We start from the raw sequence: 56075 nt of genomic DNA on the forward strand, positions 1-56075 counted from the left end.
TCGAACTCGCGTTTGTCGGCGAGCGAGACCTTGACCTGATCCGCCCCCTCGATGACGTGATTGTTGGTGACCACGAGCCCCGACGTGTCGACGATCACGCCCGAGCCGAGCGAGCGCTGCATCTGCTCCGGCGACTGGTTTCCCGGAATACCGAAGAAGCGGCGGAAGATCGGGTCGTCCAGCAGCGGGTTGCGGTTCTGCACCATCTTCGCCGCATAGACGTTCACGACTGCGGGTGTCGTCCGCTGCACGATCGGCGCAAAGGAAAGCTTCAGTTCGCTCGGAGAGGTCGGAACGCGCCGATCCTGCGCGAGCGCTGGAAAGAAGCTCGAAACAAGTACGATCGTCGCGATCAACAGACGCGATGCGAGAGGCATAGAGGGAATCTCCGGAGCAGGCCTTATCGCCCCAGATATAGCCGCCGAAAGCCCCTATTTGAAGGCAAAAGGAACGATTTCGTCCGCTATTCCAGCGGCTTGAGCGTTCGCAGGAACGCCACAATGGCATCCAGGTCCTGCGGCGAAATCCTTGCATACGCCGCAAAGGCCATGGGCGGCTTCAGCTTCCGGCCATCGCGGGAGACCCCTTGCGTGATCGCCCGCTTGATCTCGTCGTCGGTCCAGTTGCCGAGCCCTGCGTCGGAATGAGCGGTGATGTTGGACGAACGCGATTCGCCCCAGGGGCCCGCGAAGATGCGCCCACCCTTCCCGGCAGCCGTCCCATAGTCGTGCCCGTCCTTCCCCATCAGCGTGTGGCACTCCAGGCAATGGCCGAGGGTCACCAGATACATGCCGCGTTTTGCAGGCACTTGCAGATCGGCCTCACGGAAGGCCTTATTCGCGAACGGGGCTTCTTGATGCGCGAACGGCTGCCGATAGTCCGCTGACGGCAGTTCGTTGCGCACCGGCTGAACCGAACGGAGATAGCCAACCACGGCGTTGAGATCGCCGAGCGTCAAAGCCTTGTAGAATGCAACTGGCATGATCGGCGCCACAGGTACCTTGCTCGGGCGGATGCCGGTGGTCAGGAACGATCTCAGCTCCGCCTCGCTCCATGCACCGATCCCCGTCTCCCGATCCGGCGTGATGTTCGATGCATAAACCTTAAATGCCGGCGTATCGAACAAGCGCCCGCCCGCCAGGGCTTTGGAGAGGACCGGACCATTCGCATCGACAGGCGTATGGCAGTTGGCGCAAGCCATCACACCGTTGACGAGATAGGCTCCGCGCTCCAGCGGTGTCTGCGCAGCGCCGTCGTCGGCAGTTGCCGCGCCAAGCGCCCCCATCAGCACCGCAGCCGCAAGCTCCCCCGAGTGTCATAAGCCCGGAAAGTGAAACAGAGAACGCAGCCTCCTCCAAGGCAAAAGCCGGCTCGGATGGACCAGCGCGGCATCTCAATGCGCGCAGCTTTTACGGCGTGAAGCGCGATTGTCTCTGAACCATCACGCGATGGTTCGTACGACCCCGCCATCGACGCGAAGCGCTGCTCCGTTCGTCGCCGAGGCCTGCTTCGAGCATACATAGACAACCATGTTCGCCACCTCATCAACCGTCGCGAAGCGTTGTAAAAGCGACGTCGGGCGATTTTCCTTGACGAACGCAGCTGCTGCCTGCTCCGCGGTTTGTCCCGTCTGCTTGGCAATGGATGCAACGAATTCTTCGGCACCTTCCGACAGCGTCGGCCCCGGCAGCACCGCATTGACCGTCACGCCGGTACCGGCGGTGAGTTCGGCCAGCCCGCGCGATACGCCAAGCTGCGCCGTCTTCGTGACGCCGTAGTGGATCATGTCGGGGGGAATGTTCAGCGCGGACTCCGACGAGATGAAGACGATCCGCCCCCAATTCCGCTGCAGCATGCCCTTCAGATAAGCGCGCGACAGGCGCACGCCTGACATCAGGTTGGCGGCGAAGAAGGCCTCCCAATCGTCGTCGGTCGTATCGAAGAAATCCTTCAGGGAAAATATGCCGGCATTGTTGACCAGGATATCGACGTCGGGAATTGCTGCAGGCAGCCGTGCGCATCCGTCTGCCGTGGAGAGATCCGCCGCGATACCGCGCAGCCTGGCAGCGGGTATCGCTTGCGAAATCGACGCCATCGCCTTGTCGACGTTGGCCTGGACACGACCGGTCACAACAACCTCCGCCCCTGTCCGCGCAAGCCCTGTCGCGATCGCGCGGCCGATCCCGGTGGTGGAGCCCGTCACCAACGCCGTCAGTCCCGAAAGATCGATGTTCATACGCGGCTCCTCTCTTTCGGCCCGCTCGATCTGGGGCAGCTTGGCTGACTCAGACAGTCGCATATGCGAAAGGCGTGATCGGTCCATTGATGCGGACAAGGTCCGGATCATCGCCTGATATCGGCAGTCGCGCTTCGTTCCGCAACCGTGGACCGCTGAATGCGAGACGCCCAAGAAAAAAGGCGACGCCGGAAGCGCCGCCTTTTTAAATCCACTCATTGAAGCAACGTTACGCCGCTTCCGAAGCCTTTTCCTGCACCGGGCCCGAATCCTGCCCCTTCGCGCTCTCGTCGCGATCGACAAACTCGATCACGGCCATCGGCGCGTTGTCGCCGTAACGGAAGCCAGCCTTGATGATGCGGGTGTAGCCGCCCTGGCGATCCTTGTACCGGGTCGCGAGCACGTCGAAGAGCTTCTTGACCATCGCCTGATCGCGCAGCTCGCCGATCGCCTGACGGCGCAGAGCGAGGCCGCCGCGCTTGCCGAGCGTCACCAGCTTCTCGACGATCGGACGCAGTTCCTTCGCCTTCGGCAGCGTCGTGACGATCTGCTCGTGCTTGATGAGGGCCGCCGCCATGTTAGCGAACATCGCCCGGCGATGCTCTGCCGTGCGGTTGAGCTTACGATGGACCTTGCCGTGACGCATAGTTCTGTTCCTTCAAGTTCTCAGCGTCGCGACGGCCTGTCGGACATGCTGCTCAGGTGGGCTGCCTGCGTTCGCCCGGATGAATGGCCGGAGACGATCCGGCCATAGCGAAGTGTGATCAATAATGATCTTCGAAGCGCTTGGCCAGCTCGTCGATGTTCTCCGGCGGCCATCCGGGCACTTCCATGCCGAGGTGCAGGCCCATCTGGGCGAGCACTTCCTTGATTTCGTTCAGCGACTTGCGGCCGAAGTTCGGGGTACGGAGCATTTCCGCTTCCGACTTCTGCACCAGGTCGCCGATATAGACGATGTTGTCGTTCTTCAAGCAGTTTGCCGAACGCACCGACAGCTCGAGCTCGTCCACCTTCTTGAGGAAGGCCGGGTTGAAGGCGAGGTCCGGAATGACCTCCTGTGCGACTTCCTTGCGCGGCTCTTCGAAGTTGACGAACACGTTGAGCTGGTCCTGCAGAATACGCGCGGCATAAGCCAGCGCATCCTCAGGCGTCACAGCGCCGTTGGTTTCAACCGTCAGCGTCAGCTTGTCGTAGTCGAGGATCTGGCCTTCACGGGTGTTCTCGACCTTGTAGGACACCTTCTTGACCGGGGAGAACAGGCTGTCGACCGGGATCAGGCCGATCGGCGCATCCTCGGGCCGATTGCGCTCGGCGGCGACATAGCCCTTGCCGGTGTTGACCGTGAACTCCATGCGAATCTCAGCGCCCTCGTCGAGGGTGCAGAGCTGCAGCTCGGGGTTCAGCACGGTGACGTCGCCGACGGTCTGGATGTCGCCTGCGGTGACGACGCCCGGCCCCTGCTTCTTCACGACCATGCGCTTCGGGCCTTCGCCCTGCATCTTGATCGAGATGTCCTTGATGTTCAGCACGATGTCGGTCACGTCCTCACGAACGCCCGCGATCGACGAGAATTCGTGCAGCACGCCGTCAATGTGCACCGACTGCACCGCCGCGCCCTGCAGCGACGAAAGCAGGATGCGACGCAGCGCGTTGCCGAGCGTCTGGCCGAAGCCACGCTCGAGCGGCTCTGCAACCATGGTTGCAACACGCGTCGGGTCGGAGCCCGGCGTGACGTGCAGCTTGTTCGGACGGATCAGCTCTTGCCAGTTCTTCTGGATCGTCACTCTAATCACCCATCACGTTGGAGACTGCGGACCAGCCCGCTCAACACACGTGGAAACGCGGGCCAATCGGCCCGCGCAGAAACATCAAACGCGACGACGCTTACGCGGACGGCAGCCGTTGTGCGGGATCGGCGTCACGTCGCGGATCGAAGTCACCGTGAAGCCGGCAGCCTGCAGCGCGCGCAGCGCCGACTCGCGGCCCGAACCAGGACCTGCAACCTCGACCTCGAGCGTGCGCATGCCGTGCTCCTGCGCCTTCTTCGACACGTCCTCTGCGGCCACCTGCGCCGCATACGGTGTCGACTTACGCGAGCCCTTGAAACCCATCGTCCCCGCCGACGACCAGGCAATCGTGTTGCCCTGCGCGTCGGTGATGGTGATGGTCGTGTTGTTGAACGACGAATTCACATGCGCCACGCCGGATGCAATGTTCTTGCGCTCACGGCGACGAACGCGCGCAACAGCCTCTTTAGCCATGTTCAGGTCCCTGTACGGCGACGCGCCGACAACCGGCGCGCGCTGAAATCAAAATGAGTCCGATTACTTCTTCTTGCCAGCAATCGCCTTCGCCGGCCCCTTGCGCGTGCGCGCATTGGTGTGCGTGCGTTGACCGCGCACCGGCAGGCCGCGACGATGGCGCAGGCCGCGGTAGCAGCCGAGGTCCATCAGGCGCTTGATGTTGATGCCGACGTCGCGACGCAGGTCACCTTCGACCAGATAATCGCGGTCGATCACTTCGCGAATCTGCAACACTTCCTGGTCGGTCAGTTGCGAGACGCGACGGTCGGCGGGGATGTTCACCTTCTCGATGATCTCGGCGGCGTTCTTCTGGCCGATACCATGAATGTACTGCAGCGCGATCAGCACGCGCTTGTTGGTCGGGATGTTCACACCGGCAATACGAGCCACTGCCTATTCTCCTGTTGCCGGAATTGCTTATGCCCGGCTGTTCGTCTGAGGTTTCAGTGCAGCTCGTGTCCACAAACGCGAACACGACGCCCTTCCCCTCGGTTCCTTCGGGGCCCGGCATCGTCTGAAACAATCCGACTGGATGCCCGGGTTATTAATGGATTCAACGTCGTTTAGTCAACTGATTCCGGCCTTTAGCTCGCCGCTTCGTGACCTTTTTAGCGACTTTTTGGGCGGCCCGCTTAGATGCCGCAGCCTTGCGGCCCACCACCCGCTTCCCGGCCTTGGAGGGTGCTTTCCGCCCCTTCTTGGCCGTCTTCTTTGCCCTTCTTGCCAGGGAACTAGCCTTAACGGCTGATTTCTTGGCCACTTTGGCCTTTTTCGCCTTAGTCTTAACCGCCTTCTTGGCCTTGGCCCGCTTACTAGTCTCGCTGGCCCTAACCCGCTTACCTGCCTTGGCGACTATCCCGACCTTCTTCGGAGCCGCCTTGGCCTTGGCCCGGGACGTCGGTTTCGCCTTCGGCCCCGGAACCTCGAGAATACGCGAAATCTGCGCCGTCACCTCGTCGATCGAGGCCATCCCGTCCACGGTCGCCAGCGCCCGCTTGTCTCCGTAATAGTGGACCAGCGGCTCGGTCTGGGCCCGATAAGCATCAAGACGCTTGGCCAGCGCCTCCGCGTTGTCGTCGGCGCGCACTGCCTCGCCTCGAGCCTGCATTTCGGAGATCCGGTTCTCCACACGCTGCAGGAGCACCGCCTCGTTCACCTTCAGCTCGATCACCGAATCGAGCTTCAGGCCCTTCTCCTTCAGCAGCCGGTCGAGCGCCTCCGCCTGCGGCACCGTTCGCGGGAAGCCATCGAGGATGAACCCCTTCCTGGCGTCGTCCTGCTCGATGCGATCGGCGATGATGCCGATGACGATGTCATCGCTGACGAGCCCGCCGCTCGCCATGATGTCCTTGGCCTTCAATCCGATCGGCGTACCCGCAGCCACCGCCGCGCGAAGCATGTCGCCGGTCGAAAGCTGAACGATGCCGTACTTCTGGACGAGACGCTGTGCCTGGGTTCCCTTGCCTGCCCCCGGTGGCCCGAGAAGGATCAGCCTCATCTGCGACGGCCTTTCAGTTTCGAACGCTTGATCAGACCTTCATACTGGTGCGCGAGCAGATAGCCCTGCACCTGCGCCACCGTATCCATCGTCACGCTGACGACGATCAGCAGCGACGTGCCGCCAAAGTAGAACGGCACCGACGCATACGAAATCAGAATCTCCGGAATCAGACAGACGATCGACAGATAGGCCGCGCCGAGCACCGTGATGCGCGACAGCACGTAATCGATGTATTCCGCCGTCCGCTCGCCGGGGCGAATGCCCGGAATGAAGCCGCCATGCTTCTTCAGGTTGTCGGCGGTCTCGGTCGGGTTGAACACAATCGCCGTATAGAAGAACGCGAAGAAGATGATCAGCGAGATATAGAGCACCAGGAACAGCGGCCGGCCATGGCCGAGCTGAGTCACCAGCCATTGGAACCACTCCGGTCCCTTGCCCGCATTAAAGCTCGCGATCGTTGTCGGCAGCAGCAGCAGCGACGAGGCAAAGATCGGCGGAATCACGCCCGACGTGTTGAGCTTGAGCGGCAGATGCGAGGACTGGCCTTCGAACATCTTATTGCCGACCTGGCGCTTGGGATACTGGATCAGCAGGCGGCGTTGCGCGCGCTCCATGAAGACGATGAAGGCGATGACCGCAACCGCCATCAGGATGACCAGCAGGATCAGACCGGTCGACAGCGCACCTTGGCGGCCGAGTTCGAGAGTTCCGGCGATCGCCGACGGCAGCTCGGCGACGATGCCGGCCATGATGATCAGCGAAATGCCGTTACCAATACCGCGCGCGGTGATCTGCTCGCCGAGCCACATCAGGAACATGGTGCCGCCGGTCAGCGTAATCACCGTGGAGATGCGGAAGAACAAGCCCGGATCGGCAACGACGTTACCGGCTCCCTCCAATCCTATGGCGATGCCGTAAGCCTGGAAAACGGCGAGAACGACCGTGAGATAGCGGGTGTACTGGTTCAGCGTCTTGCGCCCAGCCTCGCCTTCCTTCTTCAGCGCTTCGAGCTGCGGCGAGACCGTGGTCAGGAGCTGGATGATAATCGATGCCGAGATATACGGCATGATGTTCAAGGCAAAGATCGCCATGCGGTTGATGCCACCGCCGGCGAACATGTTGAACATGCCGAGAATGCCGCCCGCCTGTGAGCGGAACACCTGATCCCAGACGTTGGGATCGATCCCCGGCAACGGAATATAAGTGCCGAGGCGATAAACCAGCAACGCGCCGAGCGTAAACCAGATTCGCTTCTTGAGCTCTTCCGCCTTGGCGAACGAAGAGAAGTTGATATTTGCCGCTAGTTGTTCCGCTGCCGAAACCATCGTCGGACTTCTCCCGCGCCCCCTAAAAACCGCCCCATGGGTGGCGGCCCGCCACCGACACGATCACAATATGATACGCGTCCGCCGGAAAATCCACGTCCGGCAACTCAGCCGGACGAGCCACCCAGGCGCGATGACAGCAAAGTGACCTAAGCCGCCTCGCCATCCTTCTTCTTCGGAGCTGCGAGAATCTTCACAGAACCGCCAGCCTTCTCGACCGCTTCGATCGCCGACTTCGATGCGCCGTGCACCTCCAACGCGACCTTCGCCTTGATCTCGCCACGGCCGAGCAGCCGGACGCCGTCACGCGAGCGGCGAAGGACGCCGGACTGCACCAGCGCCTCGGCGTTGATCACGCCCTTGGCGTCGAGCTTGCCGGCGTCGATCGCGCCCTGCACGCGGTCCAGATTGATCTCCACCAGATCCAGCGCGAAGATATTGTTGAAGCCGCGCTTGGGCAGACGACGATGCAACGGCATCTGGCCGCCCTCGAAGCCCTTGATGCGCACACCTGAACGCGCGGTCTGACCCTTGCCGCCACGGCCGGAGGTCTTGCCCTTGCCGGAGCCGATGCCCCGTCCGACGCGCATGCGCTTCTTGCGCGAGCCGGGATTGTCGGCGAGATCGGTGAGTTTCATAGCCTTATCCTCAAAGCTTCATTCTGCGTCCGGTGGCCTCCCCTCCGAAGCAGGATCGGGAGACGCCCGGCTTCGCTGCCGGTGAGAAAACCTTACTTCCCGTCCACAACGCGGACGAGGTGCTTGACCTTATCGATCATGCCGCGAACCTCAGGCGTATCCTGCAGTTCGGAAACACGGCCGATCTTATTGAGCTTCAGACCGATCAGCGTCTCGCGCTGCGAGTGATGGCGGCGGATCGCGCTGCTGGTCTGCTCGACCTTGATGGTTTTGCTGGCCTTGGCCATTGCTCTACTCCCGACAGCGCCGCTCAGTCGGCGGACGCTTCAGCATCGCCACCAACACGGCGCGACTGCAACGTGGATACCTTGATGTTACGGCGCGCGGCGACCGAGCGCGGCGAGTCCTGATGCTTCAGCGCATCGAACGTCGCACGGACCATGTTGTACGGGTTCGACGAGCCGAGCGACTTCGCCACCACGTCCTGCATGCCAAGGGTCTCGAACACGGCGCGCATCGGACCGCCGGCGATGATGCCGGTGCCTGGAGGCGCCGCGCGCAGGAACACCTTGCCCGCGCCATGACGGCCAGCGACGTCGTGATGCAGCGTGCGCCCTTCGCGCAGCGGCACGCGCGTCAGATTGCGCTTGGCCGAATCCGTCGCCTTGCGGATCGCTTCCGGAACCTCACGCGCCTTGCCGTGACCGAAGCCGACGCGGCCCTTCTGGTCACCGACAACGACGAGCGCTGCGAAGCCGAAACGACGTCCGCCCTTCACGACCTTGGCGACACGGTTGATGTGGACGAGCTTGTCGACGAACTCGCTGTCGCGCTCCTCCCGCTCCCTATTCCGTTCGCGTCCGCCGCGTTCGCGTTCACCTGCCATGGTGTCAATCCGTTCTGTTCGGAGAGCTCTGCTCTCAATCTATCCTTAGAAGCTCAATCCGCCTTCGCGCGCCGCATCCGCGAGCGCCTTCACGCGCCCATGATACAGATACTGGCCACGGTCGAAGACGACTTCCTTGACGCCACCCTTGATCGCGCGCTCGGCCAGGAGCTTGCCGACGGCGGTCGCCGCCGCGGTATCCGCTCCGGTCTTGCCACCATCGCGCAGCGACTTCTCCATCGACGATGCGGAAGCCAGCGTCACGCCCTTCACGTCGTCGATCACCTGCGCATAGATATGCTTGGACGAGCGGAACACCGACAAACGCGGCCGGCCGTTCGCCGAACGCTTCACCTGAAGCCGCACGCGAGTCTTGCGTCGGGCATTCGTCACTTTCATCTTGGACATGACCCGCTCCGTTACTTCTTCTTGCCTTCCTTGCGGAAGATGAACTCGTTCGCGTATTTGACGCCCTTGCCCTTATAGGGCTCTGGCGGACGGTAACGGCGGATCTCCGCTGCAACCTGTCCCACGCGCTGGATGTCGTTCCCCACGACCAGAATCTCGGTCGGCTTCGGCGTGGTGATCGCGATTCCTTCCGGGATCGGATAATTCACGTCATGGCTGTAGCCGAGCGAGAGCTGCAGGACCTTGCCCTGAACCGCCGCACGATAGCCAACGCCGGTGATCTCGAGCTTCTTCTCGAAGCCCTTGGTCACGCCTTCGACCAGGTTTGCGATCCGGGCGCGCGACGTACCATAAAGCGCACGCGCGCGCTTGGTCTCGAAACGCGGACCGACGGTGATGCTGCCCTTGTCGAGCTTCACTTCGACGTCGTCGTGAACCAGAAACTCAAGCTGGCCCTTCGGCCCCTTCATCTTGACGGTCTGGCCCTCGACATTCGCAGTAACGCCGGAGGGGATGGTGACTGGTTTCTTGCCTACACGGGACATGGCGTTCGCTTTCCTCAGAACACCGTGAAGAGAACTTCACCGCCGACATTCGCCTCGCGGGCGTCGTGATCGGCCATGATTCCCTTCGGGGTCGACAACACCGAAATGCCTAGACCGTTGTTCACGCGCGGCAGGTTCTTCGCCGAAACGTAGACGCGACGGCCGGGCTTCGAAACGCGGTCGATCTCGCGGATCACCGGCTCGCCATCGGCATACTTCAACTCGATCTCGATCTCGCTGCGGCCGCCGGCATGCTCCACCGTGGCGTAGCCGCGGATGTAGCCTTCCGACTTCAGCACCTCGAGGACGTTGGCGCGCATACGCGAGCCAGGCGTCGAGACCTTCGACTTGTTACGCATCTGCGCATTGCGGATGCGGGTGATCAGATCGCTGATTGGATCGTGCGTGCTCATGATCGCCCTCCCCTTACCAGCTGGACTTCACGAGGCCCGGAATCAGGCCCTTCGAACCGAGTTCGCGCAGCGCGATACGGCTGAGCTTGTGCTTGCGATAGACCGAACGCGGACGACCGGTCAGCTCGCAGCGATTGCGGATACGGGTCGGCGACGAATTGCGCGGCATCTCCGCGAGCTTCAACGTCGCGGCAAACCGCTCTTCCATCGGCTTGGTCTTGTCGGCGATGATCGCCTTGAGCCGCGTGCGCTTGGCATGCGCCTGCTTGGCCATCTTCTGCCGCCGGTTGTTCTTTTCGATCGAACTCTTCTTCGCCATAGGTCTCTCCAGAGGTTCCGCGTTTGAGGGCTAGCCAGCCCTCACTGCCGGAACGGGAAATTGAATGCGGTCAGCAGCGCGCGCGCTTGCTCGTCATTGGGCGCCGTGGTGCAAACCGTAATATCCATGCCCCAGGTCTCACCCGACTTGTCGAAGTCGATCTCCGGGAACACGATGTGCTCCTTCAGGCCGAGCGAATAATTGCCGCGGCCGTCGAAGCTCTTCGGGTTGAGGCCGCGGAAGTCGCGAACACGCGGCAGCGCGATGTTCACCAGACGATCGATGAACTCGTACATGCGCGCCTTGCGCAGCGTGACCTTGCAGCCAATCGCCTGGCCTTCGCGCAGCTTGAACGTAGCGATCGCCTTGCGGGAATGCGTGACGACCGGCTTCTGACCGGCGATCAGCGCCAGGTCAGCGGCGGCCAGCTCGACCTTCTTGCGGTCATTGACGGCCTCGCCAATGCCCATGTTCAGCACGACCTTCTCGAGCGTCGGCACCTGCATCGGGTTGGCATAGCCGAACTGCTCGGTCAGCTTGGTGCGGATTTCCTTGTCGAACTGCAGGCGCAGCCGCGGAACATATGCGGTCTCAGCCATCGATCTCGGCTCCCGTACGCTTGGCGATCCGCACCTTGGTGCCATCCGCCTGAATCTTGAAACCGACGCGGGTCGGCTTGCCGTCCTTGCCAACATAAGCGAGGTTCGACAGATGGATCGGCGCCTCCTTCGAGATGATGCCGCCCTCCTGCTGCGCCGTCTGCTTCTGGTGACGCTTGACCATGTTGAGGCCGCGCACGAGCGCGCGGTTCTCGTCCGGGCGCACCTCGAACACCTCGCCGGTGCGACCCTTCTCACGGCCGCTCAGCACGATGACCTTGTCGCCCTTGCGGATCTTCGCAGCCATCACAGCACCTCCGGCGCGAGCGAGATGATCTTCATGTGGTTCTTGGCGCGCAGCTCGCGCGGAACCGGTCCGAAGATACGGGTGCCGACCGGCTCCGACTGATTGTTGATCAGAACGGCCGCGTTGCGGTCGAAACGGATGACCGAACCGTCGGCGCGGCGAATGTCCTTCGCCACACGCACGATGACGGCCTTCATCACGTCGCCCTTCTTCACACGGCCACGCGGAATAGCTTCCTTGACCGACACGACAAACACATCACCGACGCTGGCGTATTTACGCTTCGAGCCGCCCAGCACCTTGATGCACATGACACGGCGCGCGCCGGAATTATCGGCCACGTCGAGGTTGGTCTGCATCTGAATCATTGATGCACCTCGTCCTCTTTCTCTGAGCCTGGAACGCTAATGCGTCCTCAGGCGGTTTTCTTCTTTTCGCCCTGGGTGACAACCCAGCGCTTCAGTTTCGAAATCGGCTTGCTCTCTTGGATCCAAACCACATCGCCCGGCGCGTACTCGTTGTTCTCGTCGTGCGCGTGGTAGTTCTTCGAACGGCGGATCGTCTTCTTGTAGATCGGATGCGTGAAGCGGCGATCAACACGCACCACGACCGTCTTGTTCTGCTTGTCGCTAACGACGACGCCTTGAAGAGTTCGCTTCGGCATCTGAACCCCTTAGCTCTTCTTGCTGTCCGCCTGGCGCTTCTGCCGGGCGATTGTCTTGATACGGGCGATGTCACGGCGAGCCTCGCGCAGGCGCGAGGTGTTCTCGAGCTGCCCGGTAGCGCGCTGGAAGCGGAGGTTGAAACGCTCCTTCTTCAGCTTCAGAATCTCATCGTCCATCTGGTCGGCGGTCATCCGCCGGATGTCTTCGACCTTCAACTCGGCCATTGTCATTACTCCGCGATACGCGCAACGAAGCGCGTCTTGATCGGAAGCTTGGCAGCAGCCAGGTCGAGCGCTTCGCGCGCGGTCTGGTTGGTGACGCCATCGATCTCGAACAGGATGCGGCCCGGCTTGACGCGAGCGACCCACAGCTCCGGCGAGCCCTTGCCGGAGCCCATGCGCACTTCGGCGGGCTTCTTCGACACGGGAACGTCCGGGAACACGCGGATCCAGACGCGGCCGGCACGCTTCATGTGACGGGTCAGCGCGCGGCGGGCGGCTTCGATCTGGCGCGCGGTGACGCGCTCCGGCTCCATCGCCTTCAGGCCGAACTGGCCGAAAGCGAGCGTCGCGCCCGAGGAGGCGACGCCATGAATCCGGCCCTTATGGGCTTTGCGGAATTTGGTGCGCTTTGGTTGCAGCATGGTTCTACGCTTTCAATCCTAATCTCGATCAGGCCGCGTCACGGCGCGAACGGCCACCGCCACCCTCGCCTTCCGCCATGCGCTTGTCCTGCGCCATCGGATCATGCTCGAGGATCTCGCCCTTGAAGATCCAGACCTTGACGCCGCAGGTGCCGAACGTCGTGAACGCAGTGGCGACACCGTAGTCGACGTCGGCGCGCAGCGTGTGCAGCGGCACGCGACCTTCGCGATACCACTCCATACGCGCGATTTCCGCGCCGCCCAGGCGACCCGAGCAGTTGATACGAATGCCTTCGGCGCCGAGACGCATCGCCGACTGCACCGCCCGCTTCATCGCGCGGCGGAACGCAACGCGGCGCTCCAGCTGCTGCGCGATCGACTCGGCCACCAGCGTCGCGTCGAGCTCCGGCTTGCGGATCTCGACGATGTTGATGACGACGTCCGACGAGGTGATGTCGGCGACGCGCTTGCGCAGCTTGTCGATATCCGCGCCCTTCTTGCCGATCACAACGCCCGGACGCGCCGAGTGGATCGTCACACGGCACTTCTTGTGCGGACGCTCGATCACGATGCGGGCGACAGCCGCCTGCTTCAGCTCCTTCATCAAGATCTTGCGGATCTCGACATCCTCATGCAGCAGCTTGCCGTACTCGCTCTTGCCCGCGAACCAACGCGAATCCCACGTCCGGTTAATGCCAAGGCGCAAGCCGATCGGATTGATCTTCTGACCCATCGTTCTCTCCCGCGCTCTGTTAAGCGCTCGCCTCGACCTGACGAACGACGATCGTCAGGTTCGAGAAAGGCTTCAAAATTCCACCAGCGCGACCACGGCCGCGGGCATGGAAACGCTTCATCACGATCGCCTTGCCGACATACGCCTCGGCGACAACCAGATCGTCCACGTCGAGATCATGGTTGTTCTCGGCGTTGGCAATTGCCGACTCGAGGCACTTCTTTACGTCAACTGCGATCCGCTTGCGCGAAAATTGCAGGTCGGCGAGCGCAGACGCCACCTTCTTGCCGCGGATCAAACCCGCGACGAGATTCAGCTTCTGCGGGCTGATGCGCAGCATTCTCGCAATGGCCTTGGCCTCGTTATCGGCCAGCGCGCGCGCTCGTTTCTCTTTGCTCATGCCTTCAATCCTCAAGCCTGCCCTGTCGTCTCAGGCTTACAAAATTCAAGCCTTCTTGGCTTTCTTGTCGCCGGAGTGGCCGTGGAAGGTCCGCGTCGGCGAGAACTCGCCGAACTTGTGACCGACCATTTCCTCGCTCACGGCGACCGGAACATGCTTCTGGCCGTTGTAGACACCGAAAGTCAGACCGACGAACTGCGGCAGGATCGTCGAGCGGCGGCTCCAGATCTTGATCACATCGTGGCGGCCCGACGCACGCGCGGCGTCAGCCTTCTTCAAAATCGAGGCCTCGACAAAGGGGCCCTTCCACACCGAACGAACCATGGGGTGCGATCCTTACTTCTTCTTCCGAGCGTGGCGATTGGCGATGATGAACCGGGTCGTCGACTTGTTCTTACGAGTCTTCTTACCCTTGGTCGGGAAGCCCCACGGCGTAACCGGATGACGGCCACCGGAGGTGCGACCTTCACCACCACCATGCGGGTGATCGATCGGGTTCATCGCGACACCGCGGTTATGCGGCTTCTTGCCGAGCCAGCGATTACGACCGGCCTTGCCGATCGAGATGTTCATGTGATCCGGGTTCGACACTGCACCGATCGTACCCGTGCAGCGGCCGTGAACCAGGCGCTGCTCGCCGGAGTTCAAGCGAACGATGACGTACTCCTGGTCGCGGCCGACGATCTGCGCGTAGGTCCCGGCCGAACGAGCCAGCTGACCACCCTTGCCGATCTTCAGCTCGACATTGTGAACGATCGTACCGACCGGCATGTTGCCGAGCGGCATCGCGTTGCCGGGCTTCACGTCGACGTAGTTGCCGGCGATCACGGTGTCGCCCACGGCCAGGCGCTGCGGAGCCAGAATGTAGGCCTGCTCGCCGTCCTTGTACTTGATCAGCGCAATGAACGACGTGCGGTTCGGATCATATTCGATCCGCTCGACGGTCGCCGGCACATCCAGCTTCGTCCGCTTGAAGTCGATCATGCGATACGACTGCTTGTGGCCGCCGCCGCGGAAGCGCACGGTGATACGACCGGTCGCGTTGCGGCCACCCGACTGGGTCTTGCCCTGGGTCAGCGCCTTAACCGGCTTGCCCTTGTAGAGGCTCGACCGATCGACCAGCACCAACTGGCGGGTGCCCGGCGTCTTCGGATTGTAGGTTCTCAATGCCATCTGACTTACCCGCCCTTACAGCCCGGTCGTCACGTCGATCCGATGACCCTCTTCCAGGGTCACGATCGCGCGCTTCGAATCTTGCTGCATGCCGAAGCGGCCACGGAAGACTTTCATCTTGCCCGGACGGTTCAGCGTGTTCACGCTCTTCACCTTGACGTCGAAGAGCTTCTCGACCGCTTCCTTGATCTGCGGCTTGGTCGCCGTGCGCGCCACCTTGAACACAACTTTGTTGTGCTCGGAAGCGACGGTCGCCTTCTCGGTGATCACCGGCGCGACGATGATATCGTAGTAACGCGGATCAATGCTCATTTGAAACGCGCCTCCAACGCTTCGACGGCAGCCTTGGTCAGCACCAGCTTCTGACGGCGGACAATGTCGTACACATTGATGCCCTGCACCGGCAGCACATCGACGTTCGGGATGTTGCGCGCGGCGTTGGCGAAGCCGGTGTCGACCTGCGCACCATCGATGATCAGCGCGCTGGTCAGGCCAAGACCCGAGAACTGCGCGGCGAGAGCCTTGGTCTTCGCGTCCTTAATCTGGGCGCTGTCGAGCACGATCAGGCCGCCGTCCTTGGCACGCGCCGATAGCGCATGCTTCAGCGCCAACGCACGGACCTTCTTCGGCAGGTCGAACGCATGGCTGCGCACGACCGGGCCGAAGGCGCGACCACCGCCACGGAACTGCGGCACACGGGCCGAACCGTGACGAGCACCGCCGGTGCCCTTCTGCTTGTACATCTTCTTGCCGGTGCGCCAGATCTCCGCACGACCCTTGGCCTTGTGCGTGCCGCGCTGACGCTTGGCGAGCTGCCAGGCGACGCAGCGCTGAATGATGTCGACCCGCGGCTCCAGGCCGAAAATCGCATCCGGCAGCTGCACCGAACCGGACTCTTTACCTTCGAGGGTTGTGACCTTCAGTTCCATGTCACGCACCTTCCTTCTCGGCCGGCGCCTCGGCAGCCGCAGCTTCGCCACCGGCGACGCGGAACTTGCCCGGCTTCGGCGCATCCTTCGGAAGCGGCTTCTTCACCGCATCGCGCACCATGATCCAGCCGCCCTTGGAGCCCGGAACTGCGCCCTCGACGAGCAGCAGACCGCGCTCCACATCCGTCTGCACGACGCGCAGGTTCAGCGTGGTGATGCGATCGACGCCCATGTGACCGGGCATCTTCTTGTTCTTGAACGTCTTGCCGGGGTCCTGACGACCACCGGTCGAACCGATCGAACGGTGCGAGACCGAGACGCCGTGCGTCGCACGCAGACCGCCGAAGTTCCAGCGCTTCATGCCGCCAGCAAAGCCCTTACCGATCGAGGTGCCAGTCACATCGACGAACTGCCCCGCCACAAAGTGGTCGGCGGTGATCTCGGCACCGACCGGGATCAGCGCATCCTCGGTCACGCGGAATTCAGCGACCTTGCGCTTGGGCTCGACCTTGGCGATGGCGAACTGACCGCGCTCCGCCTTCGGCATATAGACCGTGCGACGCGAGCCCGAACCGAGCTGCAGCGCGACATAGCCATTCTTGTCCTTGGTGCGGTGGCCCAAGACCTGGCAATTGCTCAACTTCAACACAGTCACGGGGATATGCTCGCCGGCATCCGTAAACACCCGCGTCATCCCGACCTTCTGTGCGATCACACCGGAACGCATCTTCGTGCTTCCTTGTTCCCGTCCTTACGGACTTTAATCCTTAAAGCTTGATCTCGACGTCGACACCTGCCGCGAGATCGAGCTTCATCAAAGCATCGACGGTCTGCGGCGTCGGATCGACGATGTCGAGAAGACGCTTGTGCGTGCGCATCTCGAACTGTTCGCGGCTCTTCTTGTCGACGTGCGGCGAACGGTTGACGGTGAACTTCTCGATGCGGGTCGGCAGCGGGATAGGTCCACGCACCTGCGCACCGGTCCGCTTCGCCGTGTTCACGATCTCGCGCGTCGACGTATCGAGAATCCGATGGTCGAACGCTTTGAGACGGATGCGAATATTTTGGCCGTTCATCTTGTTTCTCTCTCACCGTCACCACCCGCGGGGCGGATGATCCAGCAATCCATATCTCTTAAGTTAAACCCAAGCCTTGTGGACCAAGCCCTGCGGCGTACTGGACGCCCCGCTCGCGCGGGGCGTGACAGCAACGATGGTGAAAGTTACTCGATGATGCTGGCGACGACGCCGGCGCCGACGGTGCGGCCGCCTTCGCGGATGGCGAAACGCAGCTTCTCTTCCATCGCGATCGGCACGATCAGGTGCACTTCCATCGCAATGTTGTCGCCCGGCATCACCATCTCGGTACCCTGCGGCAGGTGCACGACACCGGTCACGTCCGTCGTACGGAAGTAGAACTGCGGACGGTAGTTGGTGAAGAATGGCGTGTGGCGGCCACCCTCTTCCTTGGTGAGGATGTAGGCCTCGGCCTTGAACTTCGTGTGCGGCTTGACCGAACCCGGCTTGCACAGCACCTGGCCGCGCTCGACGTCCTCGCGCTTGGTGCCGCGCAGCAGCGCGCCGATGTTGTCGCCAGCCTGACCCTGATCGAGCAGCTTGCGGAACATTTCAACGCCGGTGACCGTGGTCTTCTGGGTCGCCTTCAGACCGACGATCTCGATTTCCTCGCCAACCTTGATGATACCGCGCTCGACACGGCCGGTCACAACGGTACCGCGACCCGAGATCGAGAACACGTCTTCAACCGGCATCAGGAACGGCTGATCGACCGGACGCTCCGGCTGCGGAATGTAGGAGTCCACATTCTTCATCAGCTCGAGGATAGCGTCGTGACCGAGCTTCGGATCCTTGTTCTCAAGAGCGGCGAGCGCCGAACCCTTGATGATCGGAATGTCGTCGCCCGGGAAGTTGTACTTCGACAGCAGCTCACGAACTTCCATCTCGACGAGCTCGAGCAGCTCCGGATCGTCGACCATGTCGCACTTGTTCAGGAACACGACGATCGCCGGCACGCCGACCTGGCGGGCGAGCAGGATGTGCTCGCGGGTCTGCGGCATCGGGCCGTCAGCAGCCGACACGACGAGAATCGCGCCGTCCATCTGCGCGGCGCCGGTGATCATGTTCTTCACATAGTCGGCGTGGCCTGGGCAGTCGACGTGAGCGTAGTGGCGGTTCTGGGTCTCATACTCGACGTGAGCGGTCGAGATGGTGATGCCGCGCGCCTTCTCTTCCGGCGCCTTGTCGATCTGGTCGTACGCCGTGAACGTCGCGCCGCCGGTCTCTGCAAGAACCTTGGTGATCGCCGCGGTCAGCGACGTCTTACCATGGTCGACGTGACCGATGGTGCCGATGTTGCAGTGGGGTTTCGTACGTTCAAACTTCTCTTTGGCCATGACACTCTCCGTTCAGGCTTCGACTTACCGTCAAAGACAATTAGGCAAACTTCTTCTGGACTTCTGCCGACACGTTGGCCGGCGCTTCAGCGTAGTGGTCGAACTGCATCGTGAAGGTCGCGCGCCCCTGGCTCATCGAGCGCAGGTTGTTCACGTAACCGAACATGTTCATGAGCGGCACCATCGCGTTGATGACGTTGGCATTACCGCGCATGTCCTGGCCCTGGATCTGACCACGACGCGAGTTCAGATCGCCGATGACCGAGCCGGTATAGTCCTCCGGGGTCACCACCTCGACCTTCATGATCGGCTCGAGCAGCACCGACTTACCCATCTGCAGCGCTTCGCGGAAGCATGCGCGCGTTGCAATTTCGAAGGCCAGCGCCGACGAGTCGACGTCATGGAACTTGCCGTCGATGAGCTGGACCTTGACGTCCACCACCGGGAAGCCGGCGACCACGCCCGCACCCAGCACGCTCTCCAGGCCCTTCTCGACGCCCGGGATGTATTCCTTCGGAACCGCACCGCCGACGATCTTCGATTCGAACTCGTAGCCCTTGCCGGGCTCGCTCGGCTCGACGATCAGCGTCACCGCTGCGAACTGACCGGTACCGCCGGTCTGCTTCTTGTGGGTGTAGCTGTGCTCGACGCGCTTGGTGACACGCTCGCGGAACGCCACCTGCGGCGCACCGATGTTCGCGTCAACCTTGTAGGTGCGCTTGAGAATATCGACCTTGATGTCGAGATGGAGTTCGCCCATTCCCTTCAGGATGGTCTGGCCGGACTCCTGATCGGTCGACACGCGGAACGACGGATCCTCGGCAGCGAGCTTCGCCAGCGCAACGCCCAGCTTCTCTTGGTCGGCCTTGGACTTCGGCTCGATCGCGATCTCGATGACCGGATCCGGGAATTCCATCTTTTCGAGGATCACCGGATGATCCGGATCGCAGAGCGTATCGCCGGTGCGGGCTTCCTTGAGGCCAGCCAGCGCAACGATGTCGCCGGCATAGGCCTCCTTGATGTCCTCGCGGTTGTTCGCATGCATCAACAGCATGCGGCCGATACGCTCTTTCTTCTCGCGGGTGGAGTTCACCACGCCGGTCCCGCTCTGCAGGATACCCGAATAGATGCGGCAGAACGTGATCGTGCCGACGAACGGGTCGTCCATGATCTTGAACGCGAGCAGCGACAGCGGCTCTTTGTCGTCAGCCTTGCGGACGACCTCGTTACCCTTCGGATCGACGCCCTTGATGGCTGGAACGTCGAGCGGCGACGGCAGATAGTCCACGACCGCGTCGAGCAGCGGCTGCACGCCCTTGTTCTTGAAGGCCGAGCCGCACAGCACCGGGTAGAACGCCCCCGAGAGCACGGCCTTACGGATCAGGCCCTTCAGCGTCGCCTCATCCGGCTCCTTGCCTTCGAGGTACGCGGTCATGGCGTCGTCGTCGAGTTCGACGGCGGCCTCGACCATCTTCTCGCGGTATTCCTTCGCCTTGTCGGCGAGATCGGCCGGAATATCCGCATCGTTGTACTTCGCACCGAGCGACTCGTCTTCCCAGATGACCGCCTTCATGCGGACCAGGTCGATGATGCCCTTGAAGTTGCTCTCGGCACCGATTGGAAGCTGGATCGCAACCGGCTTTGCGCCGAGGCGATCGACGATGTCGTCGAGACACTTGAAGAAGTCGGCACCCGTCTTGTCCATCTTGTTGGCGAAGACGATGCGCGGAACCTTGTACTTGTCACCCTGGCGCCAGACGGTTTCCGTCTGCGGCTCGACACCCTGGTTGGAGTCGAGCACGCACACCGCACCGTCAAGCACACGCAGAGAACGCTCCACCTCGATGGTGAAGTCCACGTGGCCTGGAGTGTCGATGATGTTCAGACGCTTGCCATTCCAGAACGCAGTCGTCGCAGCGGACGTGATCGTGATGCCACGCTCCTGCTCCTGCTCCATCCAGTCCATCGTCGCGGCACCTTCGTGCACTTCGCCGATCTTGTGGCTCTTGCCGGTGTAAAACAGGATGCGCTCGGTCGTCGTCGTCTTGCCGGCGTCGATATGCGCCATGATACCGAAGTTACGGTAGTTCTCGATGGCATGTTGGCGAGGCATGGGGGTTGTCCTTCGTGTCCGTTCCGTTCGCCGTTACCAGCGATAATGCGAGAAGGCGCGGTTGGCTTCCGCCATCTTGTGCACGTCTTCACGCTTCTTGACGGCGTTCCCCCGGTTGTTCGACGCATCGAGCAACTCCGCCGACAGGCGCTCGGTCATGGTCTTCTCGTTACGATCGCGCGCGGCCGCAATGATCCAGCGGATGCCCAGCGCCTGACGGCGGCTCGAACGCACCTCGACCGGAACCTGGTAGGTCGCACCACCGACGCGGCGGGAGCGTACTTCGATCGACGGCATGACATTGTCGAGCGCCTGCTCGAACACGCCGAGCGGGCTCTGCTTGGTCTTGCCCTCGATGATGCTGAACGCACCGTAGACGATGCTCTCGGCGACCGACTTCTTGCCGTGATGCATCACGGAGTTCATGAACTTGGTAACGACGATGTTCCCGAACTTCGGATCGGGAAGGACTTCGCGCTTCTCGGCAGCATGACGACGCGACATAGCTCTCTAACTCCCCGATTACTTCGGACGCTTCGCGCCGTACTTCGAACGGCGCTGCTTGCGGTTCTTGACACCCTGGGTATCAAGCACGCCGCGGAGGATGTGATAGCGAACACCCGGAAGGTCCTTCACGCGGCCGCCGCGGATCATCACCACCGAGTGCTCCTGAAGGTTATGCCCCTCACCCGGGATGTAACCGATCACCTCGAAGCCGGTGGTCAGACGCACCTTCGCGACCTTACGAAGCGCCGAGTTCGGCTTCTTCGGTGTGGTCGTGTAGACGCGGGTGCAGACACCGCGCTTTTGCGGCGACTGCTTCAGCGCCGGCACCTTCTTGCGCGACTTCTGAACGACGCGCGGATTTGCGATCAGCTGGTTGATCGTCGGCATTGCTCGCCTTCATCCCTCATTCGCGCGAAGCTCACCCGCGAGCCTCGCAAAAAACTCAACAGGACCGGAAACCCGACCTGCAACGTGGCGCGCAAAACGAAACAACGCCAACCACTCGTCACCGAGCGGGAAGCGTTTGATCGCCACAGAGGACCTCAGAAGGCGAGAAGCCGACCGAGATCTTGCATTCGAAATCGACCCCGTGAGGAGGCCGACAATCGTCTTGGCATTGCCTGGCTTTGATCGACAGCGTTTGAGCGACTTTGGTCGAGGTTGGTGCCCGCTTCGCCGCCGAGACATCTCTCAAGCGAAAAAGGGGTGGTCCGTTCCGACGCCGCGTAGCTCACCGCCTGTCGTAAAGTGCGCGGGTTGTATCCAGCGCTTCAACGCAAGTCAAGGCATAAAACCAGCGTCAAACAAGCACTTCTATCGCCTCCCGAATCCACCGCGGCAGGTCCGGGGAAAATCGATTCTTCGGCTCATGCGGCCGCGCTGACGACAGCGCCGCCGGCCAGCAGCCATCGCGCGTGATCACGAATGTCGACCGGCCAAGCCTCGGTAAGGCCGAAGAATCGCTCGCGATTGCCGGCAAACAACGCCCGCGTCGCCTCCTCGAAATCGCTCAGATTGCCCGCCATCGCATGGATGAAGCGATATGTCGCCTCTTGCAGCCCCCTTTGCAAATCTTTGGATTCGCTCAATTTTCTTTCTTTGTCGATCAGCTTTCGGATTGCCACGGATGCTCCGCCCGGCTGGGTGCCGAGCCATTCCCAATGCCGCGGCAGAAGGGTGACCTCACGTCCGATCACGCCCAGTTTGGGACGGCCTGCCCGTCGGGCGCCTCCCTCGCCGTCCCCCGTATCGGCGATCGGAGTCGCTGGCGGAACCGAGAATCGCTCGCCCAACCGTGACAAAACCTCGTCCGCGGTTCCGCGGAAATCGATCTCCACTGGCTGCGAGGTCGCGTTATCGAAGATGAGAATCGTCGTCGAATCGTCCTGGTCGACGAATCGCTTGGTGGCTAACGCCACGTCGCGGATGGAACCTGTGGCCAGGCGGGCCTGCCCCGCGAAAGCCGTGCATGATTGCGGTTCGATGGGTAGCATTGGAAATCTCCTCAAGATGAGAAGATTATACCCGGATGAAATGTAACGTCAATATTATCCGGGTAAATTTATTTATGAGGACTCAGTTCGACTCCTAACTCTTCCTACTTCTCTCTTAGTCGTCGTCATCATCTTCGTCGTCATCATCCGCCTCGGGCTGCGCATGCGGTCGATGGATTTGATCCTCCCAAAGCTTGGCGTACGCGCCCCCTTTGGCCAGCAGTTCGCGGTGTGAGCCGCGCTCGGCCACCCGTCCGCCGCTGATGACGATGATCTCGTCCATATCGACCACCGACGTCAGGCGGTGGGTCGAGAAGATCATGGTGCGCCCTTTCGCCAGCGCGAGCAGTGTCCGATTGATCGCAGCCTCGGTGGTCTGGTCCAGCGCCGACGTTGCCTCGTCCAGCAGCAGAATCGAGGGATCGCGGACGATCGCGCGCGCGATCGCAATGCGCTGCCGCTGCCCGCCCGACAACGTGTCGCCACGCTCGCCGACAACGGTGTCATACCCATCCGGCAGGCTCATGATGAATCGGTGAATCTCCGCCTTGCGCGCAGCCTCCTCGACCTCGTCGTCGGTGGCCCCTTCCTTACCGAGGCGGATGTTCTCGCGCAGCGACATGTTGAACAGCATGTTTTCCTGGAATACGACCGCCATGCTGCTGCGAAGGGAATCGCGCGTCACGCGGCGGATATCGACGCCGTCGATGGTCACCCGCCCCTCGGTCGGCGTGTAAAGACGCAGGATCAGATTGAGCAGGGTACTCTTTCCGGAGCCGCTCGGCCCGACCACCGCAACGCTGTGGCCAACGGGAATCTTCAGCGACAGATTGTCGATCACCGGATGGTCCGCCCCTTCGTAAGCAAAGGAGACGCGGTCGAAAGTGATGTCATGGGTAATGCGCGGCATATCGGGCGCGCCGGGACGGTCGGCTCCGCGCGCGGGCTCGTCCAACAACTCCTGCATGTGCTGGGTGGCGGCTGCCGCCTGGATCGCCACGGGAATGAAATGCATCAGATGGGCGATATTGTAGGAAATCTCCCAGAAGGCGCTTTCGAAGGTAACGAACGTCCCGATCGTGATCTGCCCGGTAGTCGCAAGATACGCGCCGATCGCCAAGACCACGAGATGCAGCAACAGCACCGAGATCGTGACGGTCCGCTCCACCATCGTCGAAAGGAACGTCGCGCGAACCATGCTGAAACGTGCCGCATGATTGCGCAGGGAGAACCAGCCAAGCGCCCGGCGCTGCAGGCCGAAGGCCTTCACGACCGCTTGCGCGCCGACATTCTCCTGCACCACGCCGAGGATCGCCGCCTCATTGACCTTCTGCTCATAATTGGCCTGCACGGCCTTCGGGGTCAGGATGCGCGGTCCGATCAGCGTGATCGGGAAGATCAAGAGCGCCACAGCCGCGAGCTGCCAGTTCAGGTAGATCATCAGGCCGATGCCGGCGATGAGCTCCATGAACGGCAGCAGCGCACCATTGGCGAGATGCTTGATCGAGCCTTCATACGCCGCGATATCGACCGAGAAGCGCGAAAGAACTTCACCCCTTTTGGTCTTGGCGAAGAAGGCCGACGGTAGGTTCTGGACATGCTCGAACAGCCGTGTGCGGACATCGGCAATGAGCCCGGATGATGTTCGCGCGTCCCACAGTTCGTACCAGACGGCGATGATCGAGGTGAAAACCCCGGCAACCGCGAGCACGATCAGGATCGTGTAGAGGACCTGAAGATCCTCCTCATTCAACGCGTCGTCGATGAGGAATTTGAGGCTCAACGGCATGATGACGTTGAACAGCGTTTCGACCAGGAGGCCGAAACCAACGATCGCCAGTCCCTTCTTGTAGTTCTTCAGGAACGGCAACGTGAAACGGTAGAGGGTCGCGAAAGCACCGGCCGCTTCGCGGGCGGTGAAGACGATCAGATCCTCATCGTCCTCATCGTCGTCAATATCCGCCGTCGCCTCGGACACCGGGCCGGTCTCGGCGAGCTTGTCCGGATCGGCATCGCCCGCCGCCGCTACAGGCTTCTCGGGCTGCGCCGGGTCGGCTCCGGCCATAGCTTCGCTATCGGGCGCCGGGCGCTCGTCTGATGGAGATTTCGGCGGCAACGCCATGCAACAGGACTACCGATGGAGGTTGATGGCAGGATGACACGGACTGCCGCGGCGGCTCAATAGCCGCGCCCTGCCCGCATCGATCTGCGGTTAATCATCCTCGGAAGTCTTGTCAAAGAAGGAGTACCGCAGCGAATCCGCGTCGGCATACCAGTGGCCAGGCCCCTTGTTGGCGGCCAGGGTGGCCTCCCACAAAGCATCGGTAATATCGCGGCGATGCATCGACAGGTCGAAGCCATTGCCGAAGAACAGCTCGGACCACTCCCACCAGGTGCCGAGTTTCTTGACCCCGCGCAGAAGATCGTACTTGTCGATCAGCGCCGCCGGCAGATCACTGGTCACCGACCCGAAAACCAGACCGGTTTTGACGACGCGATGGAGTTCTCGGACCGCCTTCGGCGCCTGCTTGTCGGACACATGGCAGAGGCTGGTCTCGAACACGAAGTCGAACTGGCCATCCTTGAACGGCAGATCGGTGATCGAGCCGAGCACGTTGTATTTGCGCAGCGCCTTCGGCGTCTTGGCATGGATCGCGCGGTTGTTTTCGACGCCCCAGGCATCGATGCCGCGCTCCCGCAAGGCGCCGACCAGTTCGCCGCTCGCTGAGCCTGCGATCAGGAGCTTGTAATTTTTTGCCCTGTTCCAGACGAGCTTGATCAAGGTCATCAGGTAGTCGGGATCGGTGAACTGGTTCCAAACCTCGCTGTAGGGCCCGACGCCGCGATAGTTGTCGAAATATACGCGATCGATCTTGTCGGCCATCGGCCGGGCGCCCTTACCCTTCGCATAGCGAAGCTTGATCGTCTCGGTCAGGATCAGGTCCGTTGCGGCATCGGAGGAATCGAACAGGCCGTTGAGGGTCGAATCGAACAGGTAGTCGCCAACGACCACCAGCCCGGCATGGTCCTTCGGCTCAGGCCGATGGTTGGTCAGCACGTCGCGTACCGGAAGGCCGCCGGGAATCGCATTGACCGACGACAGCCAGCGGTGCACCTTGCCTTCCATCAGATGGGCGCGGGCATCGCCGAGCGAAGCCGGCAACGACTTCAACGCCGCATCGATCAATTGATCGTCGCGCAGATTGACATAGGCAAGCGCGTCGGAGCCCGCGATCAGGAAGTTCAGTACGCCATTACGGCCGACATCGTGCCGGGCGCCTTCCACATAGACACAGCAGCCGCCAAACGCTTCCGACATGAACCAGGCGCCGGGAATCCGGTCGCCCCAGAACGGCTCGTCGAACAGCAGCGCCACGCGCAGATAATGCGCGGGCCGATCGAAGTAAGCGACATGCTTGACCATCGACTTGCGCAGCTGCTCGTTGTCCCAGCCGACCGTGGACAGCCAGTTGTGCGGCAGACACATCACCACGAGGTCGAAATCGCGCGTTTCCGGCCCCTTGCCGTTCATCATATTCAGCTGATAGCGGCCGTTCTCGCCCTTTCCGACCTTCAGCACCCGATGATTGAACTGGATGTCGGCGTCGATCTCTTCGCGCAGCCGCTCGATGATCTGCTCATTGCCGTTCTGGATCGAATAGAGGCCGATGTAGCCATCGATATCCATCACGAAGTTCTTCAGCGCGTTGAGACCGTTGGTGTTGTGGCTCTCGGTCGCGATGTCGGAACGCGCCATCACCTTGAGGAAACGCTTCGCGACCGGGTCCTTCACCTCACGGTCCAGCAGTTCCTCGCAGTTGATGAAGGCCCATGGATGCTCGTTATCGTGCGCGCCGACACCTTCGTAGTACTCCTGCGGCGAGATCATCTCGGTGCAGCGCTTGCGGAAGGCCTCGATCGCATCAGCGGTCTTGTTGCCGTACTTGCGACGCATCCCGCGCACGTCGTCCAGCAGTTCGCCGTCGAGCTGCACCTGCTCGGCATCCATCGGAATCGTCTGCAGGCCAAGGTGCTGCACCAATTCGCGCAGCGGGTCCGGTCCGAGCATCGAATAGTCGTAGATTTCCGCAACGCCGGCTTCATACATCGCCGGAGCGGAGTCGAACTTACGCGATACGATCTTGCCGCCGAGACGTTCGGTCGCCTCGAAGATGGTTACCTTACAGAGCGGGCCAAGTTTCTTACGCAGGTACCAGGCGGTCATCAGCCCGCCAGGGCCTCCACCAACAATTGCCAGATCGAGCATTTGCCCCTTCCTCGGACACGGCCGCTCTACGTCACCTGAAACCTTAAAACTTAAGGACCCATAGGGCCCGCACGGTCGCTCTACGGGCCTTATAAGAAAGGCCTTTTTCACCTGAAAGGAAGATGAACAAAGCAAGCTCGGGCAGCAAAAAATAGGCGAAACAGCAAAAAGGCCGGGTCGCCCCGGCCTTTTTCCAACAGGTGTTACGTCTAAAGAACAATCTACTCCGCCGGCGGCAGGGCCACCGGCTCCGGCTGCGGCGCCTCGGTCACAACCGCGGTCTGAGCAGCCTGCTTCTCGCGCTCGTCGAGGATCAGCTTGTCCCGTTTGGCGGCGACTTCGCGAATCCTCGTCATCGAAGCGCCAGTGCCCGCCGGGATCAGCCGGCCGACGATGACGTTCTCCTTCAGGCCCTCGAGCGCATCCGCCTTGCCGTTGACCGCCGCCTCGGTAAGCACGCGTGTCGTCTCCTGGAACGAAGCCGCCGAAATGAACGACTTCGTCTGCAGGCTGGCCTTGGTGATGCCGAGCAGCACCGGAACCGCGGAAGCCGGCTTCTTGCCTTCCTCCTTGGCCCTGATGTTGACGTGGTCGAACTCGATCCGATCCATCTGATCGCCCTGGATCAGATCGGTCTCGCCAGCGTCGGTCACCTCGACCTTCTGCAGCATCTGGCGAACGATCACCTCGATGTGCTTGTCGTTGATGAGCACGCCCTGCAACCGGTACACTTCCTGGATTTCGTTCACCAGGTAAGCGGCCAGTTCCTCGATCCCGCGGATCGCCAGGATGTCGTGCGGCGCCGGGTTGCCTTCGACGATGAAGTCACCCTTTTCGACGATATCACCATCCTGCAGGTGCACGGTCTTGCTCTTCGCGATCAGATACTCGCGCGGCTCCTCGGTCTTGTCGGTCGGCTCGATCGAGATGCGGCGCTTGTTCTTGTAGTCGCGGCCGAAGCGAACCGTGCCGGCGATTTCGGCGATGATCGCCGCATCCTTCGGCTTGCGCGCTTCGAACAGCTCGGCCACGCGCGGCAGACCACCCGTGATGTCGCGGGTCTTGGCGCTTTCGGTGGAGATACGCGCGATCACGTCGCCCGCCTTCACCTTGGCACCCGCGTCTACCGACAGAATGGCATCGACCGCCAGCATGTAGCGGGCATCGCCGCCACGCGCCACCTTCAGAACCTTGCCGTCCTTGCCCTTGATGACGATCGCCGGACGCAGGTCAGCCGCACGGCTTGAGGTCCGCCAGTCGGTCACCACGCGCTTGGCGATACCGGTCGATTCGTCGACCGTCTCGGACATCGACTGTCCTTCGACGAGATCCTCGAACGCAACGGTACCTTCGACCTCGGTGAGCACCGGGCGGGTATACGGGTCCCACTCGGCGATGCGCTGACCGCGCTTGATCGCGTCGCCGTCATCGACGCGCATCCGCGAACCGTACTGGATACGGTGCGTGGCCCGCTCGGTGCCGTCGGCATCGACCACTGCGACGACCATGTTGCGGACCATCGCGACAAGGTCCCCGTCGGAGTTGCGGGCGATCGACTTGTTCTTGATCCGCACCGTGCCGTCGAAGTTGGATTCGACGAACGACTGCTCGTTGATCTGCGCCGCGCCGCCGATGTGGAACGTACGCATCGTCAGCTGCGTGCCCGGCTCGCCGATCGACTGCGCGGCGATGACGCCCACCGCCTCGCCGTGGTTGACCGGAGTACCGCGGGCAAGATCACGCCCGTAGCACTTGCCGCAAACGCCGTTCTCGAGCTCGCAGGTGAGCACCGAGCGGATCTTCACCTCCTGGATGCCAGCCTGGGTGATCGCATCCAGGTGCTGCTCTTCGAGCAACGTTCCCTTCTTGACGATCGTTTTGCCGGATGCTGCATCGCGCAGGTCTTCGGCCGTGGTGCGGCCGAGGATACGCGAGGCCAGCGACGCCACAACGGTACCCGCATCGATAATCGCGCGCATCTTGATGCCGTTCTTGGTGCCGCAGTCATCGGACGTGATGATGCAGTCCTGCGCCACGTCGACCAGACGCCGCGTCAGGTAACCCGAGTTCGCGGTCTTCAACGCCGTATCGGCAAGGCCCTTACGCGCGCCGTGGGTCGAGTTGAAGTACTCGAGCACGGTCAGGCCTTCCTTGAAGTTCGAGATGATCGGCGTCTCGATGATCTCGCCCGACGGCTTTGCCATCAGCCCGCGCATACCGGCGAGCTGACGCATCTGCGCCGGCGAACCACGCGCACCGGAATGCGCCATCATGTAGATCGAATTGACCTGAGCTTCGCCGCCGCGCGGATTCTTCTTAACGGCGGAGATCTCCTTCATCATCTCCTCGGCGATCTTTTCGGTCGCCTTCGACCAGGCGTCGACCACCTTGTTGTACTTCTCGCCCTGAGTGATCAGGCCGTCGTTGTACTGCTGCTCGAATTCCTTGGCGTAGGTCCGGGTCTCGTCGACGATCTTCCACTTCGAGTGCGGGACCACCATGTCGTCCTTACCGAACGAGATGCCGGCCTTGAACGCGTTGTAAAAGCCGAGCGCCATGATGCGATCGCAGAAGATCACGGTGTCCTTCTGGCCGCAGTGGCGATAGACGAGATCGATCAGGCCCGAGATTTCGCGCTTGGTCATCAGCTTGTTGACCGCGTCGAACGACAGCTTCGGAGTCTTCGGCAGAAGCTGGCCGAGCATCACACGGCCCGCCGTGGTGTCGTACCACTTGCGCACCGGCTTGCCGTCCTCGCCCGTTCCTTCCCACCGATACTTGATCTTGGTGTGAAGGTGGATGACCTTCGAATGCAGCGCATGCTCGAGCTCGGCCATGTCGCCGAACGCCTTGCCCTCGCCGCCGAGACCCTCACGCAGCAGCGTGACGTAATAGAGACCGAGCACGATGTCCTGCGACGGCACAATGATCGGCTGACCGTTCGCCGGGTGCAGGATGTTGTTCGTGCTCATCATCAGCACGCGCGCTTCGAGCTGCGCTTCGAGCGACAGCGGAACGTGCACGGCCATCTGGTCGCCGTCGAAGTCCGCGTTGAAGGCGGCGCAGACCAGCGGGTGAAGCTGGATCGCCTTACCCTCGATCAGAACCGGCTCGAACGCCTGAATGCCGAGGCGGTGCAGCGTCGGCGCGCGGTTCAGCAGCACGGGATGCTCGCGAATGACCTCGTCGAGGATATCCCAAACCTCGGGACGCTCCTTCTCGACCAGCTTCTTCGCCTGCTTGACCGTCGTCGACAGGCCCTTCGCGTCCAGCCGCGAGTAGATGAACGGCTTGAACAGCTCGAGCGCCATCTTCTTCGGCAGACCGCACTGGTGCAGCTTCAGCTCGGGGCCGACCACGATCACCGAACGACCTGAATAGTCGACGCGCTTGCCGAGCAGGTTCTGACGGAAGCGGCCCTGCTTGCCCTTGAGCATGTCGGCCAGCGACTTCAACGGACGCTTGTTGGCGCCGGTGATGACGCGGCCGCGGCGGCCGTTGTCGAACAGCGCGTCTACGGCTTCCTGCAGCATGCGCTTTTCGTTGCGGATGATGATGTCCGGCGCGCGCAGCTCCATCAGCCGCTTCAGGCGGTTGTTACGGTTGATGACGCGGCGATAGAGATCGTTCAGGTCCGACGTCGCGAACCGGCCGCCGTCGAGCGGCACGAGCGGACGCAGGTCCGGCGGGATCACCGGAATGACCGTCATCACCATCCACTCCGGCCGGTTGCCGGAGATACGGAAGGCTTCAACGATCTTCATGCGCTTGGCGAGCTTCTTGCGCTTGATGTCGCTGTCGGTCGCAGACATCTCGGCACGCAGGTCCGCCTCGAGCTTGTCGAGCTCGAGCCCGGCCAGCAAGTCGCGAATGGCTTCGGCGCCGATCTTGGCGGTGAAGTTGTCCTGGCCGTACTCGTCCTGGGCGCGCAGATACTCTTCTTCCGAGAGCAGCTGGCGATCCTTCAGCGCGGTCAGACCCGGCTCCAGCACCACGTAGTACTCGAAGTACAGGATGCGCTCGAGATCCTTCAGCGTCATGTCGAGCAGCAAGCCGATGCGCGACGGCAGCGACTTCAGGAACCAGATGTGGGCGACCGGAGCCGCAAGCTCGATATGGCCCATGCGCTCGCGCCGGACGCGCGACAGCGTCACCTCGACCGAGCACTTCTCGCAGATGATGCCCTTGTACTTCATGCGCTTGTACTTGCCGCACAAGCACTCGTAATCCTTGATGGGTCCGAAGATACGCGCGCAGAACAAGCCGTCACGCTCGGGCTTGAACGTGCGGTAGTTGATCGTTTCCGGCTTCTTGATCTCGCCGTAGGACCACGACAGGATCTTTTCAGGGCTCGCAATCGAAATCCGGATCTGGTCGAAGACCTGAGCCGGCGTCGTCGGGCTGAAAAGATTCATGATCTCTTGGTTCATCGTCTTCTCCGCTTGCCGACCAGTGTCGGCGTAAGAAGTTTCCGTTCGTCATGCCCGGTCCATGCCGGGCCTCCACATCGTCAAGCCATCACGCGCAGCGAAGACGTGGATGGCCGGGACAAGCCCGGCCATGACATCGTGTTACTCGGCCGCCTCTTGCGTCGGCGCCTGCTTCGAATTGTGCAGGTCGACGTTGAGACCCAGCGACCGCATTTCCTTGACCAGCACGTTGAACGACTCCGGAATACCGGCCTCGAACGTGTCGTCGCCACGGACGATCGCCTCGTAGACCTTGGTCCGGCCGGCGACGTCGTCCGACTTCACCGTCAGCATTTCCTGCAGCGTGTAGGCGGCGCCGTAGGCTTCCAGCGCCCAGACCTCCATTTCGCCGAAGCGCTGACCGCCGAACTGCGCCTTGCCGCCCAGCGGCTGCTGGGTGACGAGCGAGTACGGGCCGATCGAACGGGCGTGGATCTTGTCGTCGACGAGATGGTGCAGCTTCAGCATGTAGATGTAGCCGACCGTCACGTTGCGATCGAACGGATCGCCGGTCCGGCCGTCATACACCGTCGACTGGCCCGACGCGTCGAGGCCGGCGAGCTTCAGCATGTCCTCGATGTCCGTCTCCTTGGCGCCATCGAACACCGGCGTCGCGATCGGCACGCCGTGGCTGAGGTTGCGACCGAGCTCGATCAGTTCGTTGTCGCCCAGTGACTTGATCGTCTCGTCTTCGCCGTAGACCTTCTTCAAGGTCTCCTTCAGCGGCTTGACGTCCTGCTTCGAGTAATACGCATCGACCGCCTGCGCGATGCGCTTGCCGAGGCCCGCACACGCCCAGCCAAGGTGCGTCTCGAGAATCTGACCGACGTTCATGCGGCTCGGCACGCCGAGCGGGTTGAGAACGATGTCGGCATGCGTTCCGTCTTCCAGGAACGGCATATCCTCGATCGGCACGATCTTCGACACGACACCCTTGTTGCCGTGACGGCCGGCCATCTTGTCGCCCGGCTGGATCTTGCGCTTCACCGCGACGAAGACCTTGACCATCTTCATCACGCCCGGCGGCAGCTCGTCGCCACGCTGCAGCTTCTCGACCTTGTCGAGGAAGCGCTGCTCAAGGCCCTTCTTCGACTCGTCGTACTGCTTCCGCATGGCCTCGATCTCGGCCATCAGCTTGTCGTTCGGCGATGCGAACATCCACCACTGCGACTTCGGATACTCGTCGAGCACCGCGCGGGTGATCTTGGTATCCTTCTTGAAGCCCTTCGGACCGGCGATGCCCTGGCGGCCTTCGAGAAGCTCCGCCAGGCGGTTGTAGACGTTGCGGTCCAGGATCGCCTGCTCGTCGTCACGATCCTTGGCGAGACGCTCGATCTCCTCGCGCTCGATCGCCAGCGCACGCTCGTCCTTGTCGACGCCGTGACGATTGAACACACGCACTTCGACGATCGTGCCCTGCACGCCCGGCGGCACGCGGAGCGAGGTGTCGCGCACGTCAGAGGCCTTTTCGCCGAAGATGGCGCGCAGAAGCTTTTCTTCCGGCGTCATCGGGCTCTCGCCCTTCGGCGTGATCTTGCCGCAGAGGATATCGCCGGCGCGCACTTCCGCGCCGATGTAGACGATACCGGCTTCGTCGAGGTTCTTCAGCGCTTCTTCCGAGACGTTCGGAATATCGCGGGTGATTTCCTCAGGTCCGAGCTTGGTGTCGCGCGCCATCACCTCGAATTCCTCGATGTGGATGGACGTGAACACGTCGTCCTTGACGATCCGCTCGGAGAGCAGGATCGAGTCCTCGAAGTTGTAGCCGTTCCACGGCATGAACGCGACGAGCACGTTACGGCCGAGCGCGAGCTCGCCCATGTCGGTCGACGGGCCGTCGGCGATGATGTCGCCCTTCTTGACGATATCACCGACCTTCACCAGCGGACGCTGGTTGATGCAGGTCGACTGGTTCGAGCGCTGGTACTTCATCAGCCGGTAGATATCGACGCCCGACTTGGTCGGATCGAGATCCTCGGTGGCGCGGATAACGACGCGGGTCGCATCGATCTGGTCGATCACGCCCGAACGGCGCGCTGCGATCGCAGCACCCGAATCGCGCGCGACCACACCCTCCATGCCGGTGCCGACGAACGGCGCCTCAGCGCGGACCAGCGGCACCGCCTGACGTTGCATGTTCGAGCCCATGAGCGCGCGGTTGGCGTCGTCGTTCTCAAGGAACGGAATCAGCGCCGCGGCGACCGAAACGAGCTGCTTCGGCGACACGTCCATGTAGTCGACCTTGTCCGGCGTCACCTGCAACACGTCGCCGGCGTGACGCGCGACGACGAGCTCGTCGGTGAAGCGACCCTTCGCGTCGAGCGGCACGTTGGCCTGCGCGACGTGATAACGCCCCTCCTCCATCGCCGAGAGATACGCAACCTCGTCGGTGACCTTACCGTCCTTGACGCGACGGTACGGCGTCTCGACGAAGCCGTACTTGTTCACGCGCGCGTAGGTCGCGAGCGAGTTGATCAGGCCGATGTTCGGACCTTCCGGCGTCTCAATCGGGCAGATACGGCCGTAGTGCGTCGGATGCACGTCGCGCACTTCGAAGCCGGCTCGCTCGCGGGTCAGACCGCCCGGGCCAAGCGCCGACAGACGGCGCTTGTGGGTGATCTCCGACAGCGGGTTGGTCTGGTCCATGAACTGCGACAGCTGCGAGGAGCCGAAGAACTCGCGCACCGCGGCGGCCGCAGGCTTCGCGTTGATCAGGTCCTGCGGCATGACGGTGTCGATATCGACCGACGACATGCGCTCCTTGATCGCGCGCTCCATGCGCAGCAGACCGATGCGGTACTGGTTCTCCATCAGCTCGCCGACCGAACGCACCCGGCGGTTGCCGAGATGGTCGATGTCGTCGATCTCGCCCTTGCCGTCGCGCAGGTCCACCAGCGTCTTGATGACGGCAAGGATGTCTTCCTTGCGCAGCGTGCGGTGGGTGTCCGGCGCGTCGAGGTCGAGACGCATGTTCATCTTCACGCGGCCGACCGCGGAGAGGTCGTAGCGCTCGGCATCGAAGAACAGCGACTGGAACATGTTCTGCGCCGACTCGAGTGTCGGCGGCTCGCCCGGACGCATCACGCGATAGATGTCGAACAGCGCGTCTTCGCGCGTCATGTTCTTATCAGCAGAGAGCGTGTTGCGGATGTAGGGACCGACGTTGACATGGTCGATGTCGAGCAGCGGCAGCTCCTTGTAGCCCTCCTCGATCAGCGCCTTGATCGACTTCTCAGTCAGCTCCTCGCCGGCTTCGGCGTGAATCTCACCGGTCTTCGGATTGACGAGATCCTCGGCGAGGTACATGCCGACGAGCTCGGCGTCCGACAGACGCAGCGCCTTCAGGCCCTTCTCCTGCAACTGACGCGCGGCACGTACGGTCAGCTTCTTGCCGGCCTCGAGCACGACCTTGCCGGTGTCGGCGTCGATCAGATCGTTGATGGTCGAGTAACCGCGGAAACGGGTCGCGTCGAACGGCACGCGCCAGCCTTCCTTGGCGCGCTTGTGGATGATCTTCTTGTAGAAGGTCGACAGGATGTCTTCGGCGTCGAGGCCGAGCGCGAACATCAGCGACGTTACCGGAATCTTGCGGCGACGATCGATACGCGCGAACACGATGTCCTTGGCATCGAACTCGATGTCGAGCCAGGAGCCGCGATACGGAATCACGCGGGCAGCGAACAGCAGCTTGCCCGACGAGTGGGTCTTGCCCTTATCGTGATCGAAGAACACACCGGGCGAACGGTGCATCTGCGAAACGATGACGCGCTCGGTACCGTTGACGATGAAGGTGCCGTTCATGGTCATGAGCGGGATATCGCCCATGTAGACGTCCTGCTCCTTGATGTCCTTGACGGAGCGCGCGCCGGTCTCTTCGTCGATATCGAACACGATCAGGCGCAGCGTCACCTTCAGCGGAGCGGCGAAGTTCATGCCGCGCTGGCGGCACTCGTCCACGTCATACTTCGGCGCCTCGAACTCGTAACGAACGAATTCGAGCATCGAGGTGTTGGAGAAATCCGAGATCGGAAACACCGACTTGAAAACCGCCTGCAGGCCCTCGTCCGGACGCCCGCCCGCCGGCTCTTCCACCATCAGGAATTGGTCATAGGACGCCTTCTGAACCTCGATGAGGTTCGGCATCTCTGCAACTTCCTTGATTTGTCCGAAGAACTTGCGAACACGCTTGCGACCGATGAACGTTTGTTGCGCCATTGTGTCCTCTCATCTCATGCCGCTCGCCGAAGCGGCTCGTCCAGAATGCGGCCGCCACCGCACCCCAGGGTCAAAATCAACGCCGTCCGGAGCGCGGAACGCCCGTCAATTCAGGAAATTTTTCCTGATCCAACGGCTCCCAAAACCGGAACGCAAAAGAACGCGCCGGGCGCAACCCTGCGCCCCGCACGTTCCGAAACTGCCGTTACGGACTACAAAAGCCCGAAATGACCCGTCTCCCAACGTCCTGCAGCGAACCCGGCCGGTCCACCACAGGTCGTGCTATCCTGCTGCCCCTCCATTATAGAGCGGCGATCGTGGCAATTCGAGGGGAAATCCCGCAAATCCCCACACTTTCTTGTGTCCGACCAGATATTTAGGCCGGAAAATGCCGGGGGCAAGCCCCCGGCATCGAAAATCACTTGAGCTCGACCTTGGCGCCAGCCTTCTCAAGCTGGGCCTTGATCTTCTCGGCCTCGTCCTTGGCAACGCCTTCCTTGAGCGGCTTCGGAGCGCCCTCGACCAGATCCTTCGCCTCCTTGAGGCCGAGACCGGTGATCGCGCGAACCTCCTTGATGACCTCGATCTTCTTGTCGCCAGCGGCGGCAAGCACGACCGTAAAGTCGGTCTTCTCTTCAGCCGCAGCGGCACCACCGCCGCCAGCGCCCGGAGCAGCAGCCACTGCAACAGCGGCAGCAGCCGAAACGCCCCACTTCTCTTCCAGGAGCTTCGCGAGCTCGGCAGCCTCGAGCACGGTGAGGCTCGAGAGGTCGTCAACGATCTTCTGCAAGTCAGCCATTTGTCTTCTTCCTTGATATCAGTTCGAACCAGTTGAGATTAGCGAAGAGCCTTACGCCGCTTCGCCCTTTGAGGCATAGGCCTGGACCACGCGAGCGACCTTGGCCGCAGGCGCATTGGTGAGCTGGGCGATCTTGGTTGCCGGCGCCACGAGGAGGCCGACCAGCTTGCCGCGCAGTTCGTCCAGAGACGGCAGCGAGGCAAGCGCCTTGACGCCGTTGGTATCCAGGACGGTTTTGCCCATCGAGCCGCCAAGAATGACGAACTGTTCGTTCGTCTTGGCGAATTCGACGGCGACCTTGGGTGCCGCAATCGGATCGTCCGAGGTGGCGATCACCGTCGGCCCCTTCAGCAGGGAACCGATGGCAGCGACATCCGTGCCTTCAAGAGCAATTTTGGCGAGACGGTTCTTCGAGACCTTCACCGAGGCGCCCGCCTGCTTCATCTGCTTCCGCAGGGTCTGCATTTGAGCAACGGTGAGGCCGGAATAGTGAGCAACGATCGCGACGCCGGTGGCCTTGAAGACCCCGTTCAAATCCTCGATCGCCTGTTTTTTTGCCGCCCGTTCCACAGCAAGCTCTCTCCGGTTGGCAGCCTTACGCGAACGCACGGCCACCGGGTTGCACTCGCCGTCCTGCCCGCCCACCCGGTTGCCCGAGCACGGCCGCGACCTGACGACAGCTTAAGATGCCTGCCCTCTCGTTTCGCGAAGCGAAGCGAGGTGTCGAGGTTCGAACCTTCAAGGGCCCGCCAGCGGCAGGCCGAAATCCGGTCTTCACCCGTCTATGCAGGCCATGCGATTAAGCCTTTGGCAGAACTGACGTTCATCCGTAGGCGCCTGCAGTCTCGGACAGGATGGGATACGCCGCCGAAGCGGACGCCCCCTGCGCAACGGACGTTCGAGTGAACTCTTCCCCTCAACGAGCCAACCCGTGGCCGATCAAGGGCAAAGCGCCAGCCTCGCATTGTCCGATAAGCGCATACAGGCGCACCGGCCAGAAGCCAGTACGCCCGCGGGTGGCTATGTAACGGCTCGCCCCCGCGTTGCCAAGCAAAAACTTCAGCGCAACAGCAGGATTAGCCCAGCAACCTGCCGCCGTTTCGCAGGCATCTTTCTGCCTGCTCGACCAGATCGCGAAGAATCACGGCGGCAGGGCGCTGGGCGCGAACGAAATCGACGCCTTCGCCGACGATAACCGCCGCAATGTCTGGGTCTCCTTGTTCCCGCGCCGCCAGATAGCGCGGGCGTTCTTCAGCCAGACTGACCCGCAACCCCTCCAGATCGCCGGACCAACGCCGCAGGAAGCCATTGCGAAGGGTGCGGATGGTCCAAGGCTTCGGCCATTCCAGCCCCCGCACCAGATCGACCGCCGATCCGCGCTCGGTGTCGTCGCCGGAGCCATCCACCGCCCCCTGTTTCAGACCGGGTGGGACCAATGATTCCGTGCTGGCAAAGAACGCGGTTCCACAGACCGCCCCGGCCGCGCCGAGCATCAGAGCGGCAGCAAGCCCCCGGCCATCGGCGATGCCGCCGGCCGCGAGCACCGGAACGGTTCCGGCGATATCGACCACCGCAGGGACCAGCGGCAAGGTTGCCCGCGCAGCGCCATGGCCGCCAGCTTCCGTCCCCTGCGCGACCAGAACGTCCGCTCCGTTGGCCAAGGCATGCTTCGCCTGCGCCACCGTTTGCACCTGCGCGACCAGCGGCACGTTCGCCTTCCTGATCTTGGGCGCGAACGGCGCAAGATCGCCAAACGACAGGAACAAGGCCCTGGGCGCCCGATCGAGCGCAAGATCAAGCAAATCCGGCTGCTTGGCCAACGACCAGGTAATGAAGCCGATACCGACCGGGGCATTGCCCGCAGCGGAGAGCTCGCGCGCCAGATCATCGCGATCACCATAGCCGCCGCCGACGATTCCTAAACCGCCTGCCCGGCTCACGGCGGCGGCCAGCGCGCCGCCGCTGACGCCGGCCATAGGCGCCAGCAAGAGCGGATGGTCGATGCCGAACATCTCCGTGATCGCCGTCTTGATGGCCATTTGCGATCTCCTGCGCCTTGCATGATGGCGGCGACAGCAATCACCGCCGACCAAACATCAATCCAGCGGGACTTCGAAGGGCACCGGCTTGCCGGCGAAGAAGGCGTCGAGATTGGCCATCACCCGATCCTGCATATCCTCATGCGCCTCGATGGTGTGGCCGGCTTGATGCGGCGACAACACGACATTGGGCAGCGTCAGGAATTCCGGCCTGATCCGCGGCTCGTTCTCGAACACGTCGAGCCCCGCTCCGGCGATGGCCCTGTGCTGCAGCGCCTCGATCAGCGCCGGCTCGTCGATCACCAGACCGCGCGAGATGTTGATGACATAGCCGTGCGGCCCGAGCCGCCTGAGAATATCGGCATTGATGATGTGACGGTTGTCGTCGCCCGCTCGCACGGCGATCTGCAGGACGTCGCACCAGTCGGCCAGCGACTCCAGCGTCGCATGGTGCGGATAGGCTACGTCCTCCAGCTTGCGGCGGCTGAAATACTGCACATCGGCCTCGAAGCTCGCGGCCCGGCTTGCAATCTTCTGGCCGATCGCGCCCATGCCGTAGACGCCGATCTTGCGCCCTTTCAAGCCGAAGGCTGCATGGATGTTCGAGCGCTCGCCTGCCCCCCATGCGCCGCTGCGGACATAGGCGTCGGCCCGCGGTACGTCGCGCATCACCGCCAGCATCAACGCGATCGCCTGATCGGCGACCGCCGCAGCATTCGCACCGGGGCTGTTACAGACCGCAATCCCCCGCGCCTTGGCGGCGGCGCGGTCAACACCGTCATAACCGGTGCCGTAGCAGGCAATCAATTTCAGGTTCGGCAGTTCGTCCATGAAGGCGCCGGTGACAGGCCGGCCGCCGATCGTCACCAGCGCTACGACTTTCGCGCGCTGCTCGGCCGAGAACGCCTCGCCCGGCGTCTGCTTGCCCGGGTCCAGCAGTTCGTAGCGGTCAGCGATCATCGCCTGCAACCGCTTCGGAAACCGCGGATAGGTGAGCACGCCTTTGAGCATTCGTTGCCTGCTTCATGAGCCGCGCGATGTGACGAGCGCGCGGGTCCACATCATAGAACAGGGCGGAACCGGGGTGCACCCTGTTCCGCCCTGGAATTTATCGACGACGTGAAGGTCGCGATCAGCTCGTCAGGCTGGACGGGTCGATCTTCAGGCCCGGCCCCATGGTCGAGGAGATCGCCACGCGCTGCACGTAAGTCCCCTTCGAACCCGCCGGCTTCGCCTTGATCACCGCATCCGCGAGCGCCTTCACGTTCTCCACCAGCTTGTCCTCGGAGAACGACGCCTTACCGATACCGGCCTGCACGATGCCCGCCTTCTCGACACGGAACTCGACCGAGCCGCCCTTAGCGCCCTTAACGGCACTGGCGACGTCCATGGTCACGGTGCCGATCTTCGGGTTCGGCATCATGCCGCGCGGGCCGAGCACCTTACCGAGACGACCGACCAGCGGCATCATGTCCGGGGTGGCGATACAGCGATCGAACTCGATCGTGCCGCCCTGCACCTTCTCGACCAGGTCTTCCGCGCCGACCACGTCGGCACCGGCAGCCTTGGCTTCGTCCGCCTTCGCGCCGCGCGCGAACACGCCAACGCGGAGCGTACGGCCGGTGCCGTTGGGCAGCGTGACCACGCCGCGCACCATCTGGTCCGCGTGACGCGGATCGACGCCGAGGTTCATCGACACCTCGATGGTCTCATCGAACTTGGCCGTTGCCCGCTCCTTCACCAGCTTGATCGCTTCAGCGATCGGGTAAAGCTTCTCGCGGCTCACGCCCTCATAGGCTTTCGTCAAACGCTTTCCGATTGTCGCCATGGCGCTTACCCCGTCACTTCCAGGCCCATCGAACGGGCGGAGCCCTCAACCATCTTCATGGCCGCTTCGACGGTGTCGCAATTCAGATCCTTCATCTTCTTCTCGGCGATCTCGCGCACCTGCGCCTTGGTCACCTTGCCGGCCTTGTCACGGCCCGGGGTCTTGGAGCCGGACTGGATCTTGGCCGCCTGCTTGAGGAAGTAGGACATCGGCGGCGTGCGCATTTCGAAGGTGAAGGACCGGTCCTGGTAGATCGTGATGACCACCGGGATCGGGGTGTTCTTCTCTTCCTTCTGGGTCTGCGCGTTGAACGCCTTGCAGAATTCCATGATGTTGAGGCCGCGCTGACCGAGCGCGGGGCCGATCGGAGGCGACGGATTCGCCGCACCCGCCGGCACCTGAAGCTTCAGGTATCCGGTCACTTTCTTTGCCATCATTGACTCCTTCAAATGGCCCGGACCATTCCGGACCTTCTTAGGGACCGTGGTGCGGTTCACAGAACGGCTGGCGACCGTTCGTCCCCTTCCACGGGTCTTTCTTCTCCCTCGCCCCATCATGGGGAGAGGGTCGTGGCGAGGGGGCAAGAACCAAAGAAACGCCCCTCACCCGGACCGCGAGCGGTCCGACCTCTCCCCGCTTGCGGGGAGAGGTGAAGCTCAAACCTTCTCGACCTGACCGAACTCGAGCTCGACCGGGGTTGCGCGGCCGAAGATCGACACTGCGACCTTCACACGCGAGCGCGCCTCGTCGATTTCCTCGACCACACCGGAGAAGGATGCGAACGGGCCGTCGGCCACGCGCACGTTCTCGCCGATCTCGAAGGAGACCGAAGGCTTCGGCCGCTCCACGCCCTCCTGAACCTGGTGCAGGATACGCATCGCCTCCGATTCCGGGATCGGCATCGGCTTGTTATCCGCGCCGAGGAAGCCCGTCACCTTCGGCGTGTTCTTGATGAGGTGAAACGCCTCGTCGGTCAAATTCATCTTCACCAGCACGTAGCCCGGGAAGAACTTGCGCTCGGTATCGACCTTACGGCCGCGGCGCACCTCAGTCACCTTTTCGGTGGGAACCAACACCTGCTCAAACAGCTCCTCCAGGCCGCGTTGCTTGGCCTGCTCGCGGATCGATTCCGCGACCTTCTTCTCGAAATTCGAATAGGCGTGGACGATGTACCAGCGCATGCTCATGAGTCAGATCCGCACGCTCAGGCTTTGATGCCGAGGATGAAGGTCACGACCAGACGAATGATCTGGTCGGCCGCGAGAAAGAACACCGACGAGACGGCGACCATGATGAACACCATGATGGTGGTGATCACGGTCTCCCGGCGCGTCGGCCAGGTGACCTTGGAGGTCTCGGCGCGCACTTCCTGCAGGAATTTGAACGGGTTTGCCATCGCTGTTGGTACAGTCCTTAAAGCTTCGTGCCCGGAGTTCCGTTTCCGGAAGCGGTCCGCAACATGCCAGCCAGAAGTACGCCCAACCCCTGTTTTTGAGGATGAGGCCGGCAGGCGGGCCTGTTTCGGGAAATCGATGCCGTCTCGGAAGTCCGTTTACCGGGCCGATCACGGGTTGCGCTTGGTACTGCGCACTGGTCAAAACGTCAAGTTCTGAGCCGCGGTTCGGTTCGATTTCGGGACCGGCTTTGGACGTCGGGGCTGATAATGGCCGGAAGAGCGCTTTTTACCCCTCTCCAGCTCGTCCTAGCTGCTTCAGCCAGGGGTTGTCGCGGCCATACGCCACAGCGATCGCCTCGCATAGCCAGATGCGCTGGGGTTCTCTCGGCACAGGAAGCGCCGCGACGAGATCGCGTTCATCCTTCTCCCGCGGCGATTTGGCCTTGTAAAAGAGCTGCACCTCCGGGACCAGGAACGGGATGCCCTTTCGCGGACCAGGCCGTCAGCTCCAACAGAGGGCCGCGAACTTCCGCCCAACGCCGCGAGCACCAGACCTCTCCATCCGCATCGTCCAGCATGATCTGAAACCGCCACAGGTCGTTATCATTACGGCGACACCAGACATCGGACACTGAAGCTCGCAGGCTTTCGTGCTCCGGCCAAAGCCGCTGCGTCACAGGTGGATCGGCAGCCCAGTACTCCCATGCCGACAGCAACGCCCGAGCCAGGGCTCGGTCCGCCGCAGCACCAGCACGTCGATATCATCGTGCAGGCGAAACGAACCACCGACAGCATGGGCGATGGCGTGGCCGCCTCCACCACGGAAACGGCGCGTTACGGAACAGCGCATGCACGTCCTGAGGAGATAGCGGCCGCCAGGACTTGAGATGGTCTTCAGTCATCGTTGCTCAATCGTAGAACATCCCACTAAGAGCCGCTGGACCAAGCACATACCAGTGACATAAGGGATTAGAGATATAATTTCATTACAAATAATTATTGCTTTACAATAAATATTCTCCAGTTACGGGCAGGCAGCCGCGGTTGTCAGCCTTCTCTGTCTTATGTCCCCCGCTCTTGCCGATCTTCGACGTCTCGCGGGCAGATCTCGGTCGCCCACGGGAGATGCTGAGGCCATTCGCCGTGCCGATTGTCGCACTGCGTGGTGATCTACGAAAAAACAGGCTGTTAGGAGAGATCGCTGGCAGGAGTGGCAGGGCTCGAACCTGCGACCCCCGGTTTTGGAGACCGGTGCTCTACCAATTGAGCTACACTCCTACTGGGCGCCTCTATAGCGAAGGCTTTCGCGCACGTCACGCCCCGTTTCACGCATTTTTCACTGCCGATTTTCGTCAATCGGCGCGCCGTAGTGCTCGACGAGCGGAAATGGCTCGTAAAAATGGTGCAACAGAGCGCGCCAGCAGGCGTATCGGGTGGATTGGCGGAAGCCCACCGTATGCGCCTCGAGCGTGTCCCACCAGACAAGCAGCAGGTAGCGGCCGGGCGTCTCGATACAAGGGCGGACCTCGATTTGCTGAAAACCGGGCGTAGCCGCGATCAAAGGCCGCGCCTCCCGCATTGCGGCTTCGAACGAAGCCTCCTGTCCCGTTTTGACGTTGAGTATCGCACTTTCGAGAATCACGCCTCCCCTCCCCTCTTCGCGATCGCCCTTCTTCGGACCTAAGGTTCCCCTCGAACCTTTGCCGCGCTCCATGGCTCAAATGATTGGCTGCAGCGTACGCGCCAGCGGGCAAATGTGCGCCAGATCACGGAGCGGTGTCGTTGCGGCGGTCACGCTGCCCATTCAAGATACCGGCCGATCAGCAACCTGTGGTGACGTCATGCGCCAGATCGTCTTCCTCCTGACAGCAATCATCTCGCTCGCGTTCGCAAGCGAGACCGCTGCCGCCGAACAACGCGTCGCCCTCGTCATCGGCAACTCCAGTTACCGGAACGCCCCCGCGCTCGCCAACCCGGTGCGGGATGCCGCCGCAGTCGCCGATATGTTGCGGAAAGCGGGTTTCGATATCGTGGAGAGCGTCCACGATGTCAACAACAGCGACATGCGCCGCAGCCTGCGTGAGTTCTCCGACAAGGTGCAGGCGGCCGACGTCGCTGTCGTCTATTTCGCGGGCCATGGCATCGAGGTCGATGGCCAGAACTATCTGATCCCGGTCGATGCCATGCTCGAACGCGACCGCGATGTCTATGACGAGGCGATTTCACTCGATCGCGTTCTGCAGATCGTCGAACCCGCCAAGGCGTTGCGCCTCGTCATCCTTGATGCATGCCGGGACAATCCGTTCGCGAAGGCGATGAAGCGGGTGACGGCGCTGCGCTCGCTCGGCCGCGGCCTGGTCGCGGTCGAACCGGCGCGAAACAACACGCTGATCGCCTATGCGGCGAAAGGCGGCTCTACCGCCGAGGACGGCGCCGGCACGAACAGTCCGTTCGCCACCGCGCTGTTGAAGTACTTGCCGATTCCGGGCCTCGACCTGCGCCAGGCCTTCGGTATGGTGCGTGATGACGTGATGAAGGCGACCGACAACAAGCAGGAGCCGTTCGTCTACGGCTCACTGGGCGGCGCAACGGTCTCGCTCGTACAGACCGCATCGCTTGCCACTGCGACACCACAACCCACGACACCCAACCCGCAGGCCGACATCCGGCGCGATTACGAATATGCGGAGCGCGTCGGCACCCGCGAGGGCTGGGAATCCTTCCTCAAGGCTCATGCCAGCGGATTCTACGCAGACCTCGCCAAGGCGCAGCTCGCCAAGCTTTCCGCTGAACAAGCCAGCACGAACGCTGCAGCGAAGGCGAAGGAAGCGGCCGACGAGAAGGCTCGCCTCCAGCGTGAGAACGCCGCACCGGCAGATCAGGCCAAGGCTGCTGCCGCCGCGAAAGCCGCCGAACAAGCCAAGCGCGCCGCCGAGAATGCCAGAAAGCGCGAGCAAGCGCGTGTCGCCGCAGCCGAGCGCAAGAAGCGCCGCGAAGAGGCGCGCCTGGCTGCGCAATCCCGCACCGTCGCGCTTCCAGTCCGACGGCAAGCCACGTCACCGGTCCCGTCGCAGCAGAAAAAACAGGCCCGTGCCGCACACCGGCTGGATCGCGCATCGCTCTACGCGCGTTGCGACGCGCAAGTCCCGCGCGGCGCGCGCGACGACGACATCGCACGCCCCTCGAAGATCGAATTCTGTATCAACAATGGCGGCCGCTACTGATTGATGCGTTAAGCGAACGACAGTCCACCTACCGATCCGACACGCCCCGTTGCGCGCACAGCCTCGCGAACCGATACGCTATCCAGTTCAGCCGGCGCCATCTGCGCAAATCGCACCTGTTCAAACGCAAGCTTCTGGTTAAGCTGCATCGAACGATTGCGGCGCAAACCGCCGTACGGAACAATCAACACCGATCGGGAGGAACGCCAATGCCACCGCGTGCGACCGCCAAGAATGACGCAGCCCCAAAGAAGAACGGTCTCCAGACTCCTGCTCTGCCGAAAGGCAAGCCGGAAAGCCTCGGCTTCTCGTCGGCGCGCTTGAAGAACTTGTCACAAACCATCGGCCGTGAAGTCGACAAGGGCACGCTGCCCGGTGCGGTGGTGATGATCGGCCGGCGCGGCAAGGTCGCCCATTTCGATGCGATCGGCCGCCAGGGACCGGATTCGGATGCGAAGATGCGTCCTGACTCCGTCTTCCGCATCTTTTCGATGACCAAGCCGATCGTCTCGCTCGGCATCATGCAGTTGGTCGAGGACGGTCTAATCCTGATCAACGATCCGCTGTCGAAATATATTCCCGCCTTCGCCAAGATGCAGGTCGGCGTTCCACGCGAAGGCAAGCTGCATCTCGTTCCGGCCGAGCGCGAGATCACCATCCAGGATCTGCTCACCCACAGCGGCGGCCTCTCCTACGAGATCACCGGCCCGGGCCCGATCCAGACGCTGTATGCCGAGGCGAAGCTGTATCGTCGCAACCAAACCAACGAGGAGCATGCGAACACGGTTGCAAGCTTGCCCTTGATCTCGCAACCGGGCACCGCCTGGAACTACAGCCGCTCCACCGACATCCTCGGCCGGGTCATCGAAGTCGTTTCCGGCAAGACGCTGATGGCCTATCTGACCGAACGGATCCTCGGACCGCTGCGCATGACCGACACCGGCTTCCATATCGATGCAGACCGTGCGGAAGGCCGCCTCGCCGAGCCGTTTCCTACCGATCCATGGACCGGCGCGAAGGTGGTCTACTTCAGCATGACCGACAAGCCGCTGTTCGAGTCCGGTGGCGGCGGCATGGTGTCCACCGCTCCCGATTACGCACGCTTTGCGCAGATGCTCGCGAATGGCGGCTCGCTCGATCGCGAACGCATCATCGGTCGCAAGACGCTCGAGTTGATGGCATCGAACCATCTCGGCCCGAATGTGAAGGTGGAATCGCACCTGATGCCGCCCGGCCATGGCTTCGGCCTGGGCTTCGCGGTGCGCACCGAAGCGGGACTCGCGCCCTATCCCGGCTCGGTCGGTCAGTATTTCTGGGGCGGCGCAGCCGGCACGCAGTTCTGGGTCGATCCGAAGGAAAACCTGTGGGCGTTGCTGATGGTCCAGGCACCGGGCCAGCGCGAGTACATTCGCGTGCTGTTCCGCAACCTGGTCTATGCCGCCATCGACAGCTGATCTGCCCAGAACGCGATCGCAGGGGCTCCCACAATGGGGGCCCTTTTCCATGCGGCCCGGCGAGTTGCTGGACACAGCACGTATTCGCCAACGCCGGCGTCGTATGCTTTACAGAACCGCTCGCTCCCCTCATCACTGAGGCGAGGAAACAAAGGCGCAAGACGGAATGAACAAAGTCGAGTCCATCGTTGCCGACCGGCGCAACCTGCTTGCTCCCTTCGCCGGCGACAAGCCCCACGCCCCGCAATGGTTCAACGACGCCATCGCGCGGGCGCCGGAGAGGACGACAACGGACGTGCGCGGCGCAGCGATTGAAACACTCACTTGGGGCGAACGCGGCAAACCCGGCCTGCTGTTCCTGCACGGCAACGGCGCGTGCGCCGACTGGTGGAGCTTCATCGCACCGTTCTTCGCCGATCATCATCGCATCGCTGCCTTTTCAATGTCCGGCATGGGCCGTTCCGGCTGGCGCGATCGGTACTCTTACGATCTCTACATTGACGAAGCGTTTGCCGTTGCCGAAGGCGCGGGCCTGTTCGACGCGCCGCAGAAGCCGATCGTCATCGGCCATTCGTTCGGCGCCTTCATCACGTCGGGCATCGTCGGCCGCGCAGGCTCCCGCATCGGCGGCGCGATCCTGCTCGACGGCCCGTTTCTCGGCTCGACCGCACGCAAGCGGCAACGCGAAATGCAGGGGCCGCCGCGTCCGAAGAAGGTCTACGATACGCTGGCCCAGGCATTGACTCGCTTCCGCTTCGCGCCGGAACAGGATTGCGAGAACCTTTACATCGCCGATTGGATCGCGCGTGCGTCGCTTCGGCAATTCCGCCGCGCCGACGACAGCGTCGGCTGGACCTGGTGCTTCGATCCGGGGCGTTTCATGGGCTTCATCCATGGCGATCCTGCAAGGGATCTCAGCGCCGGTCAGTGCGCGATCGCCGTGATCGGCGGCGCGCGCTCAGGCTTCGTCGCCAACAAATCGATGTACGAGCTCGAACCCTATCTGCCCAAAGGCACGCCGTTCGTTGCTATCCCGGATTCCGACCATCACATCATGGCCGATCAGCCGCTCGCACTGGTTGCCGCGATCCGCACGCAGCTCGCGAACTGGGCCTGATGACAAACAAAAGCGGCCGGAAGCTCCGGCCGCTTGAAACGCGCGCAACATTGAGGGCGGTTAGCTGATCGTGCCGCCGCCATCGATGACGATGCTCTGGCCGTTGACGAACGCACCAGCCTTCGAGGCCAGGAACACCGCACCGCCGGCGATTTCATCCGGCTGACCGATGCGCCGCATCGGCGAACGCGCTTCGGTCGTCTTCAACGTGTCCGGATTGTCCCACAGCGCCTTGGCGAAATCGGTCTTGATCAGACCTGGCGCGATGCAATTCACGCGGACGTTGTGCTTGCCGTATTCGACCGCCAGGTTGCGCGCGAGTTGCAGATCGGCCGCCTTGGAGATGCAGTAGGCGCCGATCGTGGTCGATCCCTTGTAGCCGCCGACCGAGGAGATGATGATGATCGATCCGTCGTTGCGCTCGATCATCTGCGGCACGGTATAGGAAATCAGCCAGTTGTTGGCGATGATGTTGTTCTCGAGAATCTTGCGGAACTGGTCGTCGCTGATGCCCGCCAGAGGACCGTAATACGGGTTCGACGCGGCATTGCAGACCAGCACGTCGATCTTGCCGAACGTCTGGGTGGTCTTGTCGACGAGGTTTTTCAACTCCTCCTTCGAGGAGATGTTGGCCGGGATCGAGACCGCGGTTCCTGCGCCGAACCGATCGTTGATCGCCTTGGTCACCTCCTCGCACGCCGGCATCTTGCGCGACGACACGACCACCTTCGCGCCATGCTCGGCGAAACGTTCAGCAATCGCCCGGCCGATGCCACGCGACGATCCGGTAACGACGGCGACCTTGCCCGTCATGTCAAACAAACTCGGCATTCTTCCCTCCCTTGATGGCAAGCGCACGCAGCTGCGCGCATTCTTTGATGGCCCGACTCTAAGCAGGCTTTGCCGAAAGCGGCAACCTGCGGAATCCGCGCGCGTCGTTGCGCAAGGCAAGGCGCGGCTGTCTTCGCTGCCTATATCTTGCTCAGGCGAGCTTGACGACTTCGGGCCCGGCCGGCTGATGCATGCCGGGGTGATCGCCGCCGGCGAGCCACGGCTGATGGTTGACCATGCCGATGCGCCAGCCGGATTCTCCGTTCAGTGTCAGATAATCGAGCCGCGTCAGCGAACAGTTCTCGATCGCAAAGGATAGGCCCCCTTGCGGACCGAGGCCGAGCGCCAGCGCGATCGCCGCCTTGATCGTGCCGCCATGGGTCACGGCCACAATGTCACGGCCGACATACGCCTCGTTGATCAACTTGATGCGGTTACCGACACGCGCATAGAGATCGAGGAAGCTTTCGCCATTCGGCGTCTGTTCTTCAGCGGGACCGAACCAGTAACTGCCGAGCTGCACCGGCCGGCTGGCATAGAAGGCTGCGCGATCCCGCCCCTGCCACTCGCCCAGATTTTGCTCTGCGAAATCGGCCTCATGCGACATCGCTGCGGGCTTCGGAAACCCGGCATCCCAGACGGCGGCGGCGGTCTGCTGTGTCCGCTTCAGCGTCGAAGAGAACCACACGGCATCCTGCGGCAGCGTACGCGCCAGCCCCTGGAAAACGGTGCGATCGCTACAGTCGCAGCCAAGGTCAGACTGCCCGTAGATCCGTCCGCCATCTTCGCGAACCGGGGCGTGACGCACCCACCACCATCGCGTGACAACAGGTTGGGCACTGGACGCATTGGACATGGCGGAGACCCTTCAATATTGTTTTGCGTTAGTTAAGTCAGCGCGCGAAAAGGCTCAAGGGCGTTTCTCGCAAGGCGCCCGACAACAAGAAAACCAGCGGCAACACGACAAAGTTGTGACGCAGGCACGCAACGGAGGAACAAGATGGGTCGCCTCGAAGGCAAATCGATCATCATTACAGGCGCCGGCTCCGGCATCGGCCGTGCGGCGTCGCTGATGTTCACGAAGGAAGGCGCAAGGCTGATTGCCGTCGACAAGACCGATGCAGTCGATGAAACCGTCAAGATGGTCCGCGAAGCCGGCGGCACGGCGGAAGCGCTGAAAGGCGATGCCGGCAACGAGCAGGATGTCGCAGGTTTCGTCGGCAAGGCCGTGTCGGCTTACGGCAAGCTCGATGTGATCTGGGCCAATGCCGGCATCTCGGGCGGCTGGGTGCCGCTGCACGACCAGACCGTCGAGCAATGGCAGGAGATCCTGCGCGTCAACCTGATCGGCCCGTTCCTTGCCATCAAGCATGCCTCCAGGCAGATGATGAATCAGGGTCATGGCGGCTCGATCATCTGCACCGCGTCCGTTGCGGGCCTCAAGGCCAATGCCGGCGGCAATCCCTACAGCGCCAGCAAGGCTGGCGTCGTCAGCCTGGTCCAGACCTCGTCTTATTCGCTCACCGGCACCGGCGTTCGCGTGAATGCGATCTGCCCCGGTCTGATCGAAACCGGAATGACCCGCAACACCTTCGAGCGCGCGCGCGAACGCGGCACGGAGAACAAGATCGGCCAGATCAATCCGACCCAGCGCGGCGGCAAGCCGCACGAGATCGCCGCGATGGGCTTGTTCCTGGCCAGCGACGAGGCATCCTACGTCAATGGCCAGGCCGTTCCGGTCGATGGCGGCCTGACCGCATCAATGCCGTTTGCAGGCAAGCTGCGGAGCTGAACGCGCGCGGCTTCTCCAATAAGCCAATCCCATCAACGGAAATGCCCGCGGCTGACCGCGGGCATTATGTTGGGCTTGTTGTGACCGATCGCGAGCGGCTCAGGCCGCACCGGCCTTGACGGCATACTCCCACGACGACTTGGCCAGCGGCTTCACGCGCGCCGCGCTTTCGGCCGCCTTCGCGCTCGACGCGGTGCCGTCACGGATACGGCCGGCGATGCCCTGCAGAATGCAGGTCAGACGGAACAGGTTGTAGGAATAATACCAGTTCAGATCCGGGATCGACGGGCGACCGGTCGCCTTGCAATAGATCTCAATCGCCTCTTCGAGCGTTGGAATGTTCAACGCGGGAAGGTCCTGGCCGACCAATCCGGTGCGGCCGCCGCCGGACGACATAATCCACTGCATCAGCAGATAGGTGAAGTCCGCGAGCGGATCGCCGAGCGTGGACAGCTCCCAGTCGAGCACCGCGATGACCTTCGGCTCCTGAGGCGCAAAGATCATGTTGTCGAGCCGGTAGTCGCCGTGCACCACCGATACCCGCTCCTGCTGCGGAACCGTCTTCGGCAGCCATTCGATCAACCGCTCGACCTCCTCGATCGTCTCGGTTTCCGAGGCGCGATACTGCTTGGTCCAGCGATCGACCTGCCGGGCGAAGTAATTGCCCGGCCGGCCATAGTCGCCAAGCCCGATCGTCTCGGGATCGTAGCTGTGCAGCTTCGCCAGCGTCAGAACCTCCTGCTCGAAGATCGGGCGCCGCTGCTCGCGCGCGACCGCGGGCAGCGTCTGGTCCCAGAACACGCGGCCCTCCACCATCTGCATCACATAGAACGCGGCGCCGATGACGCCGTCATCCATGCAGAGGCCGTAGGTCTTCGGAGCCGGAAAGCCTTGCTTGTGCAGGGCGGTGATGACCTTGTATTCGCGATCCACCGCATGCGCGGACGGCAGCAACTTGCCGAACGGCTTGCGACGCATCACGTAGGAGCGGCCGGGTGTATCGAGCCGATAGGTCGGGTTCGATTGTCCGCCCTTGAATTGAGTGACCGTCAGCGGTCCCGCATAGTCCTCGACATGCTCGCGCATCCACTTGTCAAGGCCGGCTTCATCGAACCGATGACGCTCCTCGACGGCCTTGGTGCCCGAGTATTCCGAATCGCGGCTTTGCGCCTGCGCCATGATGCCTCCCCCTGCTTACCGGCTCTTCATCGGCGTGAAGTTGCCGTGCCTGGCAATCTCCATCCGCGCGATCGAGCGGTTGTGCACTTCGTCCGGACCATCCACCAGCCGCAACGTGCGCGACTGCGCATACATGCGTGCGAGGCCGGGATCTTCGGTGACGCCGGCGCCGCCGAATGCCTGGATCGCGTCGTCAACGATCTTCAGCAACATCTTCGGCACGGCGACCTTGATCATCGCGATTTCGAGCTGAGCCGCCTTGTTGCCGACCTTGTCCATCATGTCGGCGGCCTTCAGCACCATCAAGCGGTTGATCTCGATGTTGGTGCGGGCTTCGGCGATGCGCTGCTCCCAGATCGAATGCTGTACGATGTACTTGCCGAACGCGACACGCTCCGACAGCCGCTTGACCATCTTCTCCAACGCGACCTCGGCGCGGCCGATCGCCCGCATGCAGTGATGGATGCGCCCCGGTCCAAGGCGGCCTTGGGCAATCTCGAAGCCGCGGCCTTCGCCGAGCAACAGGTTCTCGCGCGGCACGCGGACGTCCTTCAGCAGAATCTGCGCATGGCCATGCGGGGCGTCGTCATAGCCGAACACCGGCAGCATCCGCTCGATGGTGATGCCGGGCGTGTCCATCGGCACCAGGATCTGCGACTGCTGCTGGTGACGCGGGTTGTCCGGATCGGTCTTGCCCATCAGGATCGCGACCTTGCAGCGCGGGTCACCCGCACCGGAGGAAAACCACTTGCGGCCGTTGATCTTGTAGTAATCGCCGTCGCGCTCGATGCGCGTCTCGATGTTGGTCGCGTCCGAAGAAGCGACCGCCGGCTCGGTCATCAGAAACGCCGAACGGATTTCGCCGTCCATCAACGGCCGCAGCCATTTCCGCTTCTGCTCCTTGGTGCCGTAGCGCAGGAACACTTCCATGTTGCCGGTGTCGGGGGCCGAGCAGTTGAACACTTCGGAGGCCCAGCTGATGCGGCCCATTTGCTCGGAGAGCAGCGCGTATTCGAGATTGTTCAGGCCGGCCCCATGGAACTCCTCGTCCTCATGGTCGTTCGGCGGCATGAACATATTCCAGAGGCCCTCGGCCTTGGCTTTCTTCTTCAACTCCTCGAGGATCGGCACCACCTTCCAGCGGGTGTCGCCCTCATTCATCTGCTGCCGATACGTATCGACATTCGGCTCGATATGCTTTTGCATGAAAGCGATCACGCGGTCGCGCCAGTGGCGCTGTCGTTCCGACATATCGAAATTCATGGGCGATCCTCACGCTTGGCTATTCTTGGAAACCTCTCGGTCATTTCTATACGTCGGCTCGATCCCTCAGCAAGCTGATTTGGTAAGCCTCATATGGCGAATTCGCAGGGCGAAATCCGCCGTGGCTGCGACCTTTTCGCCATTGCGGCAATGATCGAACAGACGGCCTGCGCTGCATCAACACGGCCGTGACACGCTTACACCGGCGGGCCACGCGGCGTGCTAGCATTCCATCGACGGCGAGCGCGTGCGGCCTGCCGTGCCGCACCTATGGATACCTGATGGATTCGGGAGGCCGGTCATGACCAGGTCCGAGTTTGCGGCCGGCGCGGGCGTATGCCTGCTTGTCGCGTTGGCCGCTTGGGTGACAACTCCCTACGTGAACAGCCACATCCCTGAGCGCCTCTCGGCCACCGCACCGACCGAGCCATGCTTTGACAAGGGTGGTTGGCAGAATTGGCCATGGCCCAATGTTCCATGGCTGTCCCCGCCCTGCCGGCCATCCGCGCCGAAGCAGAGTTAGCACGGCCCCCTGGTCCGAATTTTAAGGGCGGCAGGCGTTCCGGAAAGAACTGGAGCGGGTGAAGGGAATCGAACCCTCGTATTCAGCTTGGAAGGCTGCTGCTCTACCATTGAGCTACACCCGCGTCGCGTTACGTATGCAACGGCTCCAGCGCGTTTGCAACGCCGCAATGCCGCGCATGATGATCCCGCATGTTCAGCAACCTGGGCGAAATCGTGGACATTTCGGCCCTAACACTGACCAACGCGGGCAGGTCCGGGCGGTCGTCTTGCGCTCGACTTTCAGTTCTCAATCTGTCCATATTTAAGAATCAGGTCATTGCAAATGGAATATTCGATATATTTTGCTCGCATCGATCGGTCTTTTCGCCATCAGCCTGACAAGCTCCTCGCAAGGACAAGCTCCGTTTCACAACTTCGCTCACGTCTATCTTCTCGTGAAATAAGGAACATTGACGGTGAAACGATCAGAGGCTCCTGATATTTGATCAGCTAATCCTTTAGCCCTCCACTCATCAATCCACCGAAGCTTTTGTTCAATTCCTCGCGTTACTGGTTCGCCAAACGGGCCGCCGATGTCGAATGGCCAGAAACCAACCGGAATTATCGTGAGCAACACGTCTTTCAGTCGATAACCTGCTCCGAACACTAAGGACATGTCTTCCACACGTACCACGCGGACGCTTTTAGGCTGCTCCAAATTATCGAACGTCACCAACGTTGGAATCAGATTTTGTTTGACGGAAACGGTGCCCTGCAGACTCCCAACCCTGCCAAAAGGCACTCGCTTCCCAGCAGCAGCAAACGCCTCCATAGCGAGATAGATTATTCCATCAGGATTCTCGCCATTTCTCCCAGAAGTCAAAGTCACAATTAGATTGCGACCGCGACCGAGATCGAGAAAGATGGCATCGCCTTTCGCTGCAACCGCACCACCAAGTGGACCCAGGCGATTTTTCCCAAGTACGTAGCGATCACGCCCGAGGCTGATTTCATCCCATCCGGCGTTTCGACTTCAATTTCGAGACGGTATTTGTGCTCAGGTCGAGTGAGATAGAGCCATCCGCCAACAGCAGCAGAATTACGACCATCAGGCCGACAACGCGAGCGGATATCATCGCAGCAGGCCCACAGCGCGGCGGATGGCCCGACAACAGTGCTCCCCCTTCGTAATGGAGCTTACTCCCGAAGAACGAATAGAAACGATTGCTGCATATAGGTCCCCACGCAAATAATAACGTTCTGCTCAAAACAAAGCATAAGGCCGACCGCCATCACAACGATCTGACATTCTTATTCCAATCTCCGCGCACCCGTGACCCAATTGTGACCCACCCAGAAACCGGCGCATAACAAAACCCCAAAATTGCAACTCAAAACCGCATAGCGGTCTGCGTATAGCGTCAGTCGCAAGTGACGCCCGAACCGCCTCTATTCCGTATAAGATCGGCACTATACGCGACCATCCTTAGTGCCTTTCCCATTGGCGAGCGCGCATTCTTCGCAATTCATCGTTTGTTATTGGAGTGCCGAAGAAATCTCGTCTGAGCTCGTTAGCGTAGAAGAATTCATAATTAGAAAAGCATTACCGAGCGCAGCCTGCGTCCCAGGTACGTCTATCCCTTCGTTATAGCCCCGATTGTAGGCATCAAGAGCAAGTATGGCTCGAAAGAGATCGGATGATATCGGCATCTGAAGTCAACCTCTAATGAACTGTCCAAGTTCGGCGATATATGGATCATTCGGTCTATGGATTTGCATCACTTGAGAACGCTCACGAAGCCTAGCGATAATCTCCGGAATCTTGTTTTCGATTCCACGCGTGACCGGCTCTCCCAGGACGCCTCCCCAATCAAATGGCCACAGACCAACAGAAACGACTGTCAGAGTAACCTCTGACAGTCGGTAGCCTGCTCCAAAAACAGACTGAAGATCGTCAGGGCGCACGACTCTCGCGGTGGCGACGTCTTTCAAATCTACAAAGCTGACAAGTGTGGGAATATGATCACTTCCGACGGGGAGAGTTCTTCCAGCAAACTTATAGACATCCTGAAATGAAACTTTATGACCGGTCGCAGCTAGAACTTTCTCTGCAAGATATGCTATTGCATCGACATTCTCGCCTTTTTTACCCGCCGCCATAATCATAAAAAGGTTTCGCCCCTCACCCAGATTTACAAAAATAGCATCGCCTTTAGCGCCTATAGACCCGATGTGCGGTAACAAAGGCGGATCTTTGCTGAGATGAACCGAGACTACTCCAGATCCAGATTTAACTCCGAACGGCGTTTCTACGTTAATTGTCAGGCGGTACTTGTGATCTGGCCGCACAAGGTAGACCCACGCGCCGAACAGCAGAAGCGCAACGGCTACACCTCCTATGACGCGGTTGGAGATCATCATGGATTTACCAACGACCTCGCCGCGCCGAAAAACGTCGCAGAGAGTAGACGATTCAGATCGCTATAAGAATGGTTATGTGAAGCCGGTGAATTATACAGCAAGTTCAAATTAAACAGCCCGAACACAATTCGATGCGATGATAAAGCCGAATGAAGCATCAGACTAGCCACCTAATTCCCTTAGCTGAATGTTACTACTCCCATAACCACCGAGGCTTGCGTGACTGTCCCTCGATCAGATTGATGTTCGCTGCGCTGGCGGATACGAATCATCTGCTTCAATTGTGCCGCCAGGTACAAAGATTGCACCCGCAACGCTGATGCTAACCGGCGGCAACGTGCGGTGTGCAGTCGCAGAACAGAACGCGAAACCACGATTGCTTACAGGATTGATTACGGATTGCTTACAGGGCGGACCCGCTAGCTGAGAATTTCTCTGGAAAATCAAATTGGTGGGGGAGGCAGGACTCGAACCTGCGAAGCCATGAGGCGGCTGATTTACAGTCAGCTCCCTTTGCCACTCGGGACACTCCCCCGGAGCCGCAACGGCCGGATATTATGGCCCATTCCCGAAACGGGACTTTCGCGCAGGAGGCCCTGCGAATGCTTGCGGCGGGGCGGTTTATGGGCACCAGCCAGCCGGAAGTCAATAAAAATGGCCCGCCCTGTCGAAAAACCTTCAATTGTCTCAACATCGTGTGTGCCGATCCGCCGGACCGGCCACCTCCG

General features: G+C 61.7%; 59 protein-coding genes and 3 tRNA genes (1 of these 62 running past the window's edge). 5 read left to right on the forward strand and 57 right to left on the reverse strand.

Going from position 1 to position 56075, the window contains the following annotated elements; all coding sequences use genetic code 11:
* From X566_RS22105 to secE, 47 genes are all read right to left on the reverse strand, one after another.
* Nucleotides 1-377 carry the start of a DegQ family serine endoprotease gene (locus X566_RS22105; RefSeq protein ID WP_034471625.1) on the reverse strand. It extends 1024 nt beyond the left edge of the window, so the window shows 377 of its 1401 coding nt (coding positions 1-377); the start codon lies at nt 375-377; its stop codon lies beyond the left edge, outside the window.
* An 86-nt stretch (nt 378-463) separates the two neighbouring features.
* Nucleotides 464-1285, reverse strand: a complete 822-nt coding sequence (locus tag X566_RS22110; RefSeq protein ID WP_034471628.1) for a c-type cytochrome — start codon at nt 1283-1285, stop codon at nt 464-466.
* 156 nt (nt 1286-1441) lie between these two features.
* Entirely contained in the window at nt 1442-2236 is a 795-nt protein-coding gene (locus X566_RS22115) for an SDR family NAD(P)-dependent oxidoreductase (protein ID WP_034471631.1), read from the reverse strand.
* 229 nt (nt 2237-2465) lie between these two features.
* On the reverse strand, nt 2466-2882 hold the full coding sequence (gene rplQ, locus X566_RS22120) for a 50S ribosomal protein L17 (protein ID WP_034471633.1): 417 nt from the start codon (nt 2880-2882) through the stop codon (nt 2466-2468).
* A 118-nt stretch (nt 2883-3000) separates the two neighbouring features.
* The gene (locus tag X566_RS22125) at nt 3001-4020 is read right to left on the reverse strand and encodes a DNA-directed RNA polymerase subunit alpha (RefSeq protein ID WP_034471637.1); all 1020 of its coding nucleotides are present in this window, start codon (nt 4018-4020) and stop codon (nt 3001-3003) included.
* Between the two features lie 84 nt (nt 4021-4104).
* Nucleotides 4105-4497 carry a 30S ribosomal protein S11 gene (rpsK, locus tag X566_RS22130; protein ID WP_034471639.1) on the reverse strand — a complete coding sequence of 131 codons (393 nt, stop codon included), beginning with the start codon at nt 4495-4497 and terminating at the stop codon, nt 4105-4107.
* A 63-nt stretch (nt 4498-4560) separates the two neighbouring features.
* Nucleotides 4561-4929, reverse strand: a complete 369-nt coding sequence (rpsM, locus tag X566_RS22135) for a 30S ribosomal protein S13 (RefSeq protein ID WP_034471642.1) — start codon at nt 4927-4929, stop codon at nt 4561-4563.
* A 163-nt stretch (nt 4930-5092) separates the two neighbouring features.
* The gene (locus tag X566_RS22140) at nt 5093-6037 is read right to left on the reverse strand and encodes an adenylate kinase (protein WP_034471644.1); all 945 of its coding nucleotides are present in this window, start codon (nt 6035-6037) and stop codon (nt 5093-5095) included.
* Nucleotides 6034-7365: a preprotein translocase subunit SecY gene (secY, locus tag X566_RS22145; RefSeq protein WP_034471647.1), complete on the reverse strand. Its 1332-nt coding sequence runs from the start codon at nt 7363-7365 to the stop codon at nt 6034-6036. Before secY ends, X566_RS22140 begins: the two co-directional genes overlap by 4 nt.
* Nucleotides 7366-7514: 149 nt before the next feature.
* Nucleotides 7515-8003 (reverse strand): 50S ribosomal protein L15, encoded by a 489-nt coding sequence (gene rplO / locus X566_RS22150; protein WP_034471649.1) that lies wholly within the window; start codon nt 8001-8003, stop codon nt 7515-7517.
* 92 nt (nt 8004-8095) lie between these two features.
* The gene (gene rpmD, locus X566_RS22155) at nt 8096-8290 is read right to left on the reverse strand and encodes a 50S ribosomal protein L30 (protein ID WP_034471651.1); all 195 of its coding nucleotides are present in this window, start codon (nt 8288-8290) and stop codon (nt 8096-8098) included.
* Between the two features lie 23 nt (nt 8291-8313).
* Nucleotides 8314-8889 carry a 30S ribosomal protein S5 gene (gene rpsE / locus X566_RS22160; RefSeq protein WP_034471655.1) on the reverse strand — a complete coding sequence of 192 codons (576 nt, stop codon included), beginning with the start codon at nt 8887-8889 and terminating at the stop codon, nt 8314-8316.
* Nucleotides 8890-8934: 45 nt separating this feature from the next.
* Nucleotides 8935-9297 (reverse strand): 50S ribosomal protein L18, encoded by a 363-nt coding sequence (gene rplR / locus X566_RS22165; protein WP_034471658.1) that lies wholly within the window; start codon nt 9295-9297, stop codon nt 8935-8937.
* Nucleotides 9298-9308: 11 nt separating this feature from the next.
* Nucleotides 9309-9842: a 50S ribosomal protein L6 gene (gene rplF, locus X566_RS22170; protein WP_034471661.1), complete on the reverse strand. Its 534-nt coding sequence runs from the start codon at nt 9840-9842 to the stop codon at nt 9309-9311.
* A gap of 14 nt (nt 9843-9856) precedes the next feature.
* Nucleotides 9857-10255, reverse strand: a complete 399-nt coding sequence (rpsH, locus tag X566_RS22175) for a 30S ribosomal protein S8 (RefSeq protein WP_034471665.1) — start codon at nt 10253-10255, stop codon at nt 9857-9859.
* Between the two features lie 13 nt (nt 10256-10268).
* A complete protein-coding gene (rpsN, locus tag X566_RS22180) occupies nt 10269-10574 on the reverse strand; it encodes a 30S ribosomal protein S14 (RefSeq protein ID WP_034471667.1) in 306 nt (101 codons plus the stop codon).
* Nucleotides 10575-10615: 41 nt separating this feature from the next.
* Nucleotides 10616-11173 carry a 50S ribosomal protein L5 gene (rplE, locus tag X566_RS22185; protein ID WP_034471668.1) on the reverse strand — a complete coding sequence of 186 codons (558 nt, stop codon included), beginning with the start codon at nt 11171-11173 and terminating at the stop codon, nt 10616-10618.
* Nucleotides 11166-11480, reverse strand: coding sequence for a 50S ribosomal protein L24 (gene rplX / locus X566_RS22190; protein ID WP_034471669.1), 315 nt, complete (start codon nt 11478-11480; stop codon nt 11166-11168). The genes rplE and rplX overlap by 8 nt, the downstream gene beginning before the upstream one ends.
* Nucleotides 11480-11848 (reverse strand): 50S ribosomal protein L14, encoded by a 369-nt coding sequence (gene rplN / locus X566_RS22195; RefSeq protein ID WP_034471671.1) that lies wholly within the window; start codon nt 11846-11848, stop codon nt 11480-11482. The genes rplX and rplN overlap by 1 nt, the downstream gene beginning before the upstream one ends.
* Nucleotides 11849-11895: 47 nt before the next feature.
* On the reverse strand, nt 11896-12144 hold the full coding sequence (gene rpsQ / locus X566_RS22200; RefSeq protein WP_034471673.1) for a 30S ribosomal protein S17: 249 nt from the start codon (nt 12142-12144) through the stop codon (nt 11896-11898).
* A gap of 9 nt (nt 12145-12153) precedes the next feature.
* Nucleotides 12154-12369: a 50S ribosomal protein L29 gene (gene rpmC, locus X566_RS22205; RefSeq protein WP_034472778.1), complete on the reverse strand. Its 216-nt coding sequence runs from the start codon at nt 12367-12369 to the stop codon at nt 12154-12156.
* A gap of 5 nt (nt 12370-12374) precedes the next feature.
* Nucleotides 12375-12788 (reverse strand): 50S ribosomal protein L16, encoded by a 414-nt coding sequence (rplP, locus tag X566_RS22210; RefSeq protein ID WP_034471677.1) that lies wholly within the window; start codon nt 12786-12788, stop codon nt 12375-12377.
* 28 nt (nt 12789-12816) lie between these two features.
* Nucleotides 12817-13521, reverse strand: a complete 705-nt coding sequence (gene rpsC, locus X566_RS22215) for a 30S ribosomal protein S3 (RefSeq protein ID WP_034471680.1) — start codon at nt 13519-13521, stop codon at nt 12817-12819.
* A 19-nt stretch (nt 13522-13540) separates the two neighbouring features.
* Nucleotides 13541-13921, reverse strand: coding sequence for a 50S ribosomal protein L22 (rplV, locus tag X566_RS22220; RefSeq protein WP_034471683.1), 381 nt, complete (start codon nt 13919-13921; stop codon nt 13541-13543).
* A 45-nt stretch (nt 13922-13966) separates the two neighbouring features.
* A complete protein-coding gene (rpsS, locus tag X566_RS22225; RefSeq protein WP_034471686.1) occupies nt 13967-14245 on the reverse strand; it encodes a 30S ribosomal protein S19 in 279 nt (92 codons plus the stop codon).
* 12 nt (nt 14246-14257) lie between these two features.
* Nucleotides 14258-15094: a 50S ribosomal protein L2 gene (rplB, locus tag X566_RS22230; RefSeq protein WP_034471689.1), complete on the reverse strand. Its 837-nt coding sequence runs from the start codon at nt 15092-15094 to the stop codon at nt 14258-14260.
* 15 nt (nt 15095-15109) lie between these two features.
* Entirely contained in the window at nt 15110-15406 is a 297-nt protein-coding gene (locus X566_RS22235; RefSeq protein WP_034471692.1) for a 50S ribosomal protein L23, read from the reverse strand.
* Nucleotides 15403-16023 carry a 50S ribosomal protein L4 gene (gene rplD / locus X566_RS22240; RefSeq protein ID WP_034471695.1) on the reverse strand — a complete coding sequence of 207 codons (621 nt, stop codon included), beginning with the start codon at nt 16021-16023 and terminating at the stop codon, nt 15403-15405. The genes X566_RS22235 and rplD overlap by 4 nt, the downstream gene beginning before the upstream one ends.
* Nucleotide 16024: 1 nt before the next feature.
* Complete coding sequence (gene rplC, locus X566_RS22245; RefSeq protein WP_034471698.1) at nt 16025-16750, reverse strand: 50S ribosomal protein L3; 726 nt, start codon at nt 16748-16750, stop codon at nt 16025-16027.
* A 40-nt stretch (nt 16751-16790) separates the two neighbouring features.
* Nucleotides 16791-17099 carry a 30S ribosomal protein S10 gene (gene rpsJ / locus X566_RS22250; protein WP_002712302.1) on the reverse strand — a complete coding sequence of 103 codons (309 nt, stop codon included), beginning with the start codon at nt 17097-17099 and terminating at the stop codon, nt 16791-16793.
* 146 nt (nt 17100-17245) lie between these two features.
* Nucleotides 17246-18436 (reverse strand): elongation factor Tu, encoded by a 1191-nt coding sequence (gene tuf, locus X566_RS22255; protein ID WP_034471701.1) that lies wholly within the window; start codon nt 18434-18436, stop codon nt 17246-17248.
* 40 nt (nt 18437-18476) lie between these two features.
* Nucleotides 18477-20549: an elongation factor G gene (gene fusA / locus X566_RS22260; RefSeq protein ID WP_034471704.1), complete on the reverse strand. Its 2073-nt coding sequence runs from the start codon at nt 20547-20549 to the stop codon at nt 18477-18479.
* A 33-nt stretch (nt 20550-20582) separates the two neighbouring features.
* Entirely contained in the window at nt 20583-21053 is a 471-nt protein-coding gene (gene rpsG, locus X566_RS22265) for a 30S ribosomal protein S7 (RefSeq protein WP_034471706.1), read from the reverse strand.
* Nucleotides 21054-21071: 18 nt separating this feature from the next.
* The gene (gene rpsL / locus X566_RS22270; protein ID WP_034471708.1) at nt 21072-21443 is read right to left on the reverse strand and encodes a 30S ribosomal protein S12; all 372 of its coding nucleotides are present in this window, start codon (nt 21441-21443) and stop codon (nt 21072-21074) included.
* A 479-nt stretch (nt 21444-21922) separates the two neighbouring features.
* The gene (locus X566_RS22275; RefSeq protein ID WP_034471710.1) at nt 21923-22549 is read right to left on the reverse strand and encodes a DUF2239 family protein; all 627 of its coding nucleotides are present in this window, start codon (nt 22547-22549) and stop codon (nt 21923-21925) included.
* Between the two features lie 115 nt (nt 22550-22664).
* Nucleotides 22665-24614, reverse strand: a complete 1950-nt coding sequence (locus X566_RS22280; protein ID WP_152540023.1) for an ABC transporter ATP-binding protein — start codon at nt 24612-24614, stop codon at nt 22665-22667.
* 147 nt (nt 24615-24761) lie between these two features.
* Entirely contained in the window at nt 24762-26816 is a 2055-nt protein-coding gene (locus X566_RS22285) for an FAD-dependent oxidoreductase (RefSeq protein WP_034471715.1), read from the reverse strand.
* A gap of 221 nt (nt 26817-27037) precedes the next feature.
* Nucleotides 27038-31246 carry a DNA-directed RNA polymerase subunit beta' gene (gene rpoC / locus X566_RS22290; protein WP_034471717.1) on the reverse strand — a complete coding sequence of 1403 codons (4209 nt, stop codon included), beginning with the start codon at nt 31244-31246 and terminating at the stop codon, nt 27038-27040.
* Nucleotides 31247-31387: 141 nt separating this feature from the next.
* Nucleotides 31388-35500: a DNA-directed RNA polymerase subunit beta gene (rpoB, locus tag X566_RS22295; RefSeq protein ID WP_034471720.1), complete on the reverse strand. Its 4113-nt coding sequence runs from the start codon at nt 35498-35500 to the stop codon at nt 31388-31390.
* A gap of 418 nt (nt 35501-35918) precedes the next feature.
* Nucleotides 35919-36299: a 50S ribosomal protein L7/L12 gene (gene rplL, locus X566_RS22300; protein ID WP_034471722.1), complete on the reverse strand. Its 381-nt coding sequence runs from the start codon at nt 36297-36299 to the stop codon at nt 35919-35921.
* Between the two features lie 51 nt (nt 36300-36350).
* Complete coding sequence (rplJ, locus tag X566_RS22305) at nt 36351-36869, reverse strand: 50S ribosomal protein L10 (protein ID WP_034471725.1); 519 nt, start codon at nt 36867-36869, stop codon at nt 36351-36353.
* A gap of 506 nt (nt 36870-37375) precedes the next feature.
* Entirely contained in the window at nt 37376-38338 is a 963-nt protein-coding gene (locus tag X566_RS22310) for a nitronate monooxygenase family protein (protein ID WP_034471728.1), read from the reverse strand.
* Nucleotides 38339-38395: 57 nt separating this feature from the next.
* Nucleotides 38396-39349 (reverse strand): 2-hydroxyacid dehydrogenase, encoded by a 954-nt coding sequence (locus X566_RS22315; protein WP_034471731.1) that lies wholly within the window; start codon nt 39347-39349, stop codon nt 38396-38398.
* A gap of 121 nt (nt 39350-39470) precedes the next feature.
* Entirely contained in the window at nt 39471-40166 is a 696-nt protein-coding gene (gene rplA, locus X566_RS22320) for a 50S ribosomal protein L1 (protein ID WP_034471733.1), read from the reverse strand.
* Nucleotides 40167-40171: 5 nt separating this feature from the next.
* Nucleotides 40172-40600 carry a 50S ribosomal protein L11 gene (rplK, locus tag X566_RS22325; RefSeq protein WP_034472781.1) on the reverse strand — a complete coding sequence of 143 codons (429 nt, stop codon included), beginning with the start codon at nt 40598-40600 and terminating at the stop codon, nt 40172-40174.
* A 222-nt stretch (nt 40601-40822) separates the two neighbouring features.
* On the reverse strand, nt 40823-41353 hold the full coding sequence (nusG, locus tag X566_RS22330) for a transcription termination/antitermination protein NusG (RefSeq protein WP_034471735.1): 531 nt from the start codon (nt 41351-41353) through the stop codon (nt 40823-40825).
* A 17-nt stretch (nt 41354-41370) separates the two neighbouring features.
* On the reverse strand, nt 41371-41562 hold the full coding sequence (gene secE, locus X566_RS22335) for a preprotein translocase subunit SecE (RefSeq protein ID WP_034471737.1): 192 nt from the start codon (nt 41560-41562) through the stop codon (nt 41371-41373).
* A gap of 703 nt (nt 41563-42265) precedes the next feature.
* Here secE and X566_RS25120 point away from each other — a divergent pair.
* Nucleotides 42266-42448, forward strand: coding sequence for a hypothetical protein (locus tag X566_RS25120; protein WP_160170513.1), 183 nt, complete (start codon nt 42266-42268; stop codon nt 42446-42448).
* A 316-nt stretch (nt 42449-42764) separates the two neighbouring features.
* Here the strand turns inward: X566_RS25120 and X566_RS22345 are convergent.
* Both X566_RS22345 and X566_RS22350 read right to left on the reverse strand, forming a co-directional pair.
* Nucleotides 42765-42840: transfer RNA gene (locus tag X566_RS22345), tRNA-Trp, on the reverse strand.
* A 58-nt stretch (nt 42841-42898) separates the two neighbouring features.
* Nucleotides 42899-43204 carry an antibiotic biosynthesis monooxygenase gene (locus X566_RS22350; RefSeq protein WP_034472784.1) on the reverse strand — a complete coding sequence of 102 codons (306 nt, stop codon included), beginning with the start codon at nt 43202-43204 and terminating at the stop codon, nt 42899-42901.
* A gap of 199 nt (nt 43205-43403) precedes the next feature.
* On the opposite strand from X566_RS22350, the gene X566_RS22355 reads away from it, so the two are divergent.
* The 3 genes from X566_RS22355 to X566_RS22370 all read left to right on the forward strand — a co-directional run bounded on the left by X566_RS22355 (nt 43404) and on the right by X566_RS22370 (nt 47357).
* Nucleotides 43404-44786, forward strand: a complete 1383-nt coding sequence (locus X566_RS22355; protein WP_051444425.1) for a caspase family protein — start codon at nt 43404-43406, stop codon at nt 44784-44786.
* A gap of 209 nt (nt 44787-44995) precedes the next feature.
* The gene (locus X566_RS22365) at nt 44996-46240 is read left to right on the forward strand and encodes a serine hydrolase (protein ID WP_034471740.1); all 1245 of its coding nucleotides are present in this window, start codon (nt 44996-44998) and stop codon (nt 46238-46240) included.
* A gap of 166 nt (nt 46241-46406) precedes the next feature.
* Nucleotides 46407-47357 carry an alpha/beta fold hydrolase gene (locus tag X566_RS22370; protein WP_034471741.1) on the forward strand — a complete coding sequence of 317 codons (951 nt, stop codon included), beginning with the start codon at nt 46407-46409 and terminating at the stop codon, nt 47355-47357.
* Between the two features lie 60 nt (nt 47358-47417).
* Here X566_RS22370 and X566_RS22375 read toward each other — a convergent pair whose 3' ends face one another.
* Together X566_RS22375 and X566_RS22380 are read right to left on the reverse strand one after the other, a co-directional pair.
* The gene (locus X566_RS22375; protein ID WP_034471742.1) at nt 47418-48188 is read right to left on the reverse strand and encodes an SDR family NAD(P)-dependent oxidoreductase; all 771 of its coding nucleotides are present in this window, start codon (nt 48186-48188) and stop codon (nt 47418-47420) included.
* A gap of 151 nt (nt 48189-48339) precedes the next feature.
* Complete coding sequence (locus X566_RS22380) at nt 48340-49044, reverse strand: histidine phosphatase family protein (protein WP_034471743.1); 705 nt, start codon at nt 49042-49044, stop codon at nt 48340-48342.
* Between the two features lie 144 nt (nt 49045-49188).
* On the opposite strand from X566_RS22380, the gene X566_RS22385 reads away from it, so the two are divergent.
* A complete protein-coding gene (locus tag X566_RS22385; protein WP_034471744.1) occupies nt 49189-49980 on the forward strand; it encodes an SDR family NAD(P)-dependent oxidoreductase in 792 nt (263 codons plus the stop codon).
* Nucleotides 49981-50079: 99 nt separating this feature from the next.
* Here X566_RS22385 and X566_RS22390 read toward each other — a convergent pair whose 3' ends face one another.
* The 6 genes from X566_RS22390 to X566_RS22405 form a co-directional block, all read right to left on the reverse strand.
* On the reverse strand, nt 50080-51159 hold the full coding sequence (locus tag X566_RS22390) for a phosphotransferase family protein (RefSeq protein WP_034471746.1): 1080 nt from the start codon (nt 51157-51159) through the stop codon (nt 50080-50082).
* 15 nt (nt 51160-51174) lie between these two features.
* On the reverse strand, nt 51175-52422 hold the full coding sequence (locus X566_RS22395; RefSeq protein ID WP_034471747.1) for an acyl-CoA dehydrogenase family protein: 1248 nt from the start codon (nt 52420-52422) through the stop codon (nt 51175-51177).
* A gap of 573 nt (nt 52423-52995) precedes the next feature.
* A tRNA-Gly gene (locus tag X566_RS22400) sits at nt 52996-53069 on the reverse strand.
* Between the two features lie 302 nt (nt 53070-53371).
* Nucleotides 53372-53815 (reverse strand): hypothetical protein, encoded by a 444-nt coding sequence (locus X566_RS24875; RefSeq protein WP_152540024.1) that lies wholly within the window; start codon nt 53813-53815, stop codon nt 53372-53374.
* An 827-nt stretch (nt 53816-54642) separates the two neighbouring features.
* Nucleotides 54643-55347, reverse strand: a complete 705-nt coding sequence (locus tag X566_RS24880) for a hypothetical protein (protein ID WP_152540025.1) — start codon at nt 55345-55347, stop codon at nt 54643-54645.
* Between the two features lie 449 nt (nt 55348-55796).
* Nucleotides 55797-55882, reverse strand: a tRNA-Tyr gene (locus X566_RS22405).
* Nucleotides 55883-56075: the final 193 nt, after the last annotated feature.

Source organism: Afipia sp. P52-10 (assembly GCF_000516555.1).
Classification (GTDB): domain Bacteria; phylum Pseudomonadota; class Alphaproteobacteria; order Rhizobiales; family Xanthobacteraceae; genus P52-10.

Excerpts from the sequence above, each read along its gene's own strand:
- X566_RS22110 (WP_034471628.1), bottom strand. The coding sequence starts at position 1,285 with ATGGGGGCGCTTGGCGCGGCAACTGCCGACGACGGCGCTGCGCAGACA.
- X566_RS22115 (WP_034471631.1), bottom strand. The coding sequence starts at position 2,236 with ATGAACATCGATCTTTCGGGACTGACGGCGTTGGTGACGGGCTCCACC.
- rplQ (WP_034471633.1), bottom strand. The coding sequence starts at position 2,882 with ATGCGTCACGGCAAGGTCCATCGTAAGCTCAACCGCACGGCAGAGCAT.
- rpsK (WP_034471639.1), bottom strand. The coding sequence starts at position 4,497 with ATGGCTAAAGAGGCTGTTGCGCGCGTTCGTCGCCGTGAGCGCAAGAAC.
- X566_RS22140 (WP_034471644.1), bottom strand. The coding sequence starts at position 6,037 with ATGAGGCTGATCCTTCTCGGGCCACCGGGGGCAGGCAAGGGAACCCAG.
- secY (WP_034471647.1), bottom strand. The coding sequence starts at position 7,365 with ATGGTTTCGGCAGCGGAACAACTAGCGGCAAATATCAACTTCTCTTCG.
- rplO (WP_034471649.1), bottom strand. The coding sequence starts at position 8,003 with ATGAAACTCACCGATCTCGCCGACAATCCCGGCTCGCGCAAGAAGCGC.
- rpmD (WP_034471651.1), bottom strand. The coding sequence starts at position 8,290 with ATGGCCAAGGCCAGCAAAACCATCAAGGTCGAGCAGACCAGCAGCGCG.
- rpsE (WP_034471655.1), bottom strand. The coding sequence starts at position 8,889 with ATGGCAGGTGAACGCGAACGCGGCGGACGCGAACGGAATAGGGAGCGG.
- rplR (WP_034471658.1), bottom strand. The coding sequence starts at position 9,297 with ATGTCCAAGATGAAAGTGACGAATGCCCGACGCAAGACTCGCGTGCGG.
- rplF (WP_034471661.1), bottom strand. The coding sequence starts at position 9,842 with ATGTCCCGTGTAGGCAAGAAACCAGTCACCATCCCCTCCGGCGTTACT.
- rpsH (WP_034471665.1), bottom strand. The coding sequence starts at position 10,255 with ATGAGCACGCACGATCCAATCAGCGATCTGATCACCCGCATCCGCAAT.
- rpsN (WP_034471667.1), bottom strand. The coding sequence starts at position 10,574 with ATGGCGAAGAAGAGTTCGATCGAAAAGAACAACCGGCGGCAGAAGATG.
- rplE (WP_034471668.1), bottom strand. The coding sequence starts at position 11,173 with ATGGCTGAGACCGCATATGTTCCGCGGCTGCGCCTGCAGTTCGACAAG.
- rplX (WP_034471669.1), bottom strand. The coding sequence starts at position 11,480 with ATGGCTGCGAAGATCCGCAAGGGCGACAAGGTCATCGTGCTGAGCGGC.
- rplN (WP_034471671.1), bottom strand. The coding sequence starts at position 11,848 with ATGATTCAGATGCAGACCAACCTCGACGTGGCCGATAATTCCGGCGCG.
- rpsQ (WP_034471673.1), bottom strand. The coding sequence starts at position 12,144 with ATGCCGAAGCGAACTCTTCAAGGCGTCGTCGTTAGCGACAAGCAGAAC.
- rpmC (WP_034472778.1), bottom strand. The coding sequence starts at position 12,369 with ATGGCCGAGTTGAAGGTCGAAGACATCCGGCGGATGACCGCCGACCAG.
- rplP (WP_034471677.1), bottom strand. The coding sequence starts at position 12,788 with ATGCTGCAACCAAAGCGCACCAAATTCCGCAAAGCCCATAAGGGCCGG.
- rpsC (WP_034471680.1), bottom strand. The coding sequence starts at position 13,521 with ATGGGTCAGAAGATCAATCCGATCGGCTTGCGCCTTGGCATTAACCGG.
- rplV (WP_034471683.1), bottom strand. The coding sequence starts at position 13,921 with ATGAGCAAAGAGAAACGAGCGCGCGCGCTGGCCGATAACGAGGCCAAG.
- rpsS (WP_034471686.1), bottom strand. The coding sequence starts at position 14,245 with ATGGTTCGTTCGGTGTGGAAGGGCCCCTTTGTCGAGGCCTCGATTTTG.
- rplB (WP_034471689.1), bottom strand. The coding sequence starts at position 15,094 with ATGGCATTGAGAACCTACAATCCGAAGACGCCGGGCACCCGCCAGTTG.
- X566_RS22235 (WP_034471692.1), bottom strand. The coding sequence starts at position 15,406 with ATGAGCATTGATCCGCGTTACTACGATATCATCGTCGCGCCGGTGATC.
- rplD (WP_034471695.1), bottom strand. The coding sequence starts at position 16,023 with ATGGAACTGAAGGTCACAACCCTCGAAGGTAAAGAGTCCGGTTCGGTG.
- rplC (WP_034471698.1), bottom strand. The coding sequence starts at position 16,750 with ATGCGTTCCGGTGTGATCGCACAGAAGGTCGGGATGACGCGGGTGTTT.
- rpsJ (WP_002712302.1), bottom strand. The coding sequence starts at position 17,099 with ATGAACGGCCAAAATATTCGCATCCGTCTCAAAGCGTTCGACCATCGG.
- tuf (WP_034471701.1), bottom strand. The coding sequence starts at position 18,436 with ATGGCCAAAGAGAAGTTTGAACGTACGAAACCCCACTGCAACATCGGC.
- fusA (WP_034471704.1), bottom strand. The coding sequence starts at position 20,549 with ATGCCTCGCCAACATGCCATCGAGAACTACCGTAACTTCGGTATCATG.
- rpsG (WP_034471706.1), bottom strand. The coding sequence starts at position 21,053 with ATGTCGCGTCGTCATGCTGCCGAGAAGCGCGAAGTCCTTCCCGATCCG.
- rpsL (WP_034471708.1), bottom strand. The coding sequence starts at position 21,443 with ATGCCGACGATCAACCAGCTGATCGCAAATCCGCGCGTCGTTCAGAAG.
- X566_RS22275 (WP_034471710.1), bottom strand. The coding sequence starts at position 22,549 with ATGCTACCCATCGAACCGCAATCATGCACGGCTTTCGCGGGGCAGGCC.
- X566_RS22280 (WP_152540023.1), bottom strand. The coding sequence starts at position 24,614 with ATGGCCGGAGCCGACCCGGCGCAGCCCGAGAAGCCTGTAGCGGCGGCG.
- X566_RS22285 (WP_034471715.1), bottom strand. The coding sequence starts at position 26,816 with ATGCTCGATCTGGCAATTGTTGGTGGAGGCCCTGGCGGGCTGATGACC.
- rpoC (WP_034471717.1), bottom strand. The coding sequence starts at position 31,246 with ATGAACCAAGAGATCATGAATCTTTTCAGCCCGACGACGCCGGCTCAG.
- rpoB (WP_034471720.1), bottom strand. The coding sequence starts at position 35,500 with ATGGCGCAACAAACGTTCATCGGTCGCAAGCGTGTTCGCAAGTTCTTC.
- rplL (WP_034471722.1), bottom strand. The coding sequence starts at position 36,299 with ATGGCTGACTTGCAGAAGATCGTTGACGACCTCTCGAGCCTCACCGTG.
- X566_RS22310 (WP_034471728.1), bottom strand. The coding sequence starts at position 38,338 with ATGGCCATCAAGACGGCGATCACGGAGATGTTCGGCATCGACCATCCG.
- X566_RS22315 (WP_034471731.1), bottom strand. The coding sequence starts at position 39,349 with ATGCTCAAAGGCGTGCTCACCTATCCGCGGTTTCCGAAGCGGTTGCAG.
- rplA (WP_034471733.1), bottom strand. The coding sequence starts at position 40,166 with ATGGCGACAATCGGAAAGCGTTTGACGAAAGCCTATGAGGGCGTGAGC.
- rplK (WP_034472781.1), bottom strand. The coding sequence starts at position 40,600 with ATGGCAAAGAAAGTGACCGGATACCTGAAGCTTCAGGTGCCGGCGGGT.
- nusG (WP_034471735.1), bottom strand. The coding sequence starts at position 41,353 with ATGAGCATGCGCTGGTACATCGTCCACGCCTATTCGAATTTCGAGAAG.
- secE (WP_034471737.1), bottom strand. The coding sequence starts at position 41,562 with ATGGCAAACCCGTTCAAATTCCTGCAGGAAGTGCGCGCCGAGACCTCC.
- X566_RS25120 (WP_160170513.1), top strand. The coding sequence starts at position 42,266 with ATGCCGACAGCAACGCCCGAGCCAGGGCTCGGTCCGCCGCAGCACCAG.
- X566_RS22355 (WP_051444425.1), top strand. The coding sequence starts at position 43,404 with ATGCGCCAGATCGTCTTCCTCCTGACAGCAATCATCTCGCTCGCGTTC.
- X566_RS22365 (WP_034471740.1), top strand. The coding sequence starts at position 44,996 with ATGCCACCGCGTGCGACCGCCAAGAATGACGCAGCCCCAAAGAAGAAC.
- X566_RS22370 (WP_034471741.1), top strand. The coding sequence starts at position 46,407 with ATGAACAAAGTCGAGTCCATCGTTGCCGACCGGCGCAACCTGCTTGCT.
- X566_RS22375 (WP_034471742.1), bottom strand. The coding sequence starts at position 48,188 with ATGCCGAGTTTGTTTGACATGACGGGCAAGGTCGCCGTCGTTACCGGA.
- X566_RS22380 (WP_034471743.1), bottom strand. The coding sequence starts at position 49,044 with ATGTCCAATGCGTCCAGTGCCCAACCTGTTGTCACGCGATGGTGGTGG.
- X566_RS22385 (WP_034471744.1), top strand. The coding sequence starts at position 49,189 with ATGGGTCGCCTCGAAGGCAAATCGATCATCATTACAGGCGCCGGCTCC.
- X566_RS22390 (WP_034471746.1), bottom strand. The coding sequence starts at position 51,159 with ATGGCGCAGGCGCAAAGCCGCGATTCGGAATACTCGGGCACCAAGGCC.
- X566_RS22395 (WP_034471747.1), bottom strand. The coding sequence starts at position 52,422 with ATGAATTTCGATATGTCGGAACGACAGCGCCACTGGCGCGACCGCGTG.
- X566_RS24880 (WP_152540025.1), bottom strand. The coding sequence starts at position 55,347 with ATGATGATCTCCAACCGCGTCATAGGAGGTGTAGCCGTTGCGCTTCTG.